This is a genomic window from Methylobacterium brachiatum, assembly GCF_020523825.1.
GTDB classification, from domain to species: domain Bacteria; phylum Pseudomonadota; class Alphaproteobacteria; order Rhizobiales; family Beijerinckiaceae; genus Methylobacterium; species Methylobacterium brachiatum.
In genome coordinates, this window is the sequence record NZ_JAJALK010000028.1 from 1 (window position 1) to 49,205 (window position 49,205).

Here is a 49,205-nt window from a genome sequence, read left to right on the forward strand (position 1 = left end):
CCGGCCAAGCTCGCCGTGGTCCAGCGACCAACCCTGCACTAACTTTGACCTTGGACCACCTCGTGGGGGCCGATCAGGCTTCGGCACCGTGTCGACGGGTCCCCAGGACAGGCCAAACGGGGCTTCCTGAGCATGGGTTCCGTGAAGGCAGCCGAGCCAAAGCAGGGCCGACAGGGCGCTGCGTCTCATCGTCGTCTCTCCCTCCGTTGATCCGCGACGTCCCTGCACATCGTCGCTGGCGCGTGACTGAACCATGGATTGCGATCTCGAGCGGCGCTTCCGGACCGAGCATGAGACCCCCGCGGGAATACCCAGAGATCATCGATGTTGGGCTCGAGGACGACCGTGCGCAACCATTCCTTGCAGCGCTGGTTCTCTCGTCGCTATCGCCGGGTTCAGGGCGAGACGGTGTTCTCATCGGCCTCGAACGGTGCCGGACTTGCGCCGAGCGCTGCCGGAAGATGGCCGCCTAACGCGAGACGCTCGTCGAGCGTCTCCCGTCACACCATGTGTCAGCCGTCTCAGAGCGAGGAGATACGTCATGATCGATGCAAGCCAGATCAAAGAGCACATGGAGGTCAAGGCGTCCGATGGGCACCATGTCGGCACCGTCGATCACATGCAGGGATCCGATCAGATCAAGCTGACCCGGAACGATCCGGCTGCGCAAGGCGCACATCACCTCATCCCGCTCGCCTGGGTCGAGCGCGTCGACGCGCATGTGCACCTCAGCAGGTCGAGCCAAGAGGTCATGGCGCAGTGGCAGAGCCAAGGCTGAGACTGACCGCTCCTTGCTCCTCTAGCGGCTAGAGGTTCTAGGCTGCCGGGGAGCAGGAGGATCTCATGACGGGACACAGTGCGGACGCCGCGCGCAAGAACGGTACGACCTTCACCTGGAAGGTCGAGGGGATGGATTGCGCCAGCTGCGTCGGCAAGATCCAAACGGCGTTGGCCAGGTTGCCGGGCGTCAGCGACGTCAGGGCTTCGACGATCACCGAGACCCTGACCGCCACGATCGATCAGACCCAGATCTCCTCAGCGACCGTCGAGAAACGCGTGGCCGGCCTCGGCTACACGCTCACGCGCAAATTGCCGCCATCCCTCACTTCCGGTCCCGAACACGAGCTGCTCGGCCGCCACGATGCGAACGCAGCACACGGCTGTGGTGACCCGGGCTGTGACCAGGACGCGCAGGCACCCCTGACGACGGCACACCAGCATGACGGCGTTCTCGCAAAGCAGGGGCACGCACATGGCGAGAACGCCGGCAGGCCTTGGTGGCAGGCCAGCAAGGGCCGTCTGGTCCTGTTCACCGGCGCCATGCTCGCCCTGGCCTGGATGATCAAGCTCAGCGTTCCCGCGCTGGCCTTCTGGGCATTCGTGGGCGCGACGCTGGTCGGAGTCGCGCCGGTCGCCCAGCGCGCCATCGCGGCCACGCGCGCCGGCATGCCGTTCACGATCGAGATGCTGATGTCGATCGCCGCTGCCGGCGCCCTGTTCATCGGCGCCGCGGAGGAAGGCGCCCTTGTCGTGTTCCTGTTCGCGGTCGGCGAGGTGCTGGAGGGCGTGGCGGCCGACCGAGCCCGCGCCGGCATCCGGGCGCTCGGCGAACTCGTCCCGAAGACAGCGTTGGTCGAGGAGAACGGCATCGCCCGAGACGTGCCGGCCGCGTCGCTCGCGATCGGCCAGACAGTGCTGGTGCGACCGGGCGATCGCATCCCGGCCGACGGCGTCATCCTCTCCGGCACGTCCGGCATCGATGAGTCTCCTGTGACGGGGGAATCCTTCCCGAGCACCAAAGGGGCGGGGGACGGCGTCTTCGCGGGCTCGATCAACCGCGAGGCGGCACTCCGGGTGCGCGTCGCCAAGGCCGCCGAGGACAACACGATCGCGCGCATCATCCGCCTCGTCGAGGAGGCGCAGGAGGCGCGCGCGCCGACGGAGCGCTTCATCGACCGCTTCTCGCGCTGGTACATGCCGCTCATCGTCGGCCTCGCCCTCCTCGTCGTTCTGATGCCGCCGCTCCTGTTCGGGGGGCTTTGGTCGACCTGGGTCTATCGCGGGCTCGCGCTCCTGCTGATCGGCTGCCCGTGCGCGCTCGTGATCTCGGTGCCGGCCTCGATCGCATCGGCCCTGTCGGCCGGGGCGCGCCGCGGCTTGCTGATGAAGGGCGGAGCCGTGATCGAGGCGGCGGCGAAGACGCAGATCATCGCCTTCGACAAGACGGGCACGCTGACCGAGGGAGCGCCGCGGGTGACGGACGTCGCGGTCTATTCCGGCAGCGAGGCTGAGATGCTGCGGCTGGCTGCGGCCGTCGAGACCGGATCGAACCATCCACTCGCCGTCGCGATCGTGGAGTGGGCCAGGACGACGGGCTGCCGGATCCAGCCCGCCGACGGGGTCAGGGCCGTTCCGGGTCAGGGCGTGACCGGCTCGCTCGACGGGCAGGAGATCTTTCTCGGTGCTCCGCGCTTTGCCGAAGGCGGTACGACCTGGCCGGCCGGGGCGAGCGAGCGGAGCGCCGCGCTCGAAGCGGAGGGCAAGACCGTCACGGCGCTCGTGGTGGGCGGCCGTTTGGCGGGGCTGATCGCCCTGCGCGACGAGCCGCGTCCCGACGCGAAGTCGGCTCTCGCAGCCCTACAAGATCTCGGCATCCGTCCGATCATGCTCACGGGCGACAACGCGCGCACCGGTGCGGCGATCGCGGGTGCGCTCGGTCTGGAGTTCCGCGCCGAGCAGATGCCCGACGACAAGGTGGCGGTGATCCGGGCGCTCGGGGTGGGGGGCGGGGTCATGATGGTGGGCGACGGTATCAACGATGCACCGGCGCTGGCGGCGGCGAGCGTGGGGATCGCCATGGGTTCGGGCACCGACGTCGCCCTGGAGACCGCCGACGGCGCGCTCCTGAGGAGCCACACCTACGACGTCGTGGAGATGATCCGCTTGGCGCGGGCCGCCATGGCCAACATCCGCCAGAACATCGCCGTCGCGCTGGGGCTGAAGGCGGTGTTCCTGGTCACGAGCGTGCTCGGGCTGACGGGCTTGTGGATCGCCATCCTGGCCGATACGGGGGCTACCGTGATCGTCACCGCGAACGCGCTGCGCCTGCTCGGGTTCTTCGGTTCCGGCGGCACGTCGGGCGGGGGCGACACGGCGCAGCCGAGCGAGGCTCTCGAGCCCGCGGCGGCGTGAGCGCACGTCCCTGCCCCGCAGGCCTGGCTCATCGCTGGAGGAGCGGCGGCTGGGCCGGTTCGCTGCCCGAGGAGCGCCGGCGCCGCGGCGGGCCATCGGGCCGTGAGGCGTCAGGGTGTCGACGCATCTTCTTACTCCACCGCCCGCGTCGCCGGGACGCTGTGATCGTCCGCTCAGGAAAGAGGAACCGGAATGGGTGCAGGGCATGATCATGGAGCAACCCTCGGCGGCTCGGCCGCGGGGCGGCACCGCGGGCGCCTGATCTGGGCGCTCGGGCTGACCCTGACCTACATGGCCGCCGAGGTGGTCGGCGGCTTGCTGACCGGCAGCCTCGCGCTCCTGGCCGATGCTGCCCACATGCTCACCGACGCAGGAGGTCTTGCGCTGGCACTCCTGGCGATCCGCTTCGGCGAGCGGCCCGCGACGCCGCAACGGACCTACGGCTACCTGCGCGCGGAGGTGCTCTCGGCGCTGGCCAACGCCGTCGTGCTCCTCGTCCTCACGATCTACATCCTCTACGAGGCGTACCGCCGCTTCGTCGACCCGCCCGAGGTCATCGGCGGCCCGATGCTGGCGGTGGCGGCCGTCGGCCTGGTGGTCAACCTGATCAGCATGCGCCTCCTGTCCGGCGGCTCGTCGGAGAGCCTGAACGTCAAGGGCGCCTACTTCGAGGTGCTCTCCGACATGCTCGGCTCGCTCGGGGTGATCGTGGCGGCAGTGATCGTGATGGTCACGGGCTGGCGGCTGGCCGACCCGATCGTGGGAGCCGGCATCGGCCTGTTCATCGTGCCGCGCACCTGGAGCCTGCTCAGCCAGGTCACCCATATCCTGCTGGAGGGCACCCCGCCCCAGGTCGACGTCGTGCTGCTGGAGCGCCGCTTGGCCGAGATCCCGGGCGTGGCCGGCGTGCACGACCTTCACGTCTGGACCATCACCTCGGGTCTCGACGCGATGAGCGGGCACTTGGTGGTGCCTGGGGCGGGTGACGCCGCCCGCGTGCTGCGTCACGCACGGCAGATCCTGGCGGACGAGTTCAAGGTCGATCACGTTACGATCCAGATCGAAGATGCGGCGCTTCGAACCGAGGAAAAGGCTCTGCACATCTGAGCGGACCTGAGCCGCTCGGCCTCCGCCGCCGATGGTGTGTCCCCGTCGCAATCCAGGAATACGGAACTTCGATGTCAGCTTGGGCCTACACGCTCATCCCAGCCCTCGCGACGGTACTGGGGGCCGCCGTCGCCGCCGTGCGTCAGCCTGGCCCGGCGGTCACCAGCGCCGTCCAGCATCTCGCCGCGGGCGTCCTGTTCGCCGCGGTCGCGGGCGAGATCCTGCCCGACCTCAAGCATCAGCAATCCCCGATCGCGGTGATCGTCGGCGGAGCCCTCGGTGTCGCCCTGATGCTCCTGGTCAAGCGCCTGGGGGAGAAGGCGAAGGGGTCGGTCGGGCTCATCGCGACGGTCGGGATCGACATTCTGATCGACGGCCTGGTCCTCGGCATCGGCTTCGCGGCCGGGGCGAAGCAGGGCCTGCTGCTGACGGGCGCACTCACGCTCGAGGTACTGTTTCTCGGGATCGCGGTCGCCTCCAAGCTGAAGCAAACGAGCGGCTCTGCGGGACGCGTGGTCGGTACGGTGGCCGGTCTCGCGCTCCTGCTGCCGCTGGGTGCGCTCCTGGGCACGCCGGTCGGTGCGCTGCCCGGGCCCTATCTCGCCGGCTTCTTCGCGTTCGCGCTCGTCGCGCTGCTCTATCTCGTCACCGAGGAGCTGCTCGTGGAGGCGCATGCCGTACCCGAGCAACCTTGGACCACCGCGATGTTCTTCATAGGTTTCCTGGGCATGCTGGTGATCGAGGAGATCGCCACTTGAGGTGCGCCGGCTCGCGCAACGGCGATCATGCTGAGGGCTGCCTTCGCCTGTGGGGCGCACCGCATAGTGCTATCGAGAAAGAACCGTCACGCCGATGAAGCTCACGGCCTTCAGCCTCTGGGAGGTGGCATCCCATCTCGTGGATCTCGCGATCGCCTACGCCCTCGCGGCGCCGATCGGGTGGGACCGCGAGCAGGAGGAGCGCTCGGCTGGCATCCGCACCTTTCCCCTCGTCGCGGTCGCCGCCTGCGGCTTCGTGCTGGTCGCGATCCGCGTGCTCGGTGCGGACTCGACGGGCCAGGCCCGCATCCTCGAAGGTGTGATTACGGGTGTTGGCTTCATCGGCGGCGGGGCCATCCTGAAGCATGCCGGGCGTGCCTCCGGCACCGCGACCGCCGCCAGCCTGTGGGCCACGGGCGCGCTCGGGGCGGCAGTGGGCTACGGCCTTTACGACATCGCCGCCATCCTGAGCCTCGTCACCTACCTGACGCTGCGCTACCTCGTGCCGCTGAAGCAGGCTGCCCACCGCGACGGAGGCGACACCAACGGTAGAGGATCCGAAACTGATCCAGAGGAGCCGAACACCGATACGGCCGCGCGTTCGGCGGGCGCCGTTCTGGATCGGGAAGGGGCAGCCGATCCGTCACTTCCCCGCGGGGACGCTCGAGGCGATCCCAGTCCATGACGGGCTTCACCTCGGTCGGAGGGGCGCAGACCTTGTGCTCACTTGCGGTCGATCGTAGATCAGGGCTGAGATGACGAGCCTGCGGCACCTTTGGACAAGCGACCCGGCGCGCCTGCTGCGCACTGCCGTGGCATGCTTGGTAGCCTTCGTGTTCGCCTTCTCCGTCATCAGCTCCGAAACTGCCGCGGCACCCAGCTCCGTTCAGAGCGATGGACTGCTGACGCTCGCGTCGCATCCGGCTCCCGATCATGCAGGATCGGGCGACCCGGCGGATGCGGGCATCCTGCTCCATGCCCACTGCGGCTGTCACCAAGTGATGCGGGCCGAGCCGGTCGCGTTCGAGCCGGTCCGGACAGCTGATCGGATTGCTTATCCGATCCAGACCGAGCCGCTCGCCTCCCGCGCCGCCTCCCCACTCCGCAGACCGCCCCGGGCCTGACCCGTCCCACCGCTACGGTGGACTGTCGCCGCTTGCGCCTTCTTCAGGGGCTGAGCGTTGGAGGTCATGTGGGAACTTGGAAGTGATCGGCCGCGCCTCTGCGCAGCCGGCGCCCAAAGGCCCGGTCGAGGTCAGCGCCATGCGTGCGTTTCTTATTCTGATTGTTCTGGCGGTCGGTGTCGCGATCGGCGGTGCCGTGCCGCGCGTGTCCCAGGTCATCCAGGGGGCTTTGGCGGCGACCGGCCTGATGAAGACCGACCCCCCACCGGAGGGCCCAGCGCAATCCCCGAAGGCGGGGGCGGAAAAACCGGCCGGCGAGAAGGCGGAGGATCACGCCGCCGAGGGGCAGATCAAAATGTCGGCGGAGCAGGCTGCCGCGCAGGAGATCACGACCGCGCCCGTTCAGGGCGGCACGCTCTCGCGGCACCTGATGGCGCCCGGCACGATCACGCCGGACACCGACCGGATCGCGCGTGTGCCGGCGCGGGTTGTGGGAACCGTGGCGGAGATGCTCAAGCGCCTGGGCGACCCCGTGAAGAAGGGCGAGGTCGTCGCCGTCCTCGACAGCCGCGAGGTCGCCGACGCCAAGAGCGAGTACCTCACCGCTCTGGTCAACACCGAGTTGCAGAAGACCAACTACGACCGGCAGCAGGCGCTCTGGGACAAGCGGATCTCCGCCGAGGCCACGTTCCTACAGGCCCGCGCGACCTATTCCGAGACGCAGTTGCGCGTCAACCTTGCCCGCCAGAAACTCTCGGCGCTCGGCCTCAATGCGGATGAGGTTGCGGCAGCGGCCAAGAAGGACGAGACCACCCCGAACCAATCGAGCCTGCGGCGCTACGAGTTGCGCTCGCCGCTGACCGGGCGCGTCGTCGAGCGCAAGGTCGACGTCGGCACGGCGGTGGGCAAGGAGGGTGACCCGGCCGACCTCTACACGGTCGCGGACCTCGCGACGGTCTGGGTCGAGCTCGCGGTGCCGACCACGGATCTGGCCAAGGTCAAGGAGGGCGCGGAGGTTCTGATCGCCGCCCGGGACGAGGATGCGGGCCAGCGGGCGAAGGGCAAAATCATCTTCGTCAGCCCGCTCCTGAACGCAGAGACCCGCTCGGCCCGCGTGATCGCCGCGCTGCCCAACCAGGATTTCAGCTGGCGGCCGGGTACCTTCGTCTCGGCCGAGATCCAGGTCGGCCAGGACAGCGCCAAGGCGAAGGTGCCGCGCGACGCACTCCAGAGCATGGGCGGCGAGAAAGTCGCCTTCGTGCGCAACGCGGACGGCTTCGAGCGGCGCGACGTCAAGACCGGCAAATCGGACGATGAGTCGGTCGAGGTCGTCTCCGGCCTGGAGCCGGGCGAGGAGATCGCAGTCAAGAACACCTTCCTCCTCAAGGCTGAGCTCGGCAAGGGCGAAGCCGAGCACCACGACTGAGACGGGACGCTCGCCATGATCAGTCGCATCCTCGACTTCTCGGTCCACCAGCGCTGGCTCGTGGTGCTGCTGTCGCTGCTCGCCGCCGGCTTCGGTGTGTTCTCGCTGACCAAGCTGCCCATCGACGCGGTGCCGGACATCACCAACAACCAGGTGCAGATCAACACGGTCGCGCCTTCCTACTCACCCGTCGACATCGAGAAGCAGGTCACCTACCCGGTCGAGACCGCGCTGGCCGGCATCAAGGGGCTCGAATACACCCGCTCGCTCTCGCGCAACGGCTTCTCGCAGGTCACCGCCGTCTTCAACGAGAAGCTCGACATCTACTTCGCCCGGCAGCAGGTCGCCGAGCGCCTCAACCAGGTCAAGAGTGACCTGCCGCCAGGCGCCGAGCCGCAGATGGGCCCGGTCTCGACTGGCCTGGGCGAGATCTACATGTGGACAGTGAACTACAAGAAAGCCGGCGAGAAAGCGCCCGTCCTCGACGGCAAGCCGGGCTGGCAATCCGACGGCAGCTACCTGACCCCGGAGGGGCAGCGCCTCACGACCGAGCTGGAGCGGTCCGCTTATCTGCGCACAATCCAGGACTGGATCATCCGCCTGCAGATCAAGACCGTGCCCGGGGTGGCCGGCGTCGATGGCATTGGCGGCTACGAGAAGCAGTACCACGTCCAGCCCGACCCGGCGAAGCTGACCGCCCTCGACCTCTCGTTCGGCGACGTCGCCCGCGCACTCCAGGCCAACAACGCCAACCAGGGCGCCCGCTACCTGGAGGACAACGGCGAGGGCTACGTCGTGCGCGCGGCCGGACGGCTGGAGAGCATGGACGAGATCGCCAACGTCGTCGTCACGACGCGTGGCGGCGTGCCGGTGCGGATCAAGGACATAGCTCAGGTCCGGATCGGGCGGGATCTACGGACCGGCTCGGGCAGCGAGAACGGCCGCGAGGTCGTCGTCGGCACCGCGTTGATGCTGATCGGCGAGAACAGCCGCACCGTCGCCGCCGCCGTCGATGCCAAGATGAACGAGATCCGCAAGTCGCTGCCGCCCGGGGTCGAGGTGCAGACGGTGCTCAACCGCACGCTGCTGGTCGAGGCGACCATCAAGACGGTGGCCCGGAACCTCGCCGAGGGCGCGACGCTCGTCATCGTCATCCTGTTCCTGCTGCTCGGCAACATCCGGGCCGCCATCATCACGGCGCTGGTCATCCCGGTCGCCATGCTGATGACCATGACCGGCATGGTCGAGGCGAAGATCTCGGCGAACCTGATGAGCCTCGGCGCCCTCGATTTCGGGCTGATCGTCGACGGGGCGGTGATCATCGCGGAGAACTCGCTCCGGCACCTGGCGGAAAAACAGCACGAACTCGGCCGCAAGCTGGAACTCGAGGAGCGGCTCGCGACGGTGCGGGCGTCGGCCGAGGAGATGATCAAGCCGTCGCTGTTCGGGCAGGCGATCATCATCCTGGTCTACGTCCCGCTCCTGACCTTCACGGGGGTCGAGGGCAAGATGTTCGAGCCGATGGCGCTGACCGTGATCATCGCGCTGGTCTCGGCCTTCATCCTGTCGCTGACCTTCGTCCCGGCGATGATCGCCATCGTGATCACCGGCAAGGTCACCGAGACGGACAACCTCATCATCCGGGGGTTCAAGGCGGCGTATCGCCCGGCCCTGGTCGGGGCCGTGCGGGCCCCGATGGCGTTCATCCTAGGCTCGCTCCTGCTGCTGGCCGGGGCCGGCGTGTTGTTCACCCGGCTCGGCGCGGAGTTCATCCCGACGCTCGACGAGAAGAGCATCGCCATGAACGCGCTGCGGATCCCCTCGACCTCGCTGTCGCAATCCCAGGCGATGCAGCTCAAGATCGAGCAGGCGGTGAGTAAGTTCCCGCAGGTGGCCTACGTGTTCTCGAAGACCGGTACCGCCGAGGTTGCCTCCGACCCGATGCCGCAGAACTCCTCGGACACCTTCGTGATCCTCAAACCCCAGGAGGAGTGGCCGGACCCGGAATTGTCCAAGACCGAGCTGCAGGAGCAGATCGAGAAAGCCGCCGGCGCCTTGGCCGGCAACGTGTTCGAGTTCTCCCAGCCGATCCAGCTGCGCTTCAACGAGCTTCTGGCCGGCACCCGCGGCGATCTCGCCGTGAAGGTGTTTGGCGAGGAGTTCGAGCCGATGCTCAAGGTGGCCAACCAGATCGCGGCCATCTTGAAGGGGACGGCGGGAGCCGAGGACGTCAAGGTCGAGCAGACGCAGGGCCTGCCGTTCCTGGAGATCAAGATCAACAAGGCGGAGGCCGCGCGGCTAGGCCTGAGCACCGGGGCCATCCAGGAGGTCATCGGGGCGGCGATCGGCGGCAAGGATGCCGGCGTGGTGTTCGAGGGCGACCGGCGCTTTCCCATCGTCGTACGCCTGACCGACAAGGTCCGGGAGGATCGCGAGGCGCTGGAGAACTTGCCCGTCGCGCTGCCGCCCGGCCCGAACGGGCGCTCGGCCTCCGTGCTCCTGAAGCAGGTGGCGAGCTTCGAGGTGACGGAGGGGCCGAACCAGATCAGCCGCGAGAACGGCAAGCGCCGTGTCGTGGTCACCGCCAACGTGCGCGGCCGGGACATCGGTTCGCTCGTGGCCGAGGCGCAGGCGAAGGTCGCGAGCCAAGTCCAGCTGCCCCCGGGCTATTACATCGCCTGGGGCGGTCAGTTCGAGAACCTGGCCTCGGCCCGGCAGCGTCTGATGGTCGTCGTGCCGGTGTGCTTCTTCCTGATCTTCCTGCTGCTGTACTCGGCGCTGGGCTCGCCCCGGGACGCGCTGCTGGTGTTCAGCGCGGTGCCGCTGGCGCTCACCGGCGGCATCGCGGCGCTGTGGCTGCGCGGCATGCCGTTCTCGGTGCCGGCGGCGGTCGGGTTCATCGCGCTCTCCGGCGTGGCGGTGCTGAACGGCCTCGTGATGCTGACCTTCATCAAGCAACTCATCGCTGAGGGGCGCCCCCGGCGCGAGGCGATCCTGGAGGGCGCCATGACCCGCTTGCGACCGGTGGCGATGACGGCGCTCGTGGCCTCACTCGGCTTCGTGCCCATGGCGTTGGCCACCGAGACTGGGGCGGAGATCCAGCGGCCCCTGGCGACCGTCGTCATCGGCGGCCTGATCAGCGCCACCCTGCTCACGCTCATCGTGCTGCCGGCGCTCTACGCCCGCTTCGGCGGCAAGGATCTGCCGAAATCTTCCGTGCAGGCGAGGAAGGAAGCCGAGGGACGCGCCTTTCCGCCCCTGCGACCTGCCGCGGAGTAGGGGCGCCCATGTCGCCTCGCGGCTTTCAACCTCAAAGAGGATCGGAAGCCGATCCAAAGGGCAGGCAGGCTCGCAACCTGGCACGCCAACGTCACGTCGCGTGACGTTCACGAACCATTCTTCATCGATGTAAGGGGCCGGATAGCCAGCGCGACGTCTGCCTCACGCCACCGATTTTTTTCTTTGCCGATGGGGATGCTAAAGATGCAGGCTGGCAAGTGCGCGACAAGCGTCTCGGATGCGGAGAGTCGAGCCGATCTCATACACACCGAGGTGCCGGCGAGCCGGCGAGTCCGCAGCCGATGGCTCTCGAGTGCATTCCGCATGCTGGTCGATGCCTGCCTTCTGGACGACCCAAAATGGTACGCGCCCCTGGCGGAAGCCCTCGCCCCGAGGCCCGGTGAGCGCATTCTCGACTGCGGCCCTGGAAGTGCTCTGCGCGCCTTGTATTGCGCCGACCGCTTCCCAGACTCACAGTTTGTTGCGGTCGAGTTCAACCGACGTCGGATCACGAAGGCGTTCAAGCGCGCATCCAGCATGAATTTGTCCAACTATAAAGCTATGACGTTCGAAGATGCGAGGCGCACACCGTTCGGCGCAGGTTCTTTCGACAAGGCGCTGCTGGTTCTCAACCTGCATGGTCTTGCGCCGGAGGATAAGACGAAAAATCTGCGGGAGCTTCGGCGGATCCTCCGGCGAGGCGGTATCGTCTTGGCGGCCGACATCGACCAACCGAAGGCCTCGCGGGAAGACGTGATCTTACGGCTCACCCAGCTGTTCTATGGCGCGGAGGCAACCAAGTCCCACACGTCGGGGACGTGGCCGAAATACCTGACGGAGGCGGGCTTTACCGGAGTGCGTCGCTTGTCGGAGCATCCAATCTGGATCGGCCGGATGGCCCTGATCCGCAGCCGGAAGCAGTGAGCTCGCTCCATTGAACCGCGCTGGGCTTACCGCCACTGGAATTACGTGGTGGCTGCGGCGCGATAATCGGCTTTCCGGGCAGGTATGGCGTTGAGCGTGACGAGGCGTTTGCGCCCTGTGGCTGTCAGTGGCGCCTTCGGCTTTCCTGCCGGTTGAAGGCGCGGACGGAAGTCGCGGAAGACGAAGCAGCGGCGTGGGCCCGCTGGTCAGCGGTGTGATGGAGACACATGACTTCCCACTTGGCGATCTCGACGCGTTAGCGGGGCGGGGCAGCTCCGTCGCCTGCGCCTGGGGAGATCCGCCTGGCGAGCGCCGAAACTCCAGACCGGTGGTGTTCTTTCAGGCCTTAAATGAGGGCTCACGTTGCAACCGACCGTGGGGCGGCTGGTTGTCAGGTTTCACCCCGAAACATCCCGCCCAGGAAAGATCATGACAAAGATTAGCTTTTTCTGCGTGTTGGGTCTGCTCGCAAGCAGCCCAGCCTTAGCCCAAGGCTTGCCCGCCCCTGGGCAGTCCGGCGCGACAGGAGTTGTGATCCAAAGACAACCTAACACCACCGGAAATGATCGTGACATAGTTATAGCCCCCGGCCCCACAGGAGCGAGCACAATAACGACCGACTCCGCGGCCGGCGGCAATGCGGGCCATCCCGAGCGGGCGGTCCCGAACGGAAGCGCCAACGGGGGCGGCAGTCGGTAGTCTTCTACCCACGTTTGCTGGGATAGAGCGGAGACGGCGAGCGGCAACTGGCCAGGCCGCTCCGCCTCGGTGACGAAGCGCACCTTCTCCTCGCGTGTGAAGCGGCGGCGCTCCGGCCCGGTTCTCGGCACGCACCAGGCGGGGGAACGACAAGAGGTCGGAGCGGGCAGCGTCGGTTGCAGACAGCAGCTCGGCCTCGCTCAGCGGTTTGGCACCAGGGATATCCCTGAGGCGTCGGGAGGGGGCGAGCGATCGACGAGGAGTAGGCGACACGGACTTCGAAGTTCAAGGCAGGGACATTCAGACCCGGGGCTCGAGCGCAGGCAGCTCTCTGAACCGATGTGAACCCAGCCTTCCGAACAGCATACCGGCCCGTGGCGTCATCGAAGGCCACATCGTGAGGCCTGACACACGTCCGATCGAAGACCCCGCCGAAACATCGAAGATCAAGCTTGCCAGACAGGGGGCATCCATACACGCCCCTGGCGGCGATGTTCTTCGCGGGCTTCCTGCTGCTGCTCCTGCTCGAGGGAATGATCGGCTAGGCTGGATCCGGAATGCTGGCCGCGGGCGAAACCAAGTCCCTCCCGGACGAGGCCCACATCCTCCTCGTCGAGGACGACGACGGCATGCGCGTGCTCGTCAGCCGCATCCTGCGGGAGAGCGGCTTCCGGGTCACGGGCTGCCGCGGCGGCGCCGAGATGTGGTCGCTCCTGCCCGACACGCCGGTTGACCTCGTCCTCCTCGACGTCATGCTGCCGGGCGCGTCCGGGTTCGACCTGCTCAGGGCCCTGCGGGCGAAGGGCACCGTCCCGGTCATCATGCTGAGCGCCCGCAACGAGGAGGCAGACCGGGTGCTCGGCCTGGAACTGGGCGCCGACGACTACGTCGCCAAGCCGTTCGGGCGCCCGGAACTCCTCGCCCGGATCCGGGCGGTGCTCCGCCGGTCGGCCCTCGCGCCGGTGCCGAGCGCGGCGTCGCGGCCGGAATCCCTCGCCTTCGCCGGCTGGCGGCTCGACCTGCGCAGCCGCGCCCTGACCGATCCCGAAGGCGCCGCCGTCGACCTGTCGGGCGCCGAGCACGACCTGCTGCTGGTGTTCCTGGAACACCCGGGCCGGGTGCTCGGCCGCGAGCAGATCCTGGAGATGGGCCGCGGGCGGCTCGCCGCGCCGTCGGACCGCAGCGTCGACACGCTGGTCAGCCGGCTGCGGCGCAAGCTCGAACCGCCCGCGGGGACGGCCCCCGTCATCAAGACGGTGCGGGGCTCCGGCTACATGCTGACCGCCAAGGTCGAGCGGGCATGAGGAGCCTCCTCGGCCTCGCCCGCAGCCTGGAGGGGCGCACCGTCGTCGTCCTGCTCCTGGCCGTGCTCCTCGTCCATGGCGGTGCGCTGGCGATCTACCGCCTCTCGGCGGCGGCCGCGGCCGACGAGGCCTTCGCCACCGAGGTCGCCCGCCAGCTCGTCATCGCACGCGAGGCCGTGTCGCGACGCCCGCCGGAGGAGCGGGCCGACGAGGCCAAGGCCCTCTCGTCGAAGCATTTCGAGGTCGGCTGGGAGCGGGGCCCGCCCGCCGAAGCCGTCGGGACCGACGCGGCGCTGCGCGACCTGCGCGACCGCGTCCTGGAGGCCGAACCCGTGCTCGGCCCAGGGCTGGCGCTCGCCCTGGGCGCGCCGGACGAGCCGCTGCGCCAGCGGGACCTCCGCGGCGCCTTCCCGCTCCCGGACGGCGACTACCTGACCTTCCGCTCTGCCCATGCGCCGGGCCTCGCCCGCCTAGGGCCGTGGGCCTTCCTCGCGACGGCGGTGGCCATCCTGGTCGGTGTCGCAGCCGTGGTCGTGGTGCACCGCATCGCCGGGCCCCTGCGCGAGTTGACCCGCGCCACAGAGCGGATCGGACGGAGGGCGGTCGTGCCGGTGCCGGAGGTCGGGCCGGACGAGACGCGCGGGATCGGGCGCGCCCTGAACGCGATGCAGGCGCGCATCCACGGCCTCGTGGCGGAGCGGACGCAGGCGCTGGCGGCGGTCTCGCACGACCTGAGAACGCCCATCGCCAGGCTGCGCCTGCGCCTCGACCGGGTCGAGGACGCCGACGAGCGCCGCGCGATGGCGGCGGACCTCGACGAGATGCAGGCCATGGTCGAGGCCACCCTGGCGTACGTGCGCGGCGGCGATGACCCGGAGGCGCGGCAGATCGCCAACGTCGCGAGCCTCCTGATGGCGGTGGCGGACACCTCGACGGACGCCGGCCAGGATGTAGCGTATGCCGGCCCCGGCCGGGCGCTGGCGGAGGTGCGGCCGGTCGCCCTCCGGCGGGCGTTGGAGAACCTCGTCGACAACGGCGTGCGTTACGGCGGCCGCGTGCGCATCGCCCTGGGCTTCAACGACGCCGCCCTCGTGGTCCATGTCGACGACGACGGCCCCGGCATCCCGCCGGGGGACGTCGCCCGGGCGTTCGAGCCGTTCGTGCGGCTGGCGGCGTCGCGGAACCGGAACACCGGCGGGACCGGCTTGGGGCTGACCATCGCGAGGCGGGCGGTCGAGGCCGAGGGCGGCCGCCTCGGCCTGTCGAACCGGCCCGGGGGAGGCCTGCGGGCCGAGATCCGCCTGCCCGGGACGGGGGGGCGCGGCCGCGGCGGCGTCCCCCCGGCCGACCCTCAGCGCGCGGTCGCCGGCGCGTCGGGGTGCGCGTCCGGCTGCGCCGAACGCTCGTTGGACACGTAGGCGCTGCCTGGGAGTGCCAGAGTCAGGAGGAAGGTGGCCGCCGCCAGTGCCGCGGAGAGCGCGGCAGGCACGAGGAAGGCGTCGGGCCCGAGCAGCCTCTGCAGGAAGCCGCCCGCGACCGCACCCGAGGTCAGGGCCGCCCAGAGCGGCGCCTGGAGCCAGAAGGAGGGCGGGGGCTCGTGCAGGATCATGTTCGCGAGCCCGGTCCCGAAACGCACGACCGTGCCCGTGACGTAGGTCAGCGCCAGGCTTCGGCCGCCCTCGTCCTGCAGCGTCGCGTTGAGGATGCCCAACGCCAGGACGACCGGGTACGCGTGCAGCGGGAACGCTTCCGGCCCCTCTGGCAGGAAATTGCCGATGGACAGCAGCACGGCCTGGACGCCAAGTAGGACCGACAGGCGCCACCGGCCGGCCCAAGCCGCCAGCAGCGTCCCGGCGAAGGCGCCGAAGCAGAACAGCGAGATGGTGCTGCCGAAGCGCATGGCTCCCGACCAGTCGAACCCGCTGGCCGCGACCCCGAAGCGGGTTGTGTTCCCGCTCATGAACGACATGAACAGCTGCGAGTGCTCGAGGAACCCGATCGAGTCCGCGGCGCCCGCCAGCGCAGCCAGCGCGATGGCGAGCGGCACGCGCGTCGCGGGGCTCGATGGGAAGGATTTGTCCATTTGTGACCTATGCTCTTCGGGGGGCTTCCAGCCGCGCTCGGTCGCGCCGAGGGCCCCCTGGATTAAGCTCGCCCCTTGGCCGGGGCTTTTCCGGACGGTGACGAAGTGTGTCGACGCAATCGTCCGGGCGGCGGACCGAACCCGATGCCCATGCGCAGGGCGGACACACTTCGTCACGAACGCGACGACCGACAGACATACGGGCCGTCTATCTCGGGTCCTGAAGCGGTCGATTCGGCCGCGGACCGAACAGGAGATGGACCCATGAAGAGGACGCTCGCCGCCGCTCTCGCCGCGACGCTCGCGGCGGCCGCGATGCCCGCGCTCGCGATCGACGGGCACGGAAACGCGGCGAACCCCGAGCGCGCGGTCCCGAACACCGGCGGCGTCTCCGGTGGACCCGCCCACCGCGACGATCCGCGGGTCCGTGAGTCGCAGGAGAGGCGGCCTGACGGCACGCCGGCGCACGGCGCCAACGACGGCCACGCCCACGGGCACAGCCAGGACGCTACCGGCAAGAGGTGACAGCCGCGCGGGCGGTGGGAGCGAAGGGTGGAGATGACGTCATGCGACTGCTGCCCCTCCTCGTCGTCTTCGCGGTTCTCGCTGCGGGCATCGGCTACGCGCTCGCTTGAGCCGACTCGCGCGACAAAGGGTTCACGGTGTGTAGTCTGCCCCTTAAGCACGCCGTGGAACGCCCGCCCCGACGCGAGTCGGGGCGGGTACGTCGGGGTGCCCGGACACCCTCGCCCCGGCCGGCGCCCTGGATGGCGACGGCTTGCGGTGAAATCCTCGAATCGGTCATAGGGGCGGTGATGCCAGCGACGCGGAGCCATAGGTCCTTCGGGGCGATCACGGGGTGGTGGGCGACCGCCGCGCGTGCGCTTGCACTGGTCCTAGCGCGCGTCGTCGCGGCGCCGACCGCCGGACTGGCCGCCGACCTAGCGTAACACCAGGGTCATCAGGGGCACGGTCACATGGAGCTCGCGGTGGCGTCGGAGGGGGCCGGCCAGCGAGAAGGCCGTCGACCCCGGGGGTGCATTGCCGCTGCCATGGCGCCGTCAATCCGCATGGGCCGACTGCGGCCACGCCGGACTTGGCCTGGCACCTGAGCTTCGCGCGGCTGACCGCGTCCGTCCGCTCGGTCTTTCCGGGCCGCCTGACGAGACCTCCGCGCGCCTGAGTCGACGCTGCCTCGGGCGCGCCCGCGTCGAGCTGACTGCTTCCGGAGCGTCGCCGCATGTCACCCAGCATGAACGACCGCGCCGTCCGTGACCGCGCACGGTCTCGGCCGAGCGTGGTCCGCGAACGAGGTGTCTCACTCAACCATCGGGCGCAGGAGATGCAGGCCGCGATTAACTCTTCACTAACTATGATCGCTAACTATTCATTGAGACATTGCGGGTTCGGCCTCCGATCCCCTGCTCGGTTCTCGGGAGAGCGTGGATGGCAAAGGCCGAAGGCATCATGGGGTCTGCCGTCGCGGCGGCAGGCCTGCGGGTGCAGCAGGGCCGCCTGCGGGTCATGACCGAGAATCTCGCCAATGCAAACAGCACCGCGAGCACGCCCGGCGGCGACCCCTACCGGCGCAGGATCGCGGTATTCGAGCCGGTCGGGGCTGACGCAGAGCCGATCGGTCGCGTCGTGCACGACACCAGCCCGTTCCGCTCGATCTCAAGTCCCGGTCATCCCGCTGCCGACGAGCAGGGCAATCTGAAGCTGCCAAACGTCAACCCTGCCACGGAGATGGCCGGGTTGCGCGCAGCGATGGGGGCCTACGAGGCGAACCTGAGGGTGATCGCAACCCTCGACGATCTCAACAGCCGCACAATCGACCTGCTGACGGTCTGAGTTCCGTCACCCCTTCGAGATATTTTTACCGTTCGACAGGGACTGCGCGAGATCGGCCCGGCGACGGCGTTTGTCGGCGAGGGCGTGCAGCACCGCCCTCCATACTGGCTCGGGCTGCTCGGGGTCGAGAAGCTCGCCCTCGCTCAGCGGCGGCACGACCTCATGACTTGGCCCGTCGAGCGGAACCAGGGTACGCCCGGCTGCCTGGCGCAGCACCTCGACCGCGGCGATCAGTGAGCCCGTGTGGGCGCGCATTTTCGCCACCTCCTCCGGTGAAACGCCGAGGTGCTCGCCCAGAAGCGCGTGGCGCAAGCCGAGGATCCCCGCCGCGACTGCTTGATCGGTCGCGTGGCCAGGCACGGCTTCGACGGCCAGATCGCATTCCGTATCCAGACCCATCGAGCGGTTGTTCAGGTTGGATGAGCCGATTTTGAGCAGGCGGTCGTCGACGATCAGCACCTTGGCATGCACGTAGATCGGCTGCCCGGCTGCGGTCACGGGACGGTAGATGCGGAAGCGGCCGAAGCGGTCCGCGGAGCGGATGTGCGCCAGCGCCCGGTCCCGTCCCCGTCCCATGGCCGCTTCCTCAAGCCAACCCATGGCACGGTCGGGATTGATCACGACGATCTCGGGCCCGTCCGGCTCCCGCAGACGGGCTGCCATGGCCTCGGCGATACAGCGTGCGGCAAAGTACTGGCTCTCGATGTAGATCGTGTCGCGCGCTGCCGCGATGGCGGCGAGGTAGAGTTGTTCGATCTCATGCACGTCCGGGCGGCCGTGATAGGCCGGCGCGGTCCGGGCAATTCCCACCTCCACGTCGCGCAGAAGCGGCCTCAGCCCGTCGGGCCACGGATCTTGCGCCGGTGGACCGGGCGGCGCGATCCGCTCGCCGGTGGCGTGATGCCAGCGCTCGCGCGCAAGGGCACCGAGGGCTGCGGCGGCGGCGCCGTCGACTGCGACCGTGGCGTCGTGGAAAGGCGCGTAGCCGTGTCCCGACGGACGCACCCGGCGCGCGTCCTGGTCGGCATGGTCGCGGGTGTCCCAGCGGTCGTCGGTCATGTCGATGCCGCCGCAGAAGGCGAGCGCGTCGTCGATCACGACGATCTTCTGGTGATGCGAGGCCCCGGGCGGGTGGGCGCTGTCGAGCCGGAACCGGAAGCCGCGGGCCCGCATCCAGTTCAGGAGGTAGAGCGGCGTCGTGCCGCGCGCCAGCGTGCCGAGGACCCCCAGGTTCCACTGCAGCACGCGGATGCTCAGCTCCGGTCGACGCCGGCCGAGTTCGGACAGGAACGGGCCGAGTTCCTCCGGCAGGCCCGGCAGCGGGTGGTCGGGGTCGAGCTTGATGCGGGTGTCGAACTCCCAGCCGATGAACAGGACCGCGTGGCGGGCGCGTAGGAGGGCGCTGCGCAGATGCGCGAAGTAGGCGGCGGCATCCACGATCGGGGCAAAGCGCGTCGCCCGCTCGATCCGCCAGCAGGTCAGGCCGGACTGCAGCAACGTCGGTGTGCCCAAGACGGGTGCCGTATGGGATGGATGATGCATCGGTGCGTTCAACTCCCAGGCAACGCTCGATCCCTGGCGTCCGGCGACGAAGCGCCGGCGCCCTTTCGAGCGTCCGCGTGTGAACCCGCCTCCACTTGGTGCGTTCCCGATCCGAGCTGTGGGAGTGCTCAGCCGCCACGCAAGATTGCTTCCCGAGGAGGATCCGCTGGTCGATTGGATTGTGACCGCGATCGAGCGGACCGGCTACCTCGGCGTCTTCCTGCTGATGTTGATCGACAACATCTTCCCGCCGATCCCCTCCGAGGTGATCATGCCGCTGGCAGGTTTTGCCGCGGCGCGCGGCCAGCTCAGCCTCGTCGGCGTGTTCCTCGCCGGCACCGCCGGGTCGCTCTGCGGCGCGCTGCTCTGGTACGGCGTGGGGTGCTGGCTCGGACGCGAGCGCCTGCGGCGCTTCACGGCCCGGCACGGGCGCTGGCTGACCCTGAGCCCGGCGGAGGTTGATCGGGCCGGTACCTGGTTCGCCCAGCGCGGCGGCGTCACCGTCCTGGTCGGTCGCGTCATCCCGGGCGTGCGCAGCCTGATCTCGGTGCCGGCCGGGGTTGCCGGCATGCCGCTCACGCCCTTTCTGGCCTACTCGGCGCTCGGCACGGTCGTCTGGACCGGGCTGCTGACGGGGGCCGGCTACGGGCTTGGCGAGAACTACCGTCTCGTGGGCCGCTTCGTCGAGCCGATCGGCAACGGCGTGCTGATCCTGGCTATGCTGCTCTACCTCTACCGCGTCGCCACCTTCGAGCGCGGGAGCGATGCCCGGGGCTGAGGCACGGCAAGCCCTTGCCGGGGCCGGCAAGGGGCGAGTTGCAGAAGCGCGGACGAGCGAGCCGTAACGTTCTGCGGAGGAGTGTGGGTGAGACGCTTTCTGATCCTGGTCGCCCTTGCGGTCACGGCGACCCTTCCGGCCGTCATCCTGCGTTTGGGCGGCTGGCAGCCGAGCCCCTTTGTCGATGTCGCCGCCTTCGGCATCGCCATCCTGGCCGCGGGCTTCCTGCTGTCCTGGGGAGCGGAGACGGCCGAGCAGCACATCTCGCAAGGCCTCATCCTGGCAGCCGTCGCCCTGGTGACTGTGCTGCCGGAATATGCGATCGACATCTACTACGCCTACATGGCTGGCGCCTCCGGCCCAAACTCGCAGTACGTCCAGTACGCGGCCGCCAACATGACGGGCGCCAATCGGCTGCTCGTCGGCCTGGCTTGGCCCCTGATGGTGTTCCTGCACTGGATGAAGGACCGACACCGCTCGATCGACCTCGCGCCCGGCAACGCCGTCGAGGTCGGGTTCCTGCTGCTTGCCAGCCTGTACGCTTTCGTGATCGTGCTCAAGCGCAGCATCTCGCTGCTCGATTTCGTCGTGCTCATCGCGATCTTCGGCGCCTATGTCTGGCGCGCGCGCAATCTGCAGAAAAGCGACAACCCGGAGGAGGCGGAGGAGCCGGGGCCGGCCGCGGCGCTGAACACGCTCTCTCCCGGCCTGCAATGGACCGCCATGGTTGGCCTCGTGGCCGTGGCCGGCGGCGTCATCCTGGTCTCGGCCGAGCCCTTCGCCGAGGCGATGGTGAGCACGGGCCGCCTCATCGGACTCAACGAGTTCCTGCTGATCCAGTGGCTGGCGCCCCTGGCCAGCGAGGCGCCGGCGATCACGGTGGCGGTGCTGTTCGTGCGCGCCAATCGTGCCGGCGACGGGCTGATCGCCATGATTAGCGACAAAATCAACCAGTGGACGCTGCTCGTCGGCATGCTGCCGCTCGCCCTGAGCATCGGCGCGGGCGCGATCAGCCCCTTGCCGCTCGATGCGCGCCAAGGCGAGGAGTTCTTCCTGACAGCTGCCCAGTCGCTGCTCGGCATCGCGCTCCTGCTGCGCCTGCGCCTCGGGCTCTGGTCCGCGCTGGCGCTGGCCGCGCTGTTCACCGTCCAGGTCGGGCTGGCCTTCGTCTACCGCAACGACGAGGCACGTACGATCGCGACGCTGACCTGGTTGGCCTGGGCCTACCTCGGGCTGGCCGGCCTTCTGTTCCTGATCGATGGGCGGCGGCTGTTTACCCTTCTGCGCGGTGCCGTCATGGGCGATTTTTCGAAGCTCGAGCCGCCCGGGAGCGAAGGCGACTCGGACGTGCAGCGGAGCGAGCGAGAAGCCAGTTCCATCGCGGGCTGACCCGGTACGATCCGGGCGGAGCGCAGGCCCCGCCCGGGTCTGTCATGCCTTACTTGTTCGGCATGATCTTTCCGTCGGCCCCAACCCTGATCTCCTGCGACTGGCTGCCGGTCACCACCGTGATCTTGTACTGCACACTGTCGGCCGCGCGCTCGACCTCCGCCTCGGCCGCTTTGCCGCCCGCCTTCTGCTCGGCGGTCGCGACCGCCTGCTTCAGGCTCGCGGGGGCATTCTGTACGTCGGAGGGCTTCAGACGGATGAAGTAGCTCTCGATCGGGTGGTTGTCGCTCTTGATCACCTGACCCGAATTGGCGTCGATGTGGTGATCGGTGAGCTTGCCGTCGCTGCCGAGCACCTTGATCTCGTAATACGATTTGCCGCCCTCATTCTCGAAGTCCGCCTCGATCGCGCGGCCCGGCCCCTTGCTCTCGGCCGTGTCGAGAGCCTGGGCGAGCGAGACCTTCGCGGCCTGTAGGCCCTCGTGCTCGCGCTCCTTGTGACCGGTGGTGCCGTGGGCGGGTTGCGCAGCGCCCGGAGGTGTGGCGGCAGGAGCGGGCGCCTGAGGCGCCGGACCCGTCTGGGCCGCGGCCAAGCCGGTCAGGACGAGAAGCGGTGCGAGAGAAAGGGCAAATCGGGACATGGCGTCTCCTGTGGCTCAGTGGACAGCCGCAAAGCTGTGCCGCCTCAACGCAGGAGGGACAGGGCGGTTCGCAACCGCGGCTCTCCCGTGCGATGATGAAGCGAAATCCGGCTTGGCGGTACCGTACACCGGGCTACGCGTTCAGGTTCGGCTCCGGTGCCCGGAGCGGATGTTCGGGACGGCTGTGACCGCGACCAGGGGCAACGGAACTGCGACAAGCCGAGCTGGTGAGGACGGTTCATCCGCGAGAATACAGATGCCGAACATCAACTACGCCTTCGTCGCCGGTCTCATCATGCTCGCTTCGGGCGCACCCGGAGCACAGGGCGCGCGCGCTCAACCGCTGGATGCCTATGAGGCTGCGAACGGCTTCCGTGGCTCAGATGTCGCGTCTGTGATCACCCGCATCGTCGAGCGTCAGTTGCTGGCAATCCCGGGGGTGCGTTCTGTCCACGACCTGCATGTGCGCTCGATCACCTCCGGCATCGACACCATGAGCGCCCACGTCGTCGTAGCCGACATGGCCGAGGCCGCGCGCATCCTCAAAGCGGTGCAGCAGATCATGGCGGCCGAGTTCAACACGCGCCACGTCACCGTGCAGGTCGAGAACGAGGTTCTGCAGGAAGAGGAGAAGCTGCGAAAGACCTGAGCGCGTGCGAAAGCCGCCTGCTCGGCCCTATGAAAACGACATCGGATGGCCGATCTGCTCGGCTGCTGTCCCGTGTTCCGAGAGCGTCCATTGCCGCAAACCTTCATGCTCGACTGGCCGGCAGTAGCAGAAAACGGCGCACTCCCATTTCGGACGGCATGATCAACGAGGGAGCGATGCGGAAAGGCTTGCTCTATACCTGCCTCGGAGCATCGCTGCCATTCCTATCCAGCTGTGGCGGCGCGGCGCTGCCCGGTATTCAGCTTGGCTTGGGCGACAGCGGCAGTACGTTTGGCTTCGACTCGCTACCTTTCGAGATCCGGCGTGCGGACGACAGCGTCCTTACGGGTCACGCGTCCGTCCGCCTCTTGCGCCTCGCCTTTTTCACTCGCAACGCGAAGGGATTGGTCGCGTGCAGCGGCGGATCTACGCTCGATCTCAAGGGCTCGCCTGTACCTGTGAGCGTAGACTGTACCGGTAGCGGCATCCTGTAAGGGACCGTGACGACGGCGCGCGCTGATCGCGGTGAGGGTACCTTCACCGAGCCGTCCAGACGTATCGCTACGTTCCGCTACGGTGCACTGCTCGCATCGACTGCGGGCGACTGAAGGAGCCTGTGAGAGGATCGCAAGCGATGGAAATGTGGACTCGACCGCTATCATAGGGATGTCGTTGCCACTGACGGATCGGAGTTCATGTTAGATCACCACCACGACCACGGCGGCCAGCACGACCATGCGGACCACCCTCACGGACACGGGGCAGGTCATAGTCATGCGCCTGCCGACTTTGGCAAGGCGTTCGCCATCGGCGTGGTCCTGAACGTCACCATCGTTCTCATTCAAGCTGTTTACGGCTATCTCAGCAACTCCATGGCATTGTTGGCGGATGCCGCCCACAATTTTTCAGATGTGTTGGGCCTACTCGTCGCTTGGTCGGCAGCAATCCTCGGCAAGCGCGCGCCGACGGCGCGCTTCACGTATGGTTTGAAGGGGACATCCATTCTCGCTGCGCTCTTCAACGCCGTCTTCCTTCTCGTGACGATTGGGGCCTTGAGCTGGGAAGCAGTGCAGCGCCTGTTCCACCCCGAACCCGTCGCCGGCAAGACCGTCATGATCGTAGCTACGGCAGCCTTGGTCCTCAACGGCTTCACGGCGTGGCTGTTCGCGTCGGGACGAAAGGGCGATCTCAACATCAGAGGCGCCTTTCTGCACATGGCAGCGGATGCTGGCGTTTCAGCCGGTGTCGTCGTTGCCGGATTGGTAATTCTGCTGACGGGCTGGCTCTGGCTTGATCCCGTGGTCAGCCTCGTCATCAACGCGGTCATTGTCTGGGGAACCTGGGGCCTTCTGCGTGACAGCGTGACGATGTCGCTGGCAGCCGTTCCCCCCGGCATCGAGCTCTCCACTATCCGTGACTATCTCGCCTCCCGGACCGGCGTGAGGGAGTTGCACGATCTCCACGTCTGGCCCTTGAGCACAACGGAGACAGCGCTCACAGCTCACCTTATCATGCCGGATGGCTATCCGGGCGACCAGTATTTGATACAAATAGGTCGATAACTCCAAGAAAAGTTCGCGATCAATCACACAACATTACAAGTCGAAACTGATGAGTCATCGGTCTGTCCTCTTAATCGGTCCGGGGCGGCCTAGGTACAAGCCCGTGCTTTCCCATATCGATCCTGCTGAGATCGGGCAGGCCGGAAAGGACCAACTGTGCTGAAGAGAGGCGGCAACAGAATAGCCACGCGTAAACCTCGCTCCCTCCAGCGGGTCAGTCGTTTGGTCCGGCTGCAGGCGATGATTTTGTCTGCTCTGGCCCGTTGCATCAAGGGCACGGTCGTGTGGGGTCTCCGAACCGGCCTATTCGGGATCGCACCTGCCATGATCGGGTTGCGTGTCACCTGGAGGCTGCGACGACGCGTTGTAGGCCTTTTCGCGGTCCGCCGCGGAAGCCGTTCGGCGCTGGCCGATCAGAACTCGGTACCCTCCATGTCTGAAGAGCGCCTCGCCGCAGCACGCCTGCGCATAGCACAACTCAACTATGTAAGGATAACCCACATTATTTCCAAGTTTGCTCTTCTGAGCCTGTTTGCAGTTTTGTCGAAGCCGGAGACGGCAGCCAAGACCCTTGCAAGCTTGCTTTTCATGTCTGCATTTCTGAGCGCTGTGCTTGCCTTGCATTCCCGAGCGAGACTTACGTCTTCTGTTCTGAGTTGCTGGGACGAGACGGCATTTTTCCTGTTATTCGCGTTAATCGTTCGCAGCATGACCGTCGCGCACGCGATTTAGGTTATTTATCTATGGATATTTATTCGGCGCAGCAAAACATCACGTGCTTGAATATCTTCAGACGCTCGATCCGACCTGCTACTGGGCTCGTTGATCAGGGTATTGTGATCGCGCCGAGCCAGCACGTCCAGGTTCTGCTGCAGGCCGGTGTACCGCCCTCAATTTCCGAGAGATCGATCTGAAGCCTATGCGGTCAAGGTTGTGGGTAGAAGTTGCACGATGCGGATAGCGGGTGGCGATAACCTGCACCTCGGGCGAGCGCGCCGGCTCGACCGCACCCGGCCGCACGATCATCGAATCGTCCGAAGCCGGACCTATCCGCCACGCTCCTGCGTTAAAGCCCGGATCCTCTGCAACGCGCGGGTAAATCATGGCGATCGATGTCCAGTCCGAACTGCGTCGCCCCTTAACCTTAAGTCTAGCCGTCGTGGCGGCCGTTCTTTTAGTCTGGCTGGTCATCGTCACTGCCGTGCATGCCAAGCACCGCCGAGCTTTCGAGCGGAGCATCAGCTCGCTCCAGGCGGAGCAGGTCAACCTGCAGAACGAGCTGGCTCAGCAGCGACTGACCACTGGCACCTTGTCGACCTTGCAGGCCAGGATCGCGACGGCAGAACAGCAGGGGCGTCAAGCCACTCAGGACGTCGAGCAGCTGCAAGCCCGGCTCGCGACGCTGCGCCAGGATCAGGAGGCAGCCGAGCGGAAGACGAGTGCAGCAACTGAAGAGCAGCAGGCGCAGATACAGCGCCTCAGCGATCTGCAGGCTCAGATTCAGGAGGCCGAGCAGAAGATTGCGCCATTGCGTGAGGTCGCGGACAAAGCCGATCAGGCTGCCAAGACCCGTACCCAAGATCTGGCGAATGTCGGAGCGCGGCTGGAGGAAGCACGCGAGCAGGAGGCCTTGCTACGGGGCAGCCTCGCAACCCTGATGCAGGAGAGCGCGGTCAAGTCGGCGGAACTCGCCCAGGCCGAGCAGAGCCAGCAGACGGCTCGCGAGGGGTCAGCAGCCGCGCAGAAGGCGCTTTCGGACGCGAAGGCCGAGATTGAGAAGGCATCCAGGCAACGCGCTGACCTCGAGCAAGTGATCAGTAGCTTGAGCGCCGACCGGACTAAGCTGACGGCCGATATCGATCAATCAAGCCAGCAGCTTCAACAGGCTCGGAACAGTCTCACATCTGCGCAGAAGGATGTGGCCACCGCTCAGGCGGACCGCGACCGTGTCGCCGTTGAGCGCAGTCAAACTGAGGCTGCGGTCAAGAAGCTTCAGGACACTCGGGACAGGTTGAGCACGGAAATAGAAGCTCTGCAGAACCGGCAGGCTGACGCGCAGGCCCAACTGTCCACGCTTAGCGACAGCATGGCTCGACGAAACACGGAACTAGCGGATCTTGACAAGCAGATACACTCAGTCCGCCAGGAGCTGGCAGATGTTCAAAGCCAGCTGGCAGGTCGTCGCAAGCAGCTCTCCGAAGAGCCTGCTCCTATAACGCCACCAGAGCATCAGGCGGCTGAACCGAAGCCACAATGAGTGTAACCGTCAGGCCGAGATACGTTCGCTGACGGCTTATCAACGGGTACCGAAGTCTGGTCCTCCTTCATGCGGAGAGCGCCAGGCCACGACGCCGTTTTCCCCTCGTTCTCGGGTCTCTTAGTATCATGCATGTTGAACCGGTCAGCGACGCGGTCGTCATCAAGGTCGCGCCTCGCTCGGCCTGCACGCGCTGATCGGGATGGTAAATGCCGTCGCAGCGCCACCACGGGCTGACGGCGAGGACGCCGCAGATCCGCTCCACCAGAGCCGACCCTCTTGAATAGGATTAAGCAGATGCCTCCCGGCTGACCTGTTCAGCGGCATCTTGCACGGCGCGCGCCCAGTGCGGACAGGTGTGTGACTTGAGATCAGCTCGGTGCCTTCGTTCCTGAACGTGCTGGCAGCGTCGCACGAACGCGTCCGTCCACACCGCGGCCGCCGCAAGCCCATCTTCCGCCTGCGGGTGGATCTCGAAGTCCGAGAGTCCGCACACGGGGCATACGATTGATCCCATGAGAGCCTCCACTCACACCTCGACCTCGGTGCCGACCTCCATCACCTGACGGGCCGGCACGCAAAAGTAGCTCGCCGTCTCCTCGGCATTGCGCTGCATCAGTGCGAAGATCTCCTCGCGCCAACCCGCCATACCGGGATGCTTCTCAGAGGCGACGACCGTCTCGTGGCTGATGAAGTAGCTCAGGCGGTCCACGTCGACGCCCGGCAGCCTGCCGTCCTCTCCCGCCCGCCTCAAGGCGCGCGGGACGTGCACGGTGTCCATGAAGCCGAAGCGCAGGATGACCCGCGTGACATCCTGAGCGATCGGCACCACCGCGACCTGCTCGGCCTCGGAGGCATGCGGCACGTCCAGGGTCTGCACCGTGATCAGCAGCACGCGCTCGTGCAGCACCTCAAGGTGGCGCACGAAATTCATCAGCGGCAATGGCATGCCATCTTCGGCCGAGGTCAAGAACGCCCCTGTGCCCGGGATGCGCGGCAGATGCTTGGCTTCGGCCCGACGCAGGAATTCTTCCTCAGGCATGCGCAGCTGCACCCGAGCCGCTTCCACAAGCTGCGTACCGCGCCGCCACGTCAGCATCAGGAAGGCCACGCCCGCCGCCAACAGCAGCGGAAACCAGCCACCCTCGAACAGCTTCAGCGTGTTGGCGCTGAAGAAGGTCAGATCCACGAGCAGGAAGGCGCCATTGACGGCGAGCACGAGGGCGAGGTTGAAGCCCCAGTGCACGGCGATCAGCGCCGCCAAGACGGTGGTGATCACCATCAGCAATGACACCGCGATACCGTAGGCGCCCGCGAGCGCGTCCGACGAGCCGAAGGCCAGCACAGCGCCCAGCGTCGCGATCGCCAAGAGCCAGTTGACGATCGGCACGTAGATCTGCCCGGCTTCCTCGCCGGAGGTGTGGACGATGCGCATGCGCGGGAAGAAGCCAAGCTTGATCGCCTGCTCGGTCAAGGAGAACGCACCGGAGATGATGGCTTGGGAGGCGATCACCGTGGCGAGCGTGGCGAACGCCACGAGCAGGTAGTGGATCCAGCCCGGCGCGAGCTGGAAGAACGGGTTGTCGACCGCCTCCGGGTTCGAGAGCAGCAGCGCGCCCTGGCCGAGGTAGTTCAGCACGAGGGCGGGCAGCACGATCGTGAACCACGCCATACGGATCGGTGCGCGCCCGAAATGGCCGAGATCGGCGTACATCGCCTCGCCGCCCGTGACCGCCAGGAAGGCCGCACCCAGCATGGCGAAGCTGACCGGCAGATGCGCGGTGACTAGGTAATGGACGGCGTGGAACGGGTTCAGAGCCGCCAGGATCTCTGGGTTCTGTCGGATGCCGGCCGCGCCAACGACCGCGATGGTGGCAAACCACAGCAGCATGACGGGTCCGAACAGGCGCCCGATGAAGCCGGTTCCCTTCCGCTGGACCGAGAACAGACCGATCAGGATGACGACGGTGGCCGGCACCACGAAGGGCGTCACGCCGGGGGCATCGACCTTCAAGCCCTCGACGGCCGAGAGCACCGAGATGGCCGGGGTGATCGCTCCGTCGCCGTAGAGCAGCGCGGCGCCGATCAGGCCGACGACGAGCAAGAGGGCGCGCCAAGAGCGGGGAGGTGCGTGCCGGGCACCGAGCAGGGCGAGCATGGCCACGATGCCGCCCTCGCCATGATTGTCCGCGCGCAGGATTAAGATGGCATACTTAAGCGCGACGATGAGGAACAGCGACCAGAGAATGAGGGAGACGGAGCCGAGCACCGCGTCTTGCTGGAGGGGGCCACTTGCGGCTGCGACCTTGACGGTCTCCTTGAGCGCATAGAGCGGACTGGTGCCGATATCGCCGTAGACGATGCCGAGTGCGCCCAGGGACAGAGCGACGGAGGCGGTTCGTGCCGGGAGCTGTGCTTCGTTTGCCTGGATCGCGACAGCCACCGGTTGAACTCCGCTCACGACGAGCCGAGCGCGACGGGCGCTGCGCTTGAGGGCTCTCCTGGGTTCAGACGCCTGGAGAGCCGAAATAGATCCGCGCGATCGGCGGCGGATATGCCCCAATGTCCGCACAGCTCTCCAGCCGTCAGATCGGGAAAGGAGAAGTTGGTGTTTTAGGCCCTTGGACCGATCATCTCAGAAAGAGAATTTGAGTCTATTACCTGCTCTGTTATCTATTCAAAATTTTTAAGAGGTTGCCGGGGAGGGACTGCGAGCCGGCCGGTTAAGTACATCGCTGTCGATGAACTAGGCCGGATTTTGTAATGTTGGATAACGCTGTGCGCTCGCCCCCAAGCTTATCGGATGAGCTGAACCTCGACGCCGACTGCGCCGGCAACCTCGGCCAACCAGGCGTTGGCGGTGAGCGCGACCGCGGTCGTGCGGGCGGCCAGCGCGAGGCAGAGCCGGTCCCCGATCCCGGGTCCCTTAGACAAGATCAGCGGCTTGAGCAGGGCCGCGCGAACAGCCAGGTCGTCGACCGGCGTAAGAGGGTACACGAGGCCATCCCGTAGCGCCCGCACCGTTGCCTCATCGGCCCCGTTGCGCACCATCCATCCGGCGACCTCGCCGAAGCTCACGCTCGTCATCGTAGTGGTCCCAGTAAAGGCTTGACGCACCTGCTCCCAGCCAAGCTCCTGGCGGCAGATAGGTGAGCAGCGCCGAGGCATCGAGGACGCTACGCGTCACGAACAAGCTCCGCCGTGATTGCGCTCACCTGATCTTGCGTGCCTACCGATGTCTCCTCTTCCGGACCGGCCTCCGCGCGGCGAGCCACGAGGAAGGCGGCGACCGAGGCGTCGTCACCGGCCAGGTATGAAGAAGCCTGGGCCTGCAGCGCCGCCATGGCTGTGGCGACAGAACGAACCCGCAGCTCACCGTCCACCAGGGTCAGCACGACCGGACCTCCGTAATCCAGATCGAGAGCCCTGCGAGCCTGAGCAGGGATGATCAGGCGACCAACTAAGTCGATCTTGGAAAGTGTGGTGCTCAGGACGTGATACCTCGCTGTGCACGATGTGATCGGCCTTCCATCATGAGCTGGTATGGTCAGCACTCAGTATCTACCATAAATCGGCATAATGGCATTCTCGTCGGATCCACCATGGTTCTCATCCGCAAGGGCATGGCCGGAACCGACCGGTTTCGGCCATGTCATTCGCGGCTGGCCGTAACATAGCCTTGCGGCGGTTTCGGCCATGCTCTAGTTTCGGCCATCGTTTCCGGCCGGATCGCGACCATGCCCCGCACCTTCGCCTACCTGCGCGTGTCCACTCTCGGACAGACCACCGACAATCAGCGCCAGGAGATCGCCGCCGCGGGTTTCCAGGTCGAACCACAGCGGGTGATCACCGAGACGGTCTCGGGCAGCGTCGCCACCGACCAGCGCAAGGGCTTCGTCCGCCTGCTCGACCGGCTCGAGCGCGGCGACGTCCTGGTCGTGACCAAGCTCGATCGGCTCGGCCGCAACGCCATGGACGTCGGCGGTACGATCAAGCGGCTCGACGCCCTCGGCGTGCGCGTGCACTGCCTCGCACTCGGCGGCGTCGACCTGACCAGCTCGACCGGCAAGCTGACGATGGGCGTGATCAACGCGGTCGCCGAGTTCGAGCGCGATCTCTTGATCGAGCGCACCCAGGCGGGGCTTGCCCGGGCGCGGGCCGAGGGCAAGACGGTCGGCCGGCCGGCGAGCCTGACGCCGGAGCGGCGGCGAGAGGCCGAACGGCTCCTACGCGACGGCCGGAGCGCCTCGGCTGTGGCGCGCGAGCTCAAGGTCAGCCGGGCCACGATCCGACGCGTGCAGGCGGCGCTGCGCGCGCATGAGTCCCAGGGACAATCCGGCTGAGGGAATGATCGGATGGTCGGCTGTCCGCTTCGGTGGCATACTGGCTGCGGCTGCGGCAGAGGGTTCAGGCCATGCGCGAGCCGACGTCTGAGAGCGTGCGCGAGATGATGCTCGCTCTGATGAGTGCCGCGCTCACGCAGATCGTCGCCATGAACGCGCGGGCGGACGAGCTGGCCCGGGCTGCACACGAGGACATCGACCCTTGTTTCGCCGCCGCGATGCAGGAGCACGCCCGCCGCTATCGCGTCGAGGTTTTGGAGCTGCAGGGTCGGCTGGCGACGCTGAGCGGCGACTACACCCGGCGCTTCCACGCGGAGATCTGAACCGTGCTGTCTTCTGATGAGGATGAGAACTCCAACCCTTCAGGATCCCAAACCTACCGGCGGCTTCGTGAGATCGCCGATCTGCTCGGCAAGCCCGTAGGGACGTTCCTCGGGTCGAAGCCTGACGAGGATGTCGCGCTGCTCGAGCTGCTGCGCTTGTGGGGCACGATCACCGATCCCGTGGGTCGGCGGCGCGTTCTCGACCTCGCGCGCCAAGAGGCGAAGTGCAGCAACTACGAGGACGATAGCTGAACCCGGTCGGCGGTCATACCATAGCATTGGAGGACCGGTTCGATACTTGTCCCGATAGCTGTCATTCTGGGGGAATGATGAGGCTGCAGGAGCAGGCCGCCCGTGGAAAAATCAGTGCTATGTACGGGCGTCTTGATACTGCCTCGCGGCCAATCCTCTGCAACGTTTAAGATGGCTTCCCGTTGTTGCGCGGGCTGCTACAGCGCAGCCTGACGTGCGGGGTTCGCCGATGACATCCTCGAAGCTTGATCGCACCCCGCCGAGCCGGGAGCAAACGAACGCTCTCATATGGACGGTAGGGCTGGCCACCGCTCTTCTCGGCGTCGTGGCTCTGCCGCGGCGTGGAGCCCGTACAAGCTCCGCCGAACTCCCGCGGCGCGGAGACGATCAGGCTGAAGCGGCACGGAAGCCTTCCCCGTCTCACACCGGCACCGCGGCTCAGGAGATGGCGCGCACGCAGGCCGACCGCGGCCGACGAGCATCGAAGCCGACCGAGATCCCCGCCAAGGGCTGGAAGGACATCGCTCTACGTACCTATCACGACATCGGCGAGAACCGGCTGTCGCTGATCGCGGCGGGCGTCACCTTCTTCACGCTGCTGGCGATCTTCCCGGCGGTAGCGGCTCTCGTGTCCTGCTACGGGCTCATCGCCGACGCCGCGACCATCAACGAACAGCTCGCCAGCCTTCAAGGCATCCTGCCCCAGGGGGCCATCGAGATCATCGGCGACCAGGTCAAGCGGCTCAACGAGAATGGCAACACCACCCTCGGCCTCAGCCTGATCATCGGTGTCGCCCTGTCGGTCTGGAGCGCCAACGGCGGCGTGAAGCACGTCTTCGACGCGCTCAACCTCGTCTACAATGAGCGCGAAAAGCGCAATTTCTTCGTGCTCAACCTCATCTCCCTCGGCTTCACCGCGGGCGCGCTGCTGTTCCTCGCTCTAGCGCTGTCGGCGATCGTGGTCCTGCCGGTGGTGCTCGCGTATGTCGGCATCGGCAAGGAAGCATCGTGGCTGAACCTGCTTCGCTGGCCTGTGCTCCTGCTCGCCGTGCTCGGTGGCTTGGCGGTCCTCTACCGCTACGGGCCCAGCCGGGACGCGCCGCGCTGGCGCTGGGTCACGCCCGGGGGCGCCCTGGCGGCCGTGTTCTGGCTCGTCGCCTCGGCCCTGTTCTCCTGGTACGTCGACCATTTCGGCAGCTACAACAAGACCTACGGCTCGCTCGGGGCGGCGATCGGCTTCATGACCTGGATCTGGCTCTCGACCATGATCGTGCTGGTCGGCGCCCAGGTGAACGCCGAGATGGAGCACCAGACCGCCGAGGACACCACCGTCGGCAAACCGCACCCCCTGGGCGCGCGCCGGGCCCGCATGGCCGACACGGTCGCTGTTGCTGAGAACGATTAGCCTCGACGCAGGCCGTCGGGCAGCGAGCCGCGGAACGGAGCACGCCGTTGCACTCGGCTCTGCCAACCGCAATCCGTCGCCGTGAACGCCCCACTCGTGCCGGGATCCAGCCCAGACGCGCGGGCTGTTTGGCGGCCTATTCCGAGGCTCACGGCAGCGCGCCAGGCTCGCGGCAAGGTCCAAAAACGCTGCAGAGTCAGGATGCGCCCGCCGCGAGCATAGCAGTGATCCTCAAGCTGCCTTTCCCACGTAAAAAATGAATTCATAATAATGAAGCACTATGATGCTTATAAATAGGAGTCCTAATGGTAGAGACAGATGTGATAAGTAAATTTTAATATCAACAGATGGCGCGCCAAGCAAGAAGCTCGATGCATTCTACAGCGCCTGTATTTGTCTTTTCTCAGACAAGAAGCGCTTCTGTGTTTACGGTCGTCTCGTCAAAGCCGATCAAGCGCGACAGCTTCGCCGAGCACCGAGATGCGAGCCGTCAACGCGCGGACCGCCGCGCGCATCGTCCTGCGTCAGGCGCGGCATGATGCTTTGGTCAGCCGCATGGCCCAGGCGGCTCTGGCGACTGACCTGTAGTCTCCGCTTTAGCCTTCCATCCAGGGTACAGCCGAGGGGTCAGGTGGTTCTGCGGCCCTTGCGCTCAGCCATGGCACCGGGACGGCCGAGCCCTATCGCTCTGGCCAGGGCAGAGCGCTGCTCGGCGTAGCTCGGGGCGACCATCGGGTAGTCCGCCGGCAGGCCGTAGTGCTCCCGGTAGCTCCGCGGATGCAGACCATGCACCGTAAGGTGGCGCTTGAGCGTCTTGTAGATCCTTCCGTCGATGAAGCTGACGATCCCGTCGTGCCGGACCGACTTGCGGATCTGCGCTGGGCTCGGCTTCTCGACGTCGCTCTGCGCCGCCGGGCCGCTCTCGGCCGTCGGGGTGCCGGAGACGAGCCCGGCGATCGCGCCGTGCACGCGCGCGATCAGGGGCGGCAGCTCGGAGGCCGGCACCGGATTGTTCGACACGTAAGCGGCGACGATCTCGGCGACCAGTTCGATGAGATCGGCATCACAAGCTAAGGTTTTTTCCGCCACTTCGTGCGTCCCCGATTGATCCGGCGGCTCGACCGCCGCCGTATTCAGACCATAAAGAAATCTAAGTCAATATCCGCCCACATTACAATTCCGTACTTGATCATAACCCGAACGTCTGGATGTATACCACCGCATCAAACAGGTAGGCTGGATCGAAAAGACTTTGTTGAGCCGATTAGTGATTTGTGCGGCTCCTGCGCGAAGAGCAAGGTGCCTCTGCCGTCGCGCGTGAGCTCAAGCTCAGCCGAACTACGGTCCGACGGGAGTAGGAGACGATGCGGCGAGTTGAGCACCCATGGGCGGTTCGGAGGCCCATGCCAGCTTGTTCAGGTAATGAGGAAGGCACACCTTTAGCTGCTTGTCCGGCCAAGCTGTGGCAGGATCGGGTTATGCCGATCCGGCCCGAGCATCGCTTCTTCTACCCGATCGACTGGCCGCAGCTCTCGGCCATGATCCGCTTCCGGCGCGCCGGCGGCCGTTGCGAGAACTGTAAGCGCCCGCACGGACAGACCGTGTTCCACCTCGGCGATGGCCGCTGGTGGGATCGCGAAGTCGGCGCCTGGCGTGACGGGCGCGGCAGGCGCGTGCGCGTGGCCGTCGGTGCGGTCGATCTGCTCGGGCGCGTGCGCCGGACGCGGGTCGTGCTGGCGGCCGCCCATCGCGACCACGACACCAGCAACAACGCGGGCGCGAACCTCGTGGCCTTCTGCCAGCGCTGCCATCTGATCCACGACCGCCCCGAGCACCGGAGGCGGCGCTGGCTCACCCTGTTTCGGCGCAAGGCGCTCGGGGATCTGTTTCGAGGACCCTACGCCTGAATGGACGCCCCGGTTCTCGACCGCTACGCCTCAGCCGACATCTTGGCCTTCCGCGCCCGGCCCGCTCGCTTCGGCTGCTTTGCGACGGCCTCAGCGCCTTCAGCGACCTTCGGAACCGCCTTCCGGCGTTGCTGTCCAAGGCCGACGCTCTTGGCCAGCGCCGAACGCACCTCGGAGTAGCTGGTCGCCACCATCGGGTAGTCGCGCGGCAGCCCCCACTTCTCACGATAGGCTTCAGGATCGAGCCCCAGCACCGTGAGATGCCGCTTGAGCGTCTTGTAGGGCTTGCCATCCTCGAAGCTGATCAGCGCCCCGTGGGTGATCGACTTCCGGATCTGGGCAGGCGTCGCCTTCGCGACCGCCGGAGTAGCCGGCGTAGCAGAGCCGCCGAGGCCGGCCAGCGCGGCGTGCGTAGTAGCAATCAGCGTCGCCAACTCCGCGGCGGGAACGGAATTGTTCGCCACATAGGCTGAGACGAGCCCCACCGTCAGCTCGATGTAGCCGATGGCCTCGATCATCCCTGTATTCTCGTCCACGTCGCACCTATTCTTGAGAGTGATAAGATATTGTATCGCCGCGCACGAAAGCGCAATGCACCCTCACGAGGAAAAGCTCCTGACGCCGCGTCCGGACTAAACCTCAAACACCGCTCTCGGCCTCAACGGCACTTATCCAGATGGTTGCTGCGCAGTTTCCGTCGTACCCATTCTTCTCCCCTCTGCGCGCGGAAATCAGATCCTGTACGATCGGGCCAGCATCGGCGGCGTGCCGGGACCGCGCCACGCCCCGTCTGTGCATACCGCGCAGCGGGCGTCAACGAGCTGAGCCATTCGCGATCCGTGTGGCCCCAGCGGTCTGCCGGGACCGATGCGCTCCCCTATAGAGAAGCGGGATGCACACCACCGCGTACGGTCGCTCTCCTTCGAAATGGCCGCTCGCGATCCGGGTGGAATCGTCGGAGCGACATGTCGATCAGCCGCCGCCAGCTCACCGCTTCGCTGATCGCAGCCGTCCACATCGCCGAGCGGCATGTGATCGCGGCCTTCATCGCCGATGCAGCGACGCAGTGCGCTCCCAACCCGTTCGCGCAGACGAGCGCCGGAGCCGTGCGCCAGATCTGGCGGCAGCGAGCCGCCGAGTTTCAGTCGTTCGACATCGCGGCGGCCGGGCTCGCCTGTCTGCTGACCGCCGTGTCCGATATGAGCGTGGAGGAGCCGCTGGTGCAGGAGATCCTGCGGGCCGGGCCGCACACCGCGAACGTATTCCATCGCGGCGATGGTTGCCGGATCGTCGGCGCCGTACTCTACGGCAAGCCCGGTGTCGCCCTGCCGGTTCTTTCGGTACCCAGAGCGATGCGTTCAGCTCTTACCCGACAGTCACGCGCTCGCCTGCCGGCGGAGCAGCTCGACTTGTTTGCGCGGGTCTGAGCTCGGCTGTTACCTCCTGAACGCTTCGAGCACGTCCGCCATCGCACTCTGCCGAGATCGGGTGTGGATCGGCGCGGAGTTCTGATGCCGACCGGCTTCGTGAGCACCCGAATGGCCAGATGTCGATGGCTCACAGCCTGGTGCCCCTTAAGACACAGGCCGACAGCTTGTTCACTGAACGCGGCCGATCCCGAGGCCCACATCGCTAACTTGCCTAGCTAACGGATCCTAGCTAGGAATTGGTATGGATCCGGTCAGCGTCTTCGATGCCAAGAACCGTCTCAGCGCTCTCCTCGATCAGGTCGAGCGGGGGCACGAGATCGTCATCACGCGCCGCGGCAAGGCCGTGGCCCGCCTCGTGCCCACTTCCATACCCGATCGTCCGCATATGGCGGTCGAGAAACTGCGCGTTTTGCGAGAGGGGATCGCGGGGCGCGGCGAGCGGTTTGCCTGGACTGACCTGAAGGGCTACCGCGACGAAGGCCGGCGGTGAGCCACTGCGTCCTCGACTGCTCGGCGGCCCTGTCGTGGGTGCTGCCCGGCGAGAGTGACGCTGCGACGGACGCACTGCTCGATACGGTGGCCGCGGCCGGCGCAGTCGCGCCCGCGCTCTGGCCGTTCGAGGTCGCGAACGTGCTGCTGATGGCCGAGCGACGCGGTCGCATCATGCCGGCGGAACGCCAACAGGCTTTGGTGCTCCTGGGCGAGTTGCAGATCCACATCGACGGACAAGCTGTAGCGCGCGCCTGGACGGATACGCTGGCACTCGCGCAGGTGCATCGCTTGACGGTGTACGATGCCAGCTATCTCGAGCTCGCGGTTCGGCTTGGCCTGCCGCTCGCTTCTCGCGACATGGAACTACGTTCTGCCGCCTCGGCGTGTGGCGTGTCGCTGTCGATCTGACGCTTGCAACATCCAAATCTGATGAAGCTCACCACTCTCCGATGATTGCCCCTTGCAATGTAGTCACCGATACGCTTGTAGTCGGCTTCGACATCGTCGGTGAAGACGGCAATCGTGTCCTGCTATCGTCGAGCTTGCCTTAACTCATTCACCACTCGACTTCGGACCCGAGCGGCCGGGGGGACCCGGTCAGCGTCTTCAAGGCCTTGCACGATCGCAGCGCCGAGGGCCAACAAGTGCACCCGCGTTCCTCGATCAGACGCACTCCTTCGCGCGGCATTTCGCTCCAGGAGAGATCATCGTGCTGTTCCTCGGCCTTGACCCGTTCTGCCGAGCTTGAATTTACCGGCCATGGCCGTCGCGCTTGACCGGTCGCGTTCGTAGCGGCGGCGATGTCGTTTCCGGTTCGGGGGAGCCTGAGCGTGGAGGGGTCGCCTGTTTCACCTGGGTCGTCGCTTCGACCTCCTCACATTTCTTCTTCGCGCGTGCCCATGCCTCGGTCTCGAGCGGTCTCCAGATCGCGTGCAGCTCATGTGTGTCAAATCGCTTTGAAGATCAGACCCTTTTTTGGAGTGGGCCCCTTGGGTTGGGCGGATTGGGCAGGGCTGATTGACCGGATGGCCAGGTCTTCGAAGGATGAAGACCATGGCACGACACCGTTCCCACAGCGTCGCGTTCAAGCGTCAGGTCGCGCAGGAGTACCTATCCGGCGAGACGCTGCACGGCCTGGCCAAGCGCCACGATCTCTCGCGCAACCTCGTGCGGGTCTGGGTGCAGAAGTACGAGACCGGCGCGTTCGACGACGACGCGGCCGCCGCCGGCACGATCCAAGCCTACGAGGCGCGCATCGCCGCGCTCGAACGGCTCGTCGGCCGGCAAGCGCTTGAGCTTGAGTTTTTAAAAGGGGCTCTGCGTCAGGGACGGCCGCCGAGAAGCGGGCCTACGTCCGTGATCACCGGCCCGACAGCCTCTCCGTCGCTGAGGGACGTCGGCTGATGGGTCTGGCGCGCTCCACCTACTACGACGCTCCGAGGCGGGCTGCCGACGACACCGCCCTCGTCGAGGCGATGGCGGCGATCTGCGACGCGTTCGAAGCGTACGGCTGGCGCCGCGTCCAAGCGGCCCTGCGCCAACAAGGATGGCGGGTGAATCACGACGTCGCGGTGATGGGCGGCTTCGTCTACGTCGCGATCATCCTGGATGCCTGGTCGCGGCGGGTGGTCGGCTACGCGCTCAGCCGTTCCATCGATGCCCGCCTGACCGTCGCGGCCCTGCGCGCGGCGATCGAGCGGCGTCGGCCGGCACCGGGACTGACCCACCACACGGACCGCGGCAGTCAACCCAATACGCTGGCGAGGCGTATCGGAAGGTGTTGGTCAAGCACGGGATCGTCGGTTCGATGGGCGGACGCGGCAACCCCTACAACTGTGAGGGCGAAGCCGAATGACCGAGCTACTCGACCGCTACCGATCTATCTCGTCGGTGTGACTGGGACGACCAGCCGAAACTATACGATTTCCAAATCTTTCCTGCATTGGAATGACCTGAAAGAAATTATTAACCATAAGCTACTATCCGCATATCGATAGAAATATTTGGCAATAAAATAACTTGATATGTTAGAAAATCGCGATCAATCCGAGTGCATGCATAACCACCAATAGAAATGGCCAATAGGCGAAACCATTGTAAGAAGGCGCACTACATAATGAATGTCCCCTTGAAAATCAGCCCGTCCGACAAGCCCTCAAATACAGCTATCGCAAGTAACACAGCAGCAAGCAGCACTACAGGCAATCAGCAGATAGCCGGCAATTTTACTCAGTTCCTCACGCTGCTGACCACGCAGTTGAAGAACCAAAATCCGCTCTCGCCCATGGATACAAATCAGTTCACTCAACAATTGGTACAGTTCGCTCAGGTCGAGCAGCAGCTGAAATCCAACGACCGGCTGGACTCGATCGCGAGCAGCGCGAGGAATTCCGAGGCCGCCTCCCTTTCAAGCTATATCGGCAAATCAATCACCACCGATGGGATAACGTCGGAACTCGGAAGCTCCGGCGCAACCTGGAGTCTTTCCGCGCCTCGAGCCACAAGCAAAGCTACGATCACGATCAGCGATAGCAAGAACACCGTCGTCGGCATCCAAACGCAGCCTCTTAGCGCCGGAACCCAAAGTTTTTCCTGGGACGGGCGTACATCATCGGGCCTGAAGGCTCCTGCTGGGCTCTACACCATCAAAGTCGATGCCGTTGACGCATCAGGCCAGAAGGTCATCGTGGATACGGCGGTGAGCGGCAAAGTCGATGGCATCGATCTCGCCGGTAGCGCTCCAGCACTCATGGTCGGAAAAAATCGCGTCACGACATCGGCGATCAAACAGGTGTCGGGTTTGTAGGCGCGATGGCCTCGAACGGATCTGCAGTAGAAGTATTCGAGTTTTCCTGCGGGCTGCACGGGGACCTCAGGACACGCCTTGAACGACATGTCGCCGTGGCGCTGATCGCCGGCGTGCTCGGCGCCTGCAACACCGCGGACCGCCTCTCCCAGGTCGGCGCAACCCCGGCCTTGTCGGCGATTGAGGACCCCACCACCCAGTCCGGCTACAAGCCGGTGCGCATGCCGATGCCCGACGTACAACCGGTCTCCTACGCGCCGAACTCGCTTTGGCGCACGGGATCCCGCGCCTTCTTCAAGAACCAACGCGCAGCCCGGCTGGGTGATCTCTTGACAGTGAAGGTCAACGTCACCGACAAGGCCAATCTCGCCAATGAGACCAAACGCTCACGCGCTGACAGCGAGAGCTTCGGCCTACCGAACGCGCTGGGACTGGAGAACAACGCGGTCGGCAAGGCGTACGGCGTCGGTGGCTCCGCCCTCCTGAGCGCGAAATCGGCGACCGCCAACGACGGCACCGGCTCGGTCCAGCGGGCCGAGACCGTGACGACGAACGTCGCCGCCGTGGTCACTCAGGTGCTGCCCAACGGCAACCTCGTGGTCGAGGGCAAGCAGGAGATCCGGGTCAACTTCGAGGTCCGTGAACTGATCGTCGCCGGCGTGGTCCGGCCGGAGGACATCGACTCGGACAACACCATCGACTCGACCAAGATCGCCCAGGCCCGGATCGCTTATGGCGGGCGCGGCCAGATCACCGACGTGCAGCAGCCGCGTTACGGCCAGCAGATCGTCGATATCTTGCTGCCGTTCTGAAGCGCAGGCTCGCGGTTGGGCGGATGAATCCGGGCGCGTTCGAGCGATGTACCGGCAGGAGGCCCTGCACCTGACGCGGGAGCAGGCACTCCGAACCAAAGGACATTACTGATAATCATTCGAGAATGGAAATGATGCGATGCCGGAAGTTAATTCGCTCAAATCCGCCTCAGATATTTTAGCAGCCGGACGTAAGATCCAGCAAGGTCAAATTCGTACGATATCCGAGAATATAGCGAACGCGAATGCGACCGCCAATAATCCAGGAGGTGTACCATACAGCCGCAAGATTGCTGTGTTCAGCCCGATCGTTCCAGACAGCGATGACGATCCGGTCGGCCATATCGTGAAGGATACGACCCCATTTCGAACCCGGTATGATCCTTCGAACGTCGCTGCGAGTGAAAACGGTTTCGTCATGCTGCCGAATGTCGATACGATGGTCGAGTTTTCGAATTTCCAGGCCGCGACGCGTTCCTATGAATTGAGTTATAGTGCTTCGTCCAAGATAGATGCAGTAACCCAGGCCACCATCGATCTTCTGAAGTAATAAATTATTACTTGTTGTAGCTCGTGATTAGGCCTAGCATGAAGCCGCGGGATCGTCGTAGCGCAAAAGCATGTGATGCTGGTGTTATTGCCCCTGAACATTAAAGGGGCATCGATATACGGTAGGGTTCTGGCGGGTTCCTGGCGACGACGTGGGCTAGTTTCGCATGCGTCTGTAGGCGAGGAGCTTTTCGCCATCGCTGCGGATCTCCCCGCGCGGCCCGACGAACCTGTAGAGGGTCTGGCGGATAATGCCGAGTTCGACGCAGAAGTCGTTGACACAGGTTTCGGGTTTACCCATCGCGGCCTGAGCCAGACGCAGCTTGGCGGGTGTCATTTTGAAGGGGCGGCCGCCCTTGCGGCCCCGCGCCCGTGCCGCGGCCAGCCCGGCCTTCGTGCGCTCGGAAATCAGCTCGCGCTCGAACTCGGTCCTGTGCTGGAGCAGGTGGACGACCGCCGGGACTAGGGGGAGATGCGCTTGCGGGCGCTCGGTGGGATCGACGGATCGCTCTACGTCGTCGTGTTCACCGACCGCCTCGACAGGAATGGTGCATCGGTTCGCTGGATCATCTCGGCCCGTCGGGCCCATCGGAAGGAGCGCCGAAAATGGTCAAGCGATCGCTAGAGAACATCCTGGCTGCGGCTCCCGACCTGGATCGGGAGCGCCTCGAAGCGACGACGGAAGAGGAGATCCAGCGGCAGGCGCGCGAGGACGGTGAGGATCCGGACGCTTCTACGAATGGCTACATCCTGGTGCCCGCACCGGCGGATCTGCGCCGCTCGCTGGACATGACCCAGGAGGCGTTCGCCGCCTTCCTGCGCGTACTGACCGGGACGGTGAGAAACTGGGAGCAAGGGCGCACGCCGCCCGATCCAGCCGCACGCACGCTGCTGGCGCTCGTGGCGGCTGACCCGGCACACGCCGTCGCAATGCTCGGAAAACCGACCTCCAGCCCACCGGAGGGGCGGCGTCGCGCGCGACGGTTTGCTTGAATGCAAATGGGGTGCGAATACCGGTGACTTATCGTTCGTAGGTCTCACGGGTTGCGCGTGCGAAGGGGACCTGCCGCGCCATTCCGCGATCCTGTCCGGTTCGCTCGCCGCGTCGCCGCTTACGCCCTCTCATCTCCGAGACCGGATCGGCTGTTACGACGTGAATTCCGTTAGGTGACGGCTCCAGGGGTACGGAACGGCGAATTGTCACGCGGGCCTCGGGCGTGTGCACTTGGCGCAAGGCCGCGAGGACCCACGCTTCGAAAGCCTCCGCCTCCCCCTCGTCCGCTCGGGCGTCGATTGCGAGATGCACGGCCGCATCCAGATGCCGACCGACGACGTGGGCGAGGGCGCTGCCGGTCTCCGGACCATCGCCGCCCAGGCCACAGATCAGGGCACGGTCCGGCTGCCCGTCCTGCTGATACAGGCTCAGAGCCTCGGCCTTCGTTCGAGCCACGTAGATCCGCTTCGGTGAGCGTCGATCCCCCAGCTCGACCAAACCCGTCGTACCCTGCTGCCCCTTCTCCACCCCCTCACCGGTCCCATCGGCCTGCTCGATCCCCAAGAGGCGGCCGCTCTGATCCCGGTGAGCGAACACCATCCGGCCTCGAGGATCGGTTAGGACATCGGCGCGAAGCTGGTCCAGGGGCAGCGGCAGCAGACCCCGTATCGCGGTCGCGGCGGTTCGGATCTCTCGCCTCAGGCCCTGCCACAGGATCGCGGCGAGCCGGCTGATCCGCCCCTTCTGACCCGGAGCGTCCGAGGTGAACGGGATCGCGTAACCGGCTCGGCTCGGCCGCGGGACTGGGTACGTTGCGGGGGCATGCAGGCGCTCCTCCATGCGCTGTCGCAGTACCTGGGCAGCCGGTGACGGTGTGCCCACAGAGGCCGGGGCGATCCCGGAGATCGTCTCCTTCCAAGACCCCGCGCGCTCCAGTCCCATCCTGCCGTCGCGCCGCAGGGGGATAGCGCGCACCTGGGCCGGCGCATCGCACCAGGTGCGCAGGTCGGCTCCGGCGAAGTCGGCGACGTTCGCCTTGCCGCCGCTGCGTGCGGCGGCCGACAAGAAGGCCTGCCGGATCTCGCTCTGGCCGATGGACGCGATCTTGGGGTGCGCAGCTTCCCGACCGCCCGGCAGGCCGCGCTCCTCCGGTCGAACCCCGGAGCGCGCCGCCTCCAGCTGGTCCCGGATCCGTGCCGCGTCGACGTAGAGCCGCACCGTGCGCCGGTGTCGCGTCATCGCCACGTACGTCGCCTCCGCGCCCGCGCCGCGCAGGTCGGCGACGTACGCCTCGTCCACCGTCACGCCTTGCGCCGCGTGCGTGGTCATGGCGTAGCTGTGCTGAAGCCGAGGCACCCGTGGCTCGCCCGGTTTTCGGGACCCGACTAACGCGCTCGACAGGGCGCTCAGCCGGACCCCGTTCTTCACTAGCCGCAGCGTCAGCACCGGGTCGGTCGGATCGCCGGAGATCGCCTCGACCCGCGCCAGGTCGGCGTTGCGGATCGTCTGGTCGCCGATCTTCACGCTCTCGCCGAATATCACCTCGTCCCCGACCGTCAGGGCCAACGCCTCGGCTCGGCCGCCGCCGCGCGGGATCGCGACAATCTCCACGTCCTCCCCCTCCGGCAGCAGCCCCTCACGCTTGAGCCGGGCGCGGATCCGCGCGTTGAGCTCGCGCACGTCCTTGTTCCAGCCGGTCAGCACCGCCCGCGTCCGCTCCGCCCCTTCGAGATCGAGGCGGCTGTCCACGTAGGCGTCGACCAGCGCCTGGATCGTGGCCTCGCGGTTCGCCCCCCAGTTGATCGCGCCGCCGCGATCGTAGGCCTCCAACGCGCTCGCGGTCCGGCCCGCGGCGAAGTCGATGCTGGCCGCCCGCATCCAGGCCCCCTCCGCCTCGCTGCGCCCGCGCTGCCGCTGGATCTCGTCCATCCGGCTCGTGCCCAGCGCCCTGACCAGAAGCCGCATCGGTGCGCCCGCCGGCACCGGGACGAGCTGGCGCGTGTCGCCGCTCAAGACCAGCTTGGCTCCGGCGACAGCCGTCGCCTCGACCAGGGCGGCGAGATCGCGCGTGCCGATCATCCCGGCCTCGTCGGCGATTACCACCGCCCGCGGCCCCAGCGCGATCTCACCCTTGTCGATCCGGTTGAGGAACCCGGTCACCGCCCGCGCCATCGCCTCGGCGGTGGCCGTATCATTGCGGATCACGTCGACCGCCTTCCAGCTCGGCGCGATCACCCAGACCTCGCCGTCGCAGGCCCGCACTGCCTCGGCGACGCTGGCCATCGCGTACGACTTGCCCGATCCGGCGCTACCCTCGACCACGCTCACCCCGTCGCGGTTGAGCGCGTGCCGGACCGCCGCCCGCTGCTCCGGGCGCAGGCTCGGGCGGTCCGCCAGGACTCGCGTCACCACCTCGGCCGGGACGAACGCCCGCTCGTCCTGCCTGGCGTAGGCCACGCGCAGCATGGTCTGCTCGACAGCTATCATCGCGGGCGTCGCGTAGACGGGCCGGCCCTCGGCCGAGCGCCCGACCTCCACCACCCTGCCGTCCTGGCGCATGCGCTCCACCTGCTCTAGGACGGCGTCCGCTCCGGCTTCGCATTGCAGCGCCTCGGCGGTCAGGCGGACGAGCTCGCGCCCCGCCAGCACCGCCTGCATCTCGAGGGTCGCGGCGAGGCCGGCCTCGGCCAGGCGCTGCAGCCGCTCAGCGGGCGCGCCAGCCCGCGTATCGCGGATCCCGTCCGCCGCGATCCGCACGCCCTCGAACAGCGCCGCGCGCGTCCAGCCGGATTGGACCAATTGCCGGTCCCACTCGGCTTCCAGGCTTGTCAGCGGCCTCTCCCGGTCCTTGGCCGCCCGCGTGTCGAAGGCGGCGGCCTGCGCTGCGACCCGGTCGTCGGCCGTGTCGAACCCCTGCTCCTGCGCCGCCCGCTCGATCGCCATGCGCCGCTTGGAGAACAGCTCCAGCACGGGCTCGGCCACGCCGGCGACTTCGAAGTTGCGCCCGCTCCTGACCGCCTCGCAGCCGAGCTCTGCCCTGAGACCCTCGGCCAGCTCGCTCCGGTACAAGGCCGCGATCCCGCCGGCGTTCAGCAGGATCTCGCGGTTGTCGAGGCCACCGGTCGTGCCGTCGGCCCGCACGCACAGGTTCAGCAGGACGGCGTGGCTGTGGAGGTGCGGATCCTGCGCCCGCGAGGTGAAGTGCCGGTACACCGCCGCGCTCACCCCGCCGGCCGGCGCCCGCTCCCGGCCCTGCGCCCCGGTGCGGGTCACGATCAGGCCGGCTTCGTGCGCGTAGTCGAGCGCCCGGCGCACCGCGCGGTCATGCGCCGCCAGGATCCGGGCGCGCTCCTCCGGTCCGGCGAACGCCGCCAGCACGCTCACGCTCTTGGGTGCGGCGAACTGGAGATCGTAGCCGACGCTGCGCCGGCCGTTGGCCGACGCGCGGACCAGGGGTTTCAGGCTTTGCGGGTCGCGGCCGGCCGCGAGGTCGCGCAGCACGCGCCCGTCGACCTCGGCCCCGTCCGGGCAGGACCGGAACGGATCGGCGGGACCGCTCGGGCTGGCTTTGGACCCGCGCGTCCACCACACGCCGTTGGCCTCGCCCGCGCCGTTATCCGTGTAGTAGGCGACTTGATCGCGGCCTTCCGTGTGGCCCCGGCGCAGCGTCGCCAGCGCCCGGTCGAACGCCTCGGTGTAGGCCTCCTCGAAGGCGGCGGCGCCCTCCAAGGCGGTCTCGGCCGCCACTTTGCGGGCGTACGCCGCGGCCGTGTCGTCGAGGGAGCTGTCGGGCGCGCTCAATCCGGCCTCACGCCGGATCTGGCGCGCCATCGACTCGTAGTACTCGACGCTCGTGATCCGCGTGCAGGTCATCATCGCCTGAGCACCCGCTCGCGTCTAGGCTTGGCTCGCATCGTCGCTCGCTCGGGCCTCTGCCCGGTACAGGTCGACGATGAAGTCGCTGATAACCTGGATCTGATCGCGCATCTCGGCCGCACTGACCCAGGCCTCGCGGGCGCTCGACGCCGCCGCATCCGCGAGCTCGACCAGCCGCGCCACAGTCTCGGATGGGCCGAGCGCCGCGGTGAGCGCCTCCTCGACGAACAGGTACGGCTCGATCCCGCGCGCCCGGGCTGCCGCCGCCACAGCATCCCAGAGCGCCTCGTCCACGGACACACGGACGGGACGGCGGGCCATGGGTGAGCTCCTGACAGTCAAGCTGTACGATCTGGCAACAGCTTAGCAGAAAGCTAGGCCGTCAAACAGCACCATTGGTGCGTAATGTGTCTGGATTTTGGGTCGTAGGGCCAGGGTTATCCACAGGGCGCCCGCGGCTATCGTGGCCGTAAGCTCGGCCGTGGTATGATGCCGATCATTCAGGATGGTGGGTTTGAGCGGTTCGCAGATCCAGTCAGGCTCGGTGAGAGGCCTGACGGAGCGGACTGCGAGGATCGCGCGAGGAGTGATGGAGATGGGTGAGGCCGTCGAATCCGATCCCTACAGCGAGCTCCGCGCCTTCCTGCGCGAGGAGATCAAGCACGCCCCAAGCCGCAAGCCCACCGCCTACGAGGCGGTCAAGGCCGTGCTCCCGGAGATCAAGGAACTCAAGGCCAAGTGTAAGACCGACGCCGAGATCCGTGAACTCCTTGCCCGGATGGGCGTCAAGCTCAGCGTCGCCACGCTGCGGCAGTACGTCCAGACTGCCACGCGCGAGCTCGCCGGCCACAAGCCCGTGCGACGGCGCGGCAAGGCCAAGGCGAAGTCACCCGCTAAGACTTCGCAGCCGCCCACAGAACACCGGCCCGGTCCGCAGCCACGCTCCACCGCCGCGCGCGATCAGGTGCCGGCGCGCGGGCAGTCTCCCGCCTCGCCCGCCCTCGGGCACAGGATGAGCAACAAGGATCTTTAGGCCGCGGAAGGCAGGCCTGGACACCGGATCGGAAGGGCAGCATGGCAAGGGCACAACAGGCGCGCAAGGACACCGCCCCACAGCAGAAGCGGGCCGTCCTGGTCACTTCTGAGAAGGGCGGCGTCGGCAAGAGCGTGACCGCCCGCACCCTCGTAGAGTACCTGCGCGAGGGCGGCACGCGCGTGGCGGCCTACGACGCCGACGGCAGCGTCGGCGGCCTCGTCCGGGTTCTCGGGACCCGGGACGGGGCGGGCGAAGTCCTGGACGAGCAGGATCCGGCCGTCGGCGTGGGTTACTACAACATCCGCGACGCCGCCGAGAGCCACACCCTGCTCAACTGCCTCGGAACGCAGGAGCCCCTGATCGTCCACGATCTCGCCGGCGGCAGCTTGGCTGACCTGACGCGCATCACCGACATGGGCGAGGGGCTCGACGACCTGCTGGCCGCCGTCGACGAGAATGGCTACCGGCTCGTCGTCCTGCACCTGATCTCGTCGGAGGTCGCCGCGACCCAATCGATCGCCCGCTGGATCGAGCTGGTCGGCGACCGGGTCGATCATGTCGCCGTTCGCAACACCCGCTGGGGCAAGGCAGAGTCCGATTTCCCCTTCTGGCACGGCTACACCGACGGCGACGGTCAGGAACGGGGCGGCAAGGTCCGCAAACGTCTGCTGGAGGAACTCGGCGGCCTCGAGATCAGCCTTCCCGCCCTGCCGGCCGGCACGTTCGCCAAGGTCGACGCCGACGACCTGCCGTTCTCGACAGCCGCCTCCGCATCACGCCTGACCATCGTCGAGCGCTCGCACGTCGCACGATACCGGCGCGAGTCCGCGGCCGCCTTCGAGCTGCTGCGTTCCCTCCTCGGCCTCTGAGGCGAGGTCCAGCCCGCTGATCTTGACCCCGCCCCGCGATGCGTCCCGACGCCAAGCTCAATTTCGACCGGGCAGCCGAGGTCTTCGGCCTCGACCCGGCGCTCCGCGACCAGACGTGGCGGCGGATGATGGACCTCGGGGTCAATCCCGACGATCCCCTCTGGGTCTATCTCGCGGTCACGGGGCTGTTGGAGAAGGCGGCCCGGACCATCCCGGAGGCGATCGACGCGGTCCCCGAACGGGTCGAGCAGGCGGCCAGGCGCGCCGTCGGCCCGGTGGCCCAGGCCGCCAGCGCCCGGGTCGAGGCGGCCCACGCCACGCTCGCGGAAACGACCGGCGCGGCGGTCGCGGCGAGCGCGAGCGAGCATTTCAGGAGGATGGAGCGCACCGGCGCGCGCGAGGTCGGCCTTTGGGCGGCCGGGATCGTCCTGGCCGGCGGTGTCGTATGCGGCGGTGTCGGCTACAGGATCGGACGGGCCGAGGCCACGAGCGTAGCCGCGCAGTGGTCGGCACTGGCCACGCGCGCGGACGGATCCGAGTGGCTCAAGTTGATCGCCGCCAACCCGGACATGCGCGAGCAGATGGTCAAGTCCTGCGGACCGCTGCAGCGCAAGACCGATCCGACGCAGAAGCGGCAGTACTGCGAGTTCCCGCTCTGGATCGAGGGCACCATGCCGCCGGTCGGGGGGTTCTGGGACGCATCGTACTTCGCCTTGCGGGACTGGCTGACGGACTGGGGACCAGCCTGGCTGATCATCGCAGCCGGGTTTGCTGCACTCGTGGGTCGCCGCGTGCTGCGGGTTGTCGTCACGTGGCAGCCCGTAGCCTGGCTGCTGAAGTGAGCCGAGACGCACGGCCAAACGGCCTCCGCTGCGAGTCGGGACCGTTTCGCCTCGTCAGGCCGGTGGTGCGCTGGATTGTTCATCCGATGAAGAACCGCCAACCGGGGCCAGCCGTGATCGCGCTGTCGTGATCGAGCCGGGAACAGATTGACCTGAGCGGACCCGTCGAAGGCTTGGTCGGCTCCCTTGGCGCGGATCCAGGCCCCGCGTTCGACAAGGCGCACGTGTGCATGGCCGCCCCTCGGATCAGGCGCGTCGGCATCTACCTGGGGCGCGGCACCTCGGGCATAGCGCCGTCCCTGACCGCGACCGGAGCGCACCGATGACGCTCGCCGACCTCGACAAGCCCGCCGACCTCACCCTGTGGCCCGGCGACACGCCGGCTCACGTCGCCGCGACGTGCCGGTTCCCGACGCTGCGCGCGGCCCTGGCCGCCGCGGCCGAGGCGATCGACGCCGAGAACGCCGCGCCCTGGATCATCACGGACGCCGGCGACATCCTCGCGCCCAACTGGATCCGTGCCAACGCCGGATCGGGCTGCCTGCAATAACAGACCGTCACCCGGCAATAAACGGTGCCCCGTTTCCCACAGCACCGCCTCTCACACGGTCTCCCGGCCCGAGCATTATAGGTGTAGCGGCGCGCAATCGAACTGTGGCGGAGGCGCAATCGAGGGCGTTTTCCGGCGCACGATCGGTGAGACTG

47 protein-coding genes and 1 pseudogene are annotated in these 49,205 nt (G+C 66.8%); 37 read left to right on the top strand and 11 right to left on the bottom strand.

Annotation, left to right across the window (positions count from 1 at the left end; translation table 11 throughout):
* The first annotated feature begins 541 nt into the window (after positions 1–541).
* The 10 genes from LGR69_RS30270 to LGR69_RS30320 all read left to right on the top strand — a co-directional run bounded on the left by LGR69_RS30270 (position 542) and on the right by LGR69_RS30320 (position 15,231).
* Positions 542–778: a DUF2171 domain-containing protein gene (locus LGR69_RS30270; RefSeq protein WP_230368355.1), complete on the top strand. Its 237-nt coding sequence runs from the start codon at positions 542–544 to the stop codon at positions 776–778.
* A gap of 65 nt (positions 779–843) precedes the next feature.
* The gene (locus LGR69_RS30275) at positions 844–3,192 is read left to right on the top strand and encodes a heavy metal translocating P-type ATPase (protein ID WP_230368357.1); all 2,349 of its coding nucleotides are present in this window, start codon (positions 844–846) and stop codon (positions 3,190–3,192) included.
* 192 nt (positions 3,193–3,384) lie between these two features.
* Positions 3,385–4,299, top strand: coding sequence for a cation diffusion facilitator family transporter (locus LGR69_RS30280; RefSeq protein WP_053622018.1), 915 nt, complete (start codon positions 3,385–3,387; stop codon positions 4,297–4,299).
* Positions 4,300–4,370: 71 nt separating this feature from the next.
* On the top strand, positions 4,371–5,057 hold the full coding sequence (locus LGR69_RS30285) for a ZIP family metal transporter (protein WP_053622017.1): 687 nt from the start codon (positions 4,371–4,373) through the stop codon (positions 5,055–5,057).
* 94 nt (positions 5,058–5,151) lie between these two features.
* Positions 5,152–5,742 (top strand): MgtC/SapB family protein, encoded by a 591-nt coding sequence (locus LGR69_RS30290; RefSeq protein WP_083461061.1) that lies wholly within the window; start codon positions 5,152–5,154, stop codon positions 5,740–5,742.
* Positions 5,743–6,320: 578 nt separating this feature from the next.
* Entirely contained in the window at positions 6,321–7,607 is a 1,287-nt protein-coding gene (locus tag LGR69_RS30295; RefSeq protein ID WP_230368359.1) for an efflux RND transporter periplasmic adaptor subunit, read from the top strand.
* A gap of 15 nt (positions 7,608–7,622) precedes the next feature.
* Positions 7,623–10,886, top strand: a complete 3,264-nt coding sequence (locus tag LGR69_RS30300) for an efflux RND transporter permease subunit (RefSeq protein WP_053608599.1) — start codon at positions 7,623–7,625, stop codon at positions 10,884–10,886.
* A gap of 324 nt (positions 10,887–11,210) precedes the next feature.
* Positions 11,211–11,810 (top strand): class I SAM-dependent methyltransferase, encoded by a 600-nt coding sequence (locus tag LGR69_RS30305; RefSeq protein WP_163006281.1) that lies wholly within the window; start codon positions 11,211–11,213, stop codon positions 11,808–11,810.
* A gap of 1,256 nt (positions 11,811–13,066) precedes the next feature.
* On the top strand, positions 13,067–13,813 hold the full coding sequence (locus LGR69_RS30315; RefSeq protein ID WP_122163140.1) for a response regulator transcription factor: 747 nt from the start codon (positions 13,067–13,069) through the stop codon (positions 13,811–13,813).
* The gene (locus tag LGR69_RS30320; RefSeq protein ID WP_230368361.1) at positions 13,810–15,231 is read left to right on the top strand and encodes an ATP-binding protein; all 1,422 of its coding nucleotides are present in this window, start codon (positions 13,810–13,812) and stop codon (positions 15,229–15,231) included. The genes LGR69_RS30315 and LGR69_RS30320 overlap by 4 nt, the downstream gene beginning before the upstream one ends.
* On the opposite strand, the gene LGR69_RS30325 is transcribed toward LGR69_RS30320, so the two are convergent.
* Positions 15,165–15,896, bottom strand: a complete 732-nt coding sequence (locus tag LGR69_RS30325) for a YoaK family protein (RefSeq protein WP_230368363.1) — start codon at positions 15,894–15,896, stop codon at positions 15,165–15,167. The genes LGR69_RS30320 and LGR69_RS30325 overlap by 67 nt on opposite strands.
* Before the next feature lie 264 nt (positions 15,897–16,160).
* Here LGR69_RS30325 and LGR69_RS30330 point away from each other — a divergent pair, with 264 nt between their 5' ends.
* The gene (locus LGR69_RS30330) at positions 16,161–16,421 is read left to right on the top strand and encodes a hypothetical protein (protein ID WP_230368364.1); all 261 of its coding nucleotides are present in this window, start codon (positions 16,161–16,163) and stop codon (positions 16,419–16,421) included.
* A gap of 921 nt (positions 16,422–17,342) precedes the next feature.
* Positions 17,343–17,747, top strand: a complete 405-nt coding sequence (locus tag LGR69_RS30335) for a flagellar basal body rod C-terminal domain-containing protein (RefSeq protein ID WP_230368366.1) — start codon at positions 17,343–17,345, stop codon at positions 17,745–17,747.
* Between the two features lie 6 nt (positions 17,748–17,753).
* Here the strand turns inward: LGR69_RS30335 and LGR69_RS30340 are convergent, their stop codons facing one another.
* Positions 17,754–19,259, bottom strand: coding sequence for a phospholipase D-like domain-containing protein (locus LGR69_RS30340; RefSeq protein ID WP_230368367.1), 1,506 nt, complete (start codon positions 19,257–19,259; stop codon positions 17,754–17,756).
* A gap of 154 nt (positions 19,260–19,413) precedes the next feature.
* Here LGR69_RS30340 and LGR69_RS30345 point away from each other — a divergent pair, with 154 nt between their 5' ends.
* Together LGR69_RS30345 and LGR69_RS30350 are read left to right on the top strand one after the other, a co-directional pair.
* Positions 19,414–20,067, top strand: coding sequence for a DedA family protein (locus tag LGR69_RS30345; RefSeq protein ID WP_230368369.1), 654 nt, complete (start codon positions 19,414–19,416; stop codon positions 20,065–20,067).
* 153 nt (positions 20,068–20,220) lie between these two features.
* On the top strand, positions 20,221–21,456 hold the full coding sequence (locus tag LGR69_RS30350) for a sodium:proton exchanger (RefSeq protein WP_230368370.1): 1,236 nt from the start codon (positions 20,221–20,223) through the stop codon (positions 21,454–21,456).
* 49 nt (positions 21,457–21,505) lie between these two features.
* Here LGR69_RS30350 and LGR69_RS30355 read toward each other — a convergent pair whose 3' ends face one another.
* Entirely contained in the window at positions 21,506–22,096 is a 591-nt protein-coding gene (locus LGR69_RS30355) for a PepSY domain-containing protein (RefSeq protein ID WP_053622010.1), read from the bottom strand.
* A 256-nt stretch (positions 22,097–22,352) separates the two neighbouring features.
* On the opposite strand from LGR69_RS30355, the gene LGR69_RS30360 reads away from it, so the two are divergent.
* From LGR69_RS30360 to LGR69_RS30375, 4 genes and pseudogenes are all read left to right on the top strand, one after another.
* Positions 22,353–22,745 carry a cation transporter dimerization domain-containing protein gene (locus tag LGR69_RS30360; RefSeq protein ID WP_053611568.1) on the top strand — a complete coding sequence of 131 codons (393 nt, stop codon included), beginning with the start codon at positions 22,353–22,355 and terminating at the stop codon, positions 22,743–22,745.
* Positions 22,746–23,440: 695 nt separating this feature from the next.
* Positions 23,441–24,400: pseudogene (locus LGR69_RS30365) on the top strand (cation diffusion facilitator family transporter).
* A gap of 231 nt (positions 24,401–24,631) precedes the next feature.
* Positions 24,632–25,039, top strand: a complete 408-nt coding sequence (locus LGR69_RS30370) for a hypothetical protein (protein WP_142583737.1) — start codon at positions 24,632–24,634, stop codon at positions 25,037–25,039.
* 370 nt (positions 25,040–25,409) lie between these two features.
* Complete coding sequence (locus LGR69_RS30375) at positions 25,410–26,564, top strand: coiled-coil domain-containing protein (RefSeq protein ID WP_053622009.1); 1,155 nt, start codon at positions 25,410–25,412, stop codon at positions 26,562–26,564.
* A 529-nt stretch (positions 26,565–27,093) separates the two neighbouring features.
* Here LGR69_RS30375 and LGR69_RS30380 read toward each other — a convergent pair.
* From LGR69_RS30380 to LGR69_RS30390, 3 genes are all read right to left on the bottom strand, one after another.
* Entirely contained in the window at positions 27,094–28,947 is a 1,854-nt protein-coding gene (locus tag LGR69_RS30380; protein WP_053622022.1) for a potassium transporter Kup, read from the bottom strand.
* A gap of 413 nt (positions 28,948–29,360) precedes the next feature.
* Complete coding sequence (locus tag LGR69_RS30385; RefSeq protein WP_053611565.1) at positions 29,361–29,651, bottom strand: PIN domain-containing protein; 291 nt, start codon at positions 29,649–29,651, stop codon at positions 29,361–29,363.
* An 89-nt stretch (positions 29,652–29,740) separates the two neighbouring features.
* Positions 29,741–29,959: a hypothetical protein gene (locus LGR69_RS30390; protein WP_053611564.1), complete on the bottom strand. Its 219-nt coding sequence runs from the start codon at positions 29,957–29,959 to the stop codon at positions 29,741–29,743.
* 342 nt (positions 29,960–30,301) lie between these two features.
* Here LGR69_RS30390 and LGR69_RS30395 point away from each other — a divergent pair, with 342 nt between their 5' ends.
* The 4 genes from LGR69_RS30395 to LGR69_RS30410 all read left to right on the top strand — a co-directional run bounded on the left by LGR69_RS30395 (position 30,302) and on the right by LGR69_RS30410 (position 32,887).
* Entirely contained in the window at positions 30,302–30,907 is a 606-nt protein-coding gene (locus LGR69_RS30395; RefSeq protein WP_053622443.1) for a recombinase family protein, read from the top strand.
* 71 nt (positions 30,908–30,978) lie between these two features.
* Positions 30,979–31,230 (top strand): hypothetical protein, encoded by a 252-nt coding sequence (locus LGR69_RS30400; protein ID WP_142586139.1) that lies wholly within the window; start codon positions 30,979–30,981, stop codon positions 31,228–31,230.
* 3 nt (positions 31,231–31,233) lie between these two features.
* Entirely contained in the window at positions 31,234–31,482 is a 249-nt protein-coding gene (locus LGR69_RS30405) for a hypothetical protein (protein ID WP_053611204.1), read from the top strand.
* Positions 31,483–31,711: 229 nt separating this feature from the next.
* Entirely contained in the window at positions 31,712–32,887 is a 1,176-nt protein-coding gene (locus LGR69_RS30410; protein WP_053611205.1) for a YihY/virulence factor BrkB family protein, read from the top strand.
* A 627-nt stretch (positions 32,888–33,514) separates the two neighbouring features.
* On the opposite strand, the gene LGR69_RS30415 is transcribed toward LGR69_RS30410, so the two are convergent.
* Positions 33,515–33,976: a Ros/MucR family transcriptional regulator gene (locus tag LGR69_RS30415; protein WP_053611206.1), complete on the bottom strand. Its 462-nt coding sequence runs from the start codon at positions 33,974–33,976 to the stop codon at positions 33,515–33,517.
* Positions 33,977–34,365: 389 nt separating this feature from the next.
* On the opposite strand from LGR69_RS30415, the gene LGR69_RS30420 reads away from it, so the two are divergent.
* On the top strand, positions 34,366–34,794 hold the full coding sequence (locus LGR69_RS30420; protein ID WP_053611207.1) for a hypothetical protein: 429 nt from the start codon (positions 34,366–34,368) through the stop codon (positions 34,792–34,794).
* Between the two features lie 23 nt (positions 34,795–34,817).
* Here LGR69_RS30420 and LGR69_RS30425 read toward each other — a convergent pair whose 3' ends face one another.
* Positions 34,818–35,312, bottom strand: coding sequence for a Ros/MucR family transcriptional regulator (locus LGR69_RS30425; RefSeq protein WP_230368372.1), 495 nt, complete (start codon positions 35,310–35,312; stop codon positions 34,818–34,820).
* A gap of 447 nt (positions 35,313–35,759) precedes the next feature.
* On the opposite strand from LGR69_RS30425, the gene LGR69_RS30430 reads away from it, so the two are divergent.
* The 8 genes from LGR69_RS30430 to LGR69_RS30465 all read left to right on the top strand — a co-directional run bounded on the left by LGR69_RS30430 (position 35,760) and on the right by LGR69_RS30465 (position 40,884).
* The gene (locus LGR69_RS30430; protein WP_053611527.1) at positions 35,760–36,221 is read left to right on the top strand and encodes a hypothetical protein; all 462 of its coding nucleotides are present in this window, start codon (positions 35,760–35,762) and stop codon (positions 36,219–36,221) included.
* 244 nt (positions 36,222–36,465) lie between these two features.
* Positions 36,466–36,714 (top strand): type II toxin-antitoxin system Phd/YefM family antitoxin, encoded by a 249-nt coding sequence (locus tag LGR69_RS30435; protein ID WP_053611528.1) that lies wholly within the window; start codon positions 36,466–36,468, stop codon positions 36,712–36,714.
* A complete protein-coding gene (locus LGR69_RS30440; RefSeq protein ID WP_053611529.1) occupies positions 36,711–37,124 on the top strand; it encodes a type II toxin-antitoxin system VapC family toxin in 414 nt (137 codons plus the stop codon). The genes LGR69_RS30435 and LGR69_RS30440 overlap by 4 nt, the downstream gene beginning before the upstream one ends.
* A 636-nt stretch (positions 37,125–37,760) precedes the next feature.
* Positions 37,761–38,120, top strand: a complete 360-nt coding sequence (locus LGR69_RS30445) for a transposase (protein WP_412768916.1) — start codon at positions 37,761–37,763, stop codon at positions 38,118–38,120.
* The gene (locus tag LGR69_RS30450; RefSeq protein WP_078947416.1) at positions 38,120–38,713 is read left to right on the top strand and encodes a DDE-type integrase/transposase/recombinase; all 594 of its coding nucleotides are present in this window, start codon (positions 38,120–38,122) and stop codon (positions 38,711–38,713) included. The genes LGR69_RS30445 and LGR69_RS30450 overlap by 1 nt, the downstream gene beginning before the upstream one ends.
* 119 nt (positions 38,714–38,832) lie before the next feature.
* Entirely contained in the window at positions 38,833–39,522 is a 690-nt protein-coding gene (locus LGR69_RS30455) for a flagellar hook assembly protein FlgD (protein WP_078947417.1), read from the top strand.
* Positions 39,523–39,617: 95 nt separating this feature from the next.
* Positions 39,618–40,334, top strand: coding sequence for a flagellar basal body L-ring protein FlgH (gene flgH, locus LGR69_RS30460; protein ID WP_370881420.1), 717 nt, complete (start codon positions 39,618–39,620; stop codon positions 40,332–40,334).
* Between the two features lie 139 nt (positions 40,335–40,473).
* Entirely contained in the window at positions 40,474–40,884 is a 411-nt protein-coding gene (locus LGR69_RS30465; protein ID WP_078947419.1) for a flagellar basal body rod protein FlgC, read from the top strand.
* A 156-nt stretch (positions 40,885–41,040) separates the two neighbouring features.
* Here LGR69_RS30465 and LGR69_RS31960 read toward each other — a convergent pair whose 3' ends face one another.
* Positions 41,041–41,328, bottom strand: a complete 288-nt coding sequence (locus tag LGR69_RS31960; RefSeq protein WP_368773574.1) for a recombinase family protein — start codon at positions 41,326–41,328, stop codon at positions 41,041–41,043.
* A gap of 27 nt (positions 41,329–41,355) precedes the next feature.
* On the opposite strand from LGR69_RS31960, the gene LGR69_RS32275 reads away from it, so the two are divergent.
* Entirely contained in the window at positions 41,356–41,508 is a 153-nt protein-coding gene (locus LGR69_RS32275) for a BrnT family toxin (RefSeq protein WP_122163108.1), read from the top strand.
* Positions 41,490–41,876: a helix-turn-helix domain-containing protein gene (locus LGR69_RS30475; protein WP_122163110.1), complete on the top strand. Its 387-nt coding sequence runs from the start codon at positions 41,490–41,492 to the stop codon at positions 41,874–41,876. The genes LGR69_RS32275 and LGR69_RS30475 overlap by 19 nt, the downstream gene beginning before the upstream one ends.
* 28 nt (positions 41,877–41,904) lie before the next feature.
* Here LGR69_RS30475 and mobF read toward each other — a convergent pair whose 3' ends face one another.
* Together mobF and LGR69_RS30485 are read right to left on the bottom strand one after the other, a co-directional pair.
* Positions 41,905–45,753 carry a MobF family relaxase gene (mobF, locus tag LGR69_RS30480; RefSeq protein ID WP_230368374.1) on the bottom strand — a complete coding sequence of 1,283 codons (3,849 nt, stop codon included), beginning with the start codon at positions 45,751–45,753 and terminating at the stop codon, positions 41,905–41,907.
* 21 nt (positions 45,754–45,774) lie between these two features.
* Positions 45,775–46,074 (bottom strand): hypothetical protein, encoded by a 300-nt coding sequence (locus LGR69_RS30485; protein WP_230368375.1) that lies wholly within the window; start codon positions 46,072–46,074, stop codon positions 45,775–45,777.
* Between the two features lie 274 nt (positions 46,075–46,348).
* Here LGR69_RS30485 and LGR69_RS30490 point away from each other — a divergent pair, with 274 nt between their 5' ends.
* From LGR69_RS30490 to LGR69_RS30505, 4 genes are all read left to right on the top strand, one after another.
* Positions 46,349–46,786, top strand: coding sequence for a hypothetical protein (locus LGR69_RS30490; RefSeq protein WP_230368377.1), 438 nt, complete (start codon positions 46,349–46,351; stop codon positions 46,784–46,786).
* 41 nt (positions 46,787–46,827) lie between these two features.
* Positions 46,828–47,658 (top strand): nucleotide-binding protein, encoded by an 831-nt coding sequence (locus tag LGR69_RS30495; protein ID WP_230368379.1) that lies wholly within the window; start codon positions 46,828–46,830, stop codon positions 47,656–47,658.
* 38 nt (positions 47,659–47,696) lie between these two features.
* Positions 47,697–48,500 carry a hypothetical protein gene (locus LGR69_RS30500; protein WP_053608725.1) on the top strand — a complete coding sequence of 268 codons (804 nt, stop codon included), beginning with the start codon at positions 47,697–47,699 and terminating at the stop codon, positions 48,498–48,500.
* Between the two features lie 322 nt (positions 48,501–48,822).
* Positions 48,823–49,050: a hypothetical protein gene (locus tag LGR69_RS30505; protein ID WP_053608724.1), complete on the top strand. Its 228-nt coding sequence runs from the start codon at positions 48,823–48,825 to the stop codon at positions 49,048–49,050.
* The last annotated feature ends 155 nt before the right edge of the window (positions 49,051–49,205 follow it).

What these genes read in the sequence shown, in the direction of transcription:
- LGR69_RS30425 (WP_230368372.1), bottom strand. Translation starts at nt 35,312, where the DNA reads ATGATCGAGGCCATCGGCTACATCGAGCTGACGGTGGGGCTCGTCTCA.
- LGR69_RS32275 (WP_122163108.1), top strand. Translation starts at nt 41,356, where the DNA reads ATGCGCTTGCGGGCGCTCGGTGGGATCGACGGATCGCTCTACGTCGTC.
- LGR69_RS30455 (WP_078947417.1), top strand. Translation starts at nt 38,833, where the DNA reads ATGAATGTCCCCTTGAAAATCAGCCCGTCCGACAAGCCCTCAAATACA.
- LGR69_RS30295 (WP_230368359.1), top strand. Translation starts at nt 6,321, where the DNA reads ATGCGTGCGTTTCTTATTCTGATTGTTCTGGCGGTCGGTGTCGCGATC.
- LGR69_RS30475 (WP_122163110.1), top strand. Translation starts at nt 41,490, where the DNA reads ATGGTCAAGCGATCGCTAGAGAACATCCTGGCTGCGGCTCCCGACCTG.
- LGR69_RS30330 (WP_230368364.1), top strand. Translation starts at nt 16,161, where the DNA reads ATGAAGAGGACGCTCGCCGCCGCTCTCGCCGCGACGCTCGCGGCGGCC.
- LGR69_RS30505 (WP_053608724.1), top strand. Translation starts at nt 48,823, where the DNA reads ATGACGCTCGCCGACCTCGACAAGCCCGCCGACCTCACCCTGTGGCCC.
- LGR69_RS30290 (WP_083461061.1), top strand. Translation starts at nt 5,152, where the DNA reads ATGAAGCTCACGGCCTTCAGCCTCTGGGAGGTGGCATCCCATCTCGTG.
- LGR69_RS30490 (WP_230368377.1), top strand. Translation starts at nt 46,349, where the DNA reads ATGGGTGAGGCCGTCGAATCCGATCCCTACAGCGAGCTCCGCGCCTTC.
- LGR69_RS30450 (WP_078947416.1), top strand. Translation starts at nt 38,120, where the DNA reads ATGGGTCTGGCGCGCTCCACCTACTACGACGCTCCGAGGCGGGCTGCC.
- LGR69_RS30400 (WP_142586139.1), top strand. Translation starts at nt 30,979, where the DNA reads ATGCGCGAGCCGACGTCTGAGAGCGTGCGCGAGATGATGCTCGCTCTG.
- LGR69_RS30395 (WP_053622443.1), top strand. Translation starts at nt 30,302, where the DNA reads ATGCCCCGCACCTTCGCCTACCTGCGCGTGTCCACTCTCGGACAGACC.
- LGR69_RS30300 (WP_053608599.1), top strand. Translation starts at nt 7,623, where the DNA reads ATGATCAGTCGCATCCTCGACTTCTCGGTCCACCAGCGCTGGCTCGTG.
- LGR69_RS30285 (WP_053622017.1), top strand. Translation starts at nt 4,371, where the DNA reads ATGTCAGCTTGGGCCTACACGCTCATCCCAGCCCTCGCGACGGTACTG.
- LGR69_RS30360 (WP_053611568.1), top strand. Translation starts at nt 22,353, where the DNA reads ATGCCGAACATCAACTACGCCTTCGTCGCCGGTCTCATCATGCTCGCT.
- LGR69_RS30430 (WP_053611527.1), top strand. Translation starts at nt 35,760, where the DNA reads ATGTCGATCAGCCGCCGCCAGCTCACCGCTTCGCTGATCGCAGCCGTC.
- LGR69_RS30435 (WP_053611528.1), top strand. Translation starts at nt 36,466, where the DNA reads ATGGATCCGGTCAGCGTCTTCGATGCCAAGAACCGTCTCAGCGCTCTC.
- mobF (WP_230368374.1), bottom strand. Translation starts at nt 45,753, where the DNA reads ATGATGACCTGCACGCGGATCACGAGCGTCGAGTACTACGAGTCGATG.
- LGR69_RS30270 (WP_230368355.1), top strand. Translation starts at nt 542, where the DNA reads ATGATCGATGCAAGCCAGATCAAAGAGCACATGGAGGTCAAGGCGTCC.
- LGR69_RS30320 (WP_230368361.1), top strand. Translation starts at nt 13,810, where the DNA reads ATGAGGAGCCTCCTCGGCCTCGCCCGCAGCCTGGAGGGGCGCACCGTC.
- LGR69_RS30445 (WP_412768916.1), top strand. Translation starts at nt 37,761, where the DNA reads ATGAAGACCATGGCACGACACCGTTCCCACAGCGTCGCGTTCAAGCGT.
- LGR69_RS30500 (WP_053608725.1), top strand. Translation starts at nt 47,697, where the DNA reads ATGCGTCCCGACGCCAAGCTCAATTTCGACCGGGCAGCCGAGGTCTTC.
- LGR69_RS30375 (WP_053622009.1), top strand. Translation starts at nt 25,410, where the DNA reads ATGGCGATCGATGTCCAGTCCGAACTGCGTCGCCCCTTAACCTTAAGT.
- LGR69_RS30485 (WP_230368375.1), bottom strand. Translation starts at nt 46,074, where the DNA reads ATGGCCCGCCGTCCCGTCCGTGTGTCCGTGGACGAGGCGCTCTGGGAT.
- LGR69_RS30335 (WP_230368366.1), top strand. Translation starts at nt 17,343, where the DNA reads ATGGCAAAGGCCGAAGGCATCATGGGGTCTGCCGTCGCGGCGGCAGGC.
- LGR69_RS30355 (WP_053622010.1), bottom strand. Translation starts at nt 22,096, where the DNA reads ATGTCCCGATTTGCCCTTTCTCTCGCACCGCTTCTCGTCCTGACCGGC.
- LGR69_RS30465 (WP_078947419.1), top strand. Translation starts at nt 40,474, where the DNA reads ATGCCGGAAGTTAATTCGCTCAAATCCGCCTCAGATATTTTAGCAGCC.
- LGR69_RS30275 (WP_230368357.1), top strand. Translation starts at nt 844, where the DNA reads ATGACGGGACACAGTGCGGACGCCGCGCGCAAGAACGGTACGACCTTC.
- LGR69_RS30370 (WP_142583737.1), top strand. Translation starts at nt 24,632, where the DNA reads ATGATCGGGTTGCGTGTCACCTGGAGGCTGCGACGACGCGTTGTAGGC.
- LGR69_RS30410 (WP_053611205.1), top strand. Translation starts at nt 31,712, where the DNA reads ATGACATCCTCGAAGCTTGATCGCACCCCGCCGAGCCGGGAGCAAACG.
- LGR69_RS30280 (WP_053622018.1), top strand. Translation starts at nt 3,385, where the DNA reads ATGGGTGCAGGGCATGATCATGGAGCAACCCTCGGCGGCTCGGCCGCG.
- LGR69_RS30315 (WP_122163140.1), top strand. Translation starts at nt 13,067, where the DNA reads ATGCTGGCCGCGGGCGAAACCAAGTCCCTCCCGGACGAGGCCCACATC.
- LGR69_RS30385 (WP_053611565.1), bottom strand. Translation starts at nt 29,651, where the DNA reads ATGACGAGCGTGAGCTTCGGCGAGGTCGCCGGATGGATGGTGCGCAAC.
- LGR69_RS30305 (WP_163006281.1), top strand. Translation starts at nt 11,211, where the DNA reads ATGCTGGTCGATGCCTGCCTTCTGGACGACCCAAAATGGTACGCGCCC.
- LGR69_RS30495 (WP_230368379.1), top strand. Translation starts at nt 46,828, where the DNA reads ATGGCAAGGGCACAACAGGCGCGCAAGGACACCGCCCCACAGCAGAAG.
- LGR69_RS30325 (WP_230368363.1), bottom strand. Translation starts at nt 15,896, where the DNA reads ATGGACAAATCCTTCCCATCGAGCCCCGCGACGCGCGTGCCGCTCGCC.
- LGR69_RS30420 (WP_053611207.1), top strand. Translation starts at nt 34,366, where the DNA reads ATGCCGATCCGGCCCGAGCATCGCTTCTTCTACCCGATCGACTGGCCG.